We start from the raw sequence: 57671 nt of genomic DNA on the forward strand, positions 1-57671 counted from the left end.
GTTTTATGAACACAATGGATATCACTAAAGTAAAATCAGAAAACGTACTTGGTTTTATCGAAGGAACGGATAAGAAAGATGAAATAATGGTGATCACTTCTCATTACGATCACATTGGCAAAATGGATGAAGGAGAAGGCGACCTGATTAACAACGGTGCAGATGATGATGGTTCCGGAACCGTAGCAGTAATGGAGATCGCTGAAGCATTTGCACAAGCTAAAGAAGAAGGAAATGGTCCTAGAAGAAGTATCCTCTTCATGAATGTTACTGGTGAGGAGAAAGGATTGTTAGGTTCTGATTATTATACTCAAAACCCAATATACCCACTAGAAAACACAATTGTAAACTTAAACATTGACATGATCGGAAGGGTAGACCCTGATCATGAAGAAAACAAAGATTATGTTTACCTGGTAGGAAGCGACAGGCTTTCTTCTGAGCTTCACGAACTGAGTGAAAATGTAAATAAAAAGTATATCAATTATGATCTTGATTACACTTATAATGATGAAGATCATCCTGATAGAATTTATTACCGCTCTGACCACTGGAACTTTGCTAAAAACAACATCCCGGTAATATTTTATTTCAATGGTGTTCATGCGGACTACCATAAACCTTCTGATGAAGTAGATAAAATAGAATGGGAACAATTACAGGAAAGAGCTCAACTAGTATTTTACACAGCCTGGGAACTTGCGAACAGAGACTCAAAACCTGTAGTTGACAAAAAGGAAAATCAATAGTAGATATTGTATTTTTGATATTATAACCTGGCAGTAATTCTGTCAGGTTTTTTTTATGCAAAAAAATAACACCCGAAGGATAATCGGGTGTTGAGCTTATGGAAAGAAAGATAATTAACTTATATTAAATATATTATTTCCTTTCAGAAGATTTTATTTAAATAGATAAACGATATCTTAATATCGATAAAGTTGATTAATTATTCGATTGTAGCTGCTTAAAAGGAATTCTATAAAAGACATAGTAATTAAATCCCCAGCTCGCACCATCATTTATGCCATATCCCGGCACACGATAAGCATCGTTGGTTGAAGCATTGTTAACTCGATTCAAAAATGCTAACCTTCCGGTAAACCCAAGAAAAACATTTTTCAGGACACCAACTTTAATCCCCGCATTTAGCTCGAACCAACGACTATTAACACCTTCATCAACATCGGTCTGATCCACCGATCCAAAAAATTCATCTTCATAATTATAAGAAAATTTTGAGTCGTAATAAGCCCTGGCGTATCGAAGCCCAACAAACATCACAAAATTTCTTGGATCTTTGATATTAAAATTAACATCTCCACCAACCCTGAAGTAACTACCCGAAATATTCATTAAAGAACCAGATAAATGATCCAGATTATAATCTGCAATGCCATAATCCGCAACAACCATAAATCTTCCCAAATCTAAATCTGCAGTAATCTCATATTGTTCCAGGTCATTATTTATCAATCTTCTTACCGGGTATACCAGATCTACCCCAACTCTCAATCCATATAGTACGGGTTTCCATGCAGACTTTTTATCTGCTTTCAAAGTATCAACCTTCGTTGCGCTTAAGTTTTTTAATGTGTCTACTTCCTGACCAAATGATTCAACCTGAAAAAGACAATTAATTACTAGAAACAAAAAGACGGATGTCAGCTGGTGCCGTAGAAATATCATTTGTTGTTCTTCTTAATGTTGTTCTGTTAAAAACCGCAACAGTATCATAAGTGTAATCCGTTGCTGTTAATTCTCTGAAAAGTACCTCGGGTCCACACTCCGGAGAAATTAATCTGCTCGTCGTTTTATATTCCATTTCAAGAGTGTAAATATTATTATCAGTAGTCTCAAATACATATCTGGTGATATTAACTGTTGGATTTAATGGAAGAATGACTTTTGATACAGTATCATCGGAAACAATGATAGAATCCTGATAACCTTCCACGTATACTCTCCGTAAACCCAAGCTACTACTATCGCTATTATTGATATTAAAAGAGGCCACAGCAAAATCCCTGTACTCACTATAACAGTTAACCTGGGGATCGCAACCGCTAGTAGCAATCAATAAAAAAGCCGCAAATACAAAAAAGTATTTTTTACTCATAATTTGAATTTAAAGCGTAAAGATACAGTTTTATTCAATCCTCCAACGAAAGGATCGGAATTTCTTGTGTAAAAGGAGATAGTATTTTAGTACTTTTGCAGATAATTTAAACGGAGAAAGCATTGAAAACGAAGGGAATAAAAAAGCATAAAGTAAATATTGTAACACTGGGCTGTTCAAAAAACCTGGTTGATAGTGAAGTTATGCTCACTCAATTAAGAGGTAATGATATTGACGCTGTTCACGAAGACAAAAAAGATGATTCTGGTGTGGTGATTATCAATACCTGCGGGTTTATCGATAATGCCAAGCAGGAGTCTATCGATACAATATTGCGGTATGCTGATGCTAAAGATCAGGGATTAGTTGAAAAAGTTTATGTAACCGGATGCTTATCCCAGCGATATAAGGATGATCTGGAAAGAGAGATTCCCCAGGTAGATGCATTCTTTGGAACCCGCGATCTTCCATTGTTATTAAAAAAGTTTAAGGCTGATTATAAGCATGAGTTAGTTGGTGAAAGAATTTTGAGCCATTCAGGACATTATGCTTATATGAAAATAGCAGAAGGCTGTGACAGGCCTTGTTCTTTCTGTGCAATTCCGTTAATGAGGGGCAAACACGTTTCCAAACCGATCGAAGAACTTGTAAAAGAAGCTGAAGGCCTGGCAGCCAAGGGAACAAAAGAGCTATTGCTGATCGCCCAGGACAGCACATATTATGGCCTGGATATTTACGGAAAGCGTCGATTGGCTGACTTGATGAAAGCACTCTCTGATGTTGATGGTATCGAATGGATACGACTTCATTATGCCTTCCCGACAGGATTTCCTAAAGATGTACTGGATGTTATGGCAGAAAGAGATAACATCTGCAATTATTTAGATATTCCGCTACAACATGGGTCCACTAATATGCTTAAGTTGATGCGAAGAGGAACAACAAGGGAAAAAACAGAACAACTCATCCACGATATTAGAGAAAAAGTACCCGGTATAGCAATTCGTACTACACTTATTGCGGGTCACCCCGGAGAAACTGAAGCCGATTTTAATGAAATGGTCAGCTTCGTGGAAAGAATGCGCTTTGAAAGGCTGGGAATATTTACATACTCTCACGAAGAAAACACACATGCCTTTTCAATGGAAGACAATGTCCCGGATGAATTGAAACAAGAAAGGGCAAATATCGTTATGGATTTACAGGAAGGAATTTCCAGAGAAATCAACGAACAAAAAATTGGCAAGAAATTTAAAGTATTATTTGATCGCAAAGAGGGTGGATATTTTATCGGAAGGACTGAGTTTGACTCACCTGAAGTCGATAATGAAGTGCTTGTTGATGCCAAAGATCAATATGTCAGAGTCGGAGATTTTGCTAATGTCATTATTGACGATGCCACAGAATTCGACTTGTATGGTTCCTTGCTGTAACGAAATATACAGATGAAAGTAGAAAAAATTGGATTTGGAGAGATCGATACGTTCTCTCCAATTTTTTTGGATTATTTAGCTGAAAAGGATGCTTTAAAAGATTTTTACAACTATTCCATTCAAATCGACAGTTTTAAAGAAGCGATCAATGAAAGGAGCTCTTTTTCAGATAATCATCGACAAACTCTGGTTAAAGTATTAAATGAACAGTATTCTTCTATTGACACTCCCCAGGCTGTTACCGATAATATCAACTCTTTAGCCGATAAAAATACTTTCACAGTTGTTACAGGCCATCAGCTAAATATCTTTACCGGGCCTTTATATTTCATTTATAAAATAGTCACTACCTATAAATTAGCGCAAAAACTTAAAGAGTCATATCCGGACTATAACTTCGTTCCGGTTTACTGGATGGCCTCTGAAGATCATGATTTTGCAGAGATCAATCATTTTAACCTTTTTGGTAAGCAGATTAAATGGGATTCTGACCAAACGGGACCAGTAGGCCGATTTTCCACTCAAGGAATGGTTAATAACCTTAATCTTAACGGGATGGGCGATGAGATTGAAGCATTTCTTGAATTCTATAAAAAGAAGACACTCTCGCAAAAGCTCACCTTTCGTTTGTTAATCATCTTTTTGGAAAAGACGGAGTGATTACTATAGACGCAGATCATCCTGAGCTAAAAAAGATTTTCAATCCTATCATAAAAGAGGATATCTTTTCGGAGAAGAGTAATGAACTTACAGAAAAACAAACATCATCGCTAACAGACCTTGGTTATAAGTCACAGGTTTATAGTCGGGATATTAACTTCTTTTACCTTAAAGATGATCTGAGGGAAAGGATAGTTAAAACCGAGAGTGGCAATTTTGAAACTGTTAACGGTGAAGCTCAATGGACAGAAGAAGAATTGAGTACAGAGATCGAACAACATCCGGAAAGGTTTAGTCCAAATGTTATTATGCGTCCGGTATACCAGGAAACTATCTTACCCAACCTTGCTTATATTGGAGGTCCGGCAGAAGTTGCTTACTGGTTGCAATTAAAGTTAGTTTTTGATCATTACGACATCTTTTTTCCTGTTTTGATGCCTAGAAACTTTGCTCTGACTCTTAACAAAGCAAACGTTAAAAAATACGAGAAACTTGAAATAGGGGTTAAACAACTATTTATTCCATTTGAAGAGCAAAAAAAGGATTTTATAGAAAAGCTTACCGAAAACGAAATTAAGCTTAGTGAGGAGAAAAAAGATCTGGCTCAAGTATTCAACCGTATAAAAGACAAAGCAGCCGAAATAGATAAAAGTTTACAAGGCTTCGTCGGGTCAGAAATGGCCAAATCAATGAAAAGCATTGATAACATTGAAAAAAGACTTCAAAAGCCGAAGAAAAAAGACATGAGATTACGCTCAATCAACTTGAATCACTCTTGAATAAATTATTTCCTAACGGTTCATTGCAAGAACGTCATGACAATTTCTTAAATTTCTACTTAAATCATCCTAAATTCATTGATCATTTAAAGTCGGCGTTTGACCCGTTTGACTTTACTTTTAACATCTTATTTGAAGATGAATAAACAAACTCTGAGACGTACATTTTTAGAGAAAAGAAAGGGATTAAAAGAGTCAGAATACGAATGGAGATGTGAAGCGATAGCCCAAAACTTTTTTGAATATTCCGGCTGGTCAGATTTGACTTGCATCCATACATTTTTGCCGATTATTAAAAACCGGGAAATAGATACTTACCAAATAATAAACGGTCTTAGAAAAAGAGACTGGGAAGGCAAAATCGCCACTGGTGTATCCGATTTCAAGTACAATTCAATGAAAACCTATCTACTTGATAAGTCTACAGTGTTGAAAGAAAATCACTGGGGAATCCCAGAACCTGTTGATTCCGTTAAGGTTGAAGATTCTGAAATAGACATGGTTCTTACACCATTAATAATAGCTGATAAAAAGGGCCATCGGATTGGATATGGAAGAGGTTTTTATGATATCTTTTTTAAGAAATTAGAACCCCAAACAAAAAAAGTAGGCCTTTCACTTAGCCTGCCTTTAGATCCTTTAAAATACTTTAATTCTTTTGATATCTGCCTGGATATGTTAATTACACCATATCGGGTTTACCATTTTGACTAATCGGTTATTTTTTCAATAACTGCGCTGCCTCTTTGGCAAAGTAGGTCAATATTGCATCTGCACCTGCCCTTTTTATGCTTAATAATGTCTCAAGAATTACTCTGTCGTTATCCAGCCATCCTTTTTGTGCTGCAGCTTTGATCATAGCATATTCACCAGAAACATTGTAAGCTGTAACGGGAAGCTCTGTTTTCTCTCTTATTAAATGTATTACATCGAGGTAAGTCATCGCCGGCTTGACCATAAGCATATCAGCTCCTTCCAGTTCATCCTGCTCTGCCTCAATTAAGGCTTCTCTTTTATTTGCAGGATTCATCTGATAAGTTTTCTTGTCTCCAGACTTAGGAGCTGAATCAAGAGCATCCCTGAATGGGCCATAAAAAGCACTGGCATATTTGGCTGTATAGCTCATTATAGAAGTGTTAGTGAACCCTGATTCATCTAATGCTTCCCTGATCTCTCCAACTCTTCCGTCCATCATGTCAGATGGCCCGATAATATCTATACCGGTTTCAGCCTGGGCCACTGCCATTTGAGCCAGGACATCGAGCGTCTCATCATTCAGAATCACACCGTTATCATCCACAATTCCATCATGGCCATCGACGTTGTAAGGATCCAGAGCAACATCTGTCATAATACAGGCCTCAGGAAATTTCTTTTTGATCTCAGTCAGCGCTTTTAAATAGAAAAAATTCTCATCATAACTAGCTGTACCAGTTTTATCCTTATACTTTTCATCGACGACCGGAAAAATATCAAATACTTTGACTCCAAGATCGAGGCAGGTCTCAATCTCCTTAAGCATATTATCGAGAGATAACCGATTGATCCCAGGCATACTTTCCACCGGAACAGATTTATTTGAACCTTCGAGCAAAAATAATGGGAAAATAAAGTCCTTGGTTGTTAGGGTTGTCTCCTCAACCATTTCTCTTATCGCTCCAGACTTACGGTTTCTTCTTGGCCTCTGTAACATGCTTATAATTTTAATTTGGGCAAAATTAAGATATTAATATCAAAAAAGTTAAAATAAAAAACCCCGACCTGTAAGCCGGGGTTTCAAAATTTATTTTTCCCAGGTTTTTTCAAACTCTGTGATCGTTTTCTCAATTATATCGCAACATTCGTGAAGTTCTTCTTCTGTCATCACGAGCGGAGGAGCAAACCTGATAATGTTGCCGTGAGTAGGTTTAGCCAACAAGCCATTTTCTTTTAATGCCATGCAAATATCCCAGGCAGTAGAACTTTCCTGTGTATCATCAATTACAATAGCATTTAATAATCCTCTTCCTCGTACTAATTTAACTGATTCTGATTTTTCGATGAATTTTTCCATTCGTTCTCTAAACAACTCACCAAGCTTACGAGCATTCTGAGAAAGGTTTTCATCTACCACAACTTCAAGTGCAGCCATAGCCACTTTAGAACCTAAAGGATTACCTCCGAAAGTACTTCCGTGCTGTCCTGGCTGAATCACTTCCATAATGTGGTTATCAGCTAGAACTGCAGATACCGGATAAACACCACCTGAGATTGCCTTCCCTAAAACGAGCATGTCTGGCTTAGTATATGTGTCTTCTTGTCTTTCACATTTACCTTCACAAGAACAATTTCCGCATACAGCCAAAAGGCTACCGGTTCTCGCAATTCCTGTTTGAATCTCATCAGCGATCATTAAAACATCATTCTGAGAACAAATTTCTTTGGCTTTAGCTATAAAGTTATCATCAGGAGTAACAACGCCTGCCTCCCCCTGAATAGGTTCCACTAAAAATCCGGAAATATTTTTATCGCTCTTAAGAACGTTTTCAAGAGCTTCCAGGTCATTAAATGGAATTTTTATAAACCCTGGTGTGTAAGGTCCGAAATTTTTTCTCGCTCCCTCATCATTTGAAAATGAAATAATGGTAGTAGTTCGACCATGAAAGTTATTTTCACAGATAACTATTTTAGCCTCATTTTCCGGAATACCTTTTCTTTCATAAGCATATTTCCTGCAAATTTTGATAGCAGTTTCGACAGCTTCAGCACCAGTATTCATCGGTAATACTTTGTCAAAACCGAAATATTCTGTGATGTACTTTTCATAAACGCCTAATACGTCATTATAAAAAGCGCGGGAAGTAAGAGTCATAGTCTGAGCCTGCTCTGATAGAGCTCCAACGATTTTCGGATGACAATGACCTTGATTTACGGCACTATAGGATGATAAAAAATCATAGTACTTTTTACCTTCAACATCCCACACGTGTACCCCCTCACCTTTGGAAAGTACAACTGGAAGAGGATGATAATTATACGCCCCATGCTTATCTTCCAGCTCGATAGCTTCTTTGCTCGATTTAATGCTGTCCACCATTACAATAAGAATTTAAGATCTTTAATTTTTTTAGATTGCCAAATTAACAATAAGCATCGGTTAGAAAAAAGTAAAATTGAAAGAAGTTAAATAGACTAAAATGTACATCTGAGGCAAACTAGGCCTATTGCATTTAAACTAGGAAATTACTTATCCAGAGGTAAAAAAATTTTTAACTGGCAATACCTAATTCAGTACGAATTTCCTGAAAATCGACCACTCCCTGAGTAAAATATTTAGAAAGGTGAGGATATGCAGACCGGAGTTCTGTTAACATTAAATTAAATGGTATGTCTTCAAATGTCCCGTAAAAATGCAAAAACTCAAGTTGCTTCCCCGTCTGGTCATATTGTTGAAAAAACGCATCATTTTCACCATCAAACTCAAGTACAGGAACACCAAGATAATCACACAATGATTTATTAAATGCCGGGGTAAGCTTAACCCATCTTTCATTGAGATAAAGCTCAGCATATCCATGAAACACAAAAACATCTGTTTCAAGGATTTCTTCCAGATTGCTCGTGCCTATATGATTTTTAACATTAGCAAACCCCATTCTGGCAGGAATTCCTTCAGCTCTTGCCGTTGCAACTAATAAAGAAGCTTTTTCTACACAATAGCCATAATTTCTTTCGAGTAAATTACTCGATTGAATTCCCTCTTCAGTAAAGTTTAATTTGTATGGATTATAACGGAAATCATCTCTGATACGATTGTAAAGTGCGATAGCTTTTTCTACTGGAGAATCCAGACCAGAACAGATCTTTTTCGCATAACTTTTTACTTTAGGATGATCACAATTAATATATCTGTAAGCAGAAAGAAACTCTTGCATTATTATTTAAAAAATTTCGATTTTTGGCGATGACTAATATAACAAATAATCAGTAGAAATTTAAACTCAAGCAAACTCATCCTTTTAATAATTATCCATCATTTAGTTTTTTATTTCTTCCCTGTATAATTTTTATAATTTTTATCAAAATAGTATAATTGCAGATCTATCAACCAAAAAATGTGATGTATCGGTTTAATCGATTGCTGACCTTATCAGCATTTTTATTAATTATCTTTTCTAGTTGTAAAACCACTAAAATCAATAAGGAAAGTGGAATTCTTAGCCTAACAAGCTCTGACATTATATTGATAAACACTCTTCCTGTTAATGGTCACAAAGCAATTTCTTTCTATGAATCAGCTAGAGAAAAGCTTATAAAAGCGGGTGTAAAAGAAGTGATTTACCTTCCAGAAGTAGAATTTCAACTATTAGCTTCAGGAATAAAATACGATGATTTAAAACGATCTCCACTGAAAGAGTCTACAAGAATCAGAATTTCTGAAACTTTAGGTGTTGACTACATTATTGAGGCAAAGTTAACAAGTGCACAACGAGGTTCAATATATGGTGTTTCACAAGGAAGTTCATCGCTAAACCCGAAGGACCCGACCTCTTCTAAAGCAGAATTGATGTTTTTAATATCTAACCTTGATAACTCTGCTTTAGATTATAAATTTTCAGTTACTACAAATATTAGTGGATTTTATTATAAAGAAGAAGAAGATGGTGATAAAAATTATCTAAATTTGTCACCGTCTGAATACACTGTAATTATGCAGTCATTTACCGATGGAATAAAAGAAATCTCTAAAAAAGTAAACCAATAATTTTTTACACAATCCTTAAAAATGAAGAATTTTTTAATTGTTGCAGTTTTTATCAGCATAGCATTTTCTATTTACCCTCTTTTACAAAAAACTAACATATCTATTTTTGGAATTGATACTATCAAAGAATCCATCCAAGGATATGATGAAAAGATTGCAGAGTACGATAAAAAAATAAAAGAGCTAAAAGAAAAAGAGAACCTTAGTGAAATTGACCAAACAGTGATTGAGTCAAATGAAACTTTTAGAAATACTTTTGTAGGCGTTAAAAACGTGCAAGAAAAAGAATTGCGCAAAGCTTACGGCATTATTATCGGTACATTGGCACTTTTTGTTTTATTACCTTTTTTAATTTTTGGTGGATCCTCTACAAAAAACCTTAACAATGAGGAAAAAACATGGTTGACGATACCTTTAGAAAACATTAAAAGCCTTGACCTTTCGTTTGATAAGAAAAAGAGGGATGGAAATCAGGATGCCAGTAATATAAATTTCGTAAGCAAAAGAATCCAAATTGAAAATAATACATTAAGCACAAAGGGCTCTACACAATCCACAGCTATGATTATGGCATTTCTGTGTCTACCAGTATTTTATTTTGTTCCTCATTTATATCATTATTTTTCACCCTCAAGTGATGGTGGGTCTTTTATAGATTTATTAGATAATTGGAGAGTTTTAATCACTCCGGTTATATTCCTAATCGTTGGTATTTATCTTTTTATAAGTTTTGGTCCAAAAGCGAAATTTTCAATTAACAAATCCACTGGTCTCATTAAATATAGATCAGGTACAGAAATGGTTACAAGAAATATTTCTGAATTGGAATCTGTCCAAATAAATTCATTCGCCTTATCATCAAATAAAGGACATACGCATCAACAATATGAATTGCAATTAAATTTCACTGATGGTTCTGTTAAAGCATTATTTAATCATACAGGTAAAGAAGAAATGTATGTGGATGCGATAAAAACAGCGCGTTTTACAAATAAGCCCTTAGTCGATCCTGTTCGTGCAGTTGAATCTAACCCTCATTTTATTTAGCAAAAATTGGCATTTGCCTTAACAGTTTTTAAATGTAATCTATCTTTAAAGGAAGATCTCAGAAATATATTTGTTGCATAATCAATCAACAAAACTAATACAATGAGATTTTCCTTATTACTTCTTTTAATGTCATTATTGTCTGCAATTAATATACTCGGACAGGAAAATGACAAAAAATTAAACTTTTCTGTTGAGGCAGGTCACCTATCAGGAATAGGAAACGTTCGACACACAGAAGACATCTACCACGAGAATTTCATGAAAGGCTCCAGACTAAGGTTTGTTCTGGGATATGAACTAAATGATTATTTCTCAACAGGACTTGGTTTTGGGCTAGACGGCTATAAAAGCAATTACTCTTTTAGTGAGCCCTATTACAATACAGCTCCTCTTTTTATCGAATTTAATGGGAAGCTGAGAAAATCAGGCAATACTCCTGATGCATCTATTAAATTTGGAAATTCCATTAAATTTAGTGAAAGCTTTGAATCAGGCCTCCACTTCTCTTTCGATGTGGGTTATTCAATCAAATGGAATAAAATAAAGATAAGACCATCCTTGGGTTATAATATTCAGCAGATCAGAAATGCTAATATTGAGATTTATGATGAAAGCAATAATAACTTAAGTTCATATGACAGTAATATCCTTCTGAAAAGCCTGTCATTTAATCTGCGATTTACTTTCTAAACCTATACAGGTACAATTAAAAAGGCTAGTTGAAATTTAAACTAGCCTTTTTTATATCCTTAGTCGTTAAAGAACCTTTTCTTATTAATAAATATTAGCACTACCCCGACGAAAATACAAGAGTCGGCAATATTAAATACAGGCCTGAAAAACTGAAAACTATCTCCTCCCCAATAAGGAACCCATTCTGGAAAGGTGGTATTTATCATAGGAAAGTAAAGCATATCAATAACCTGTCCGTGAAATAATGGAAACAGGGCTCCATACATTACATTTCCTTCTAAAAAAACACCATAGAACGTACTATCGATCACATTGCCCAGTGCACCTCCAAGTATTAATGCGATTGCATATAACAGTCCATCGTGAACACCCTTTTTATATAGATAGTAAATGTAGTACCCAATCGCTCCGACAGCAATAATTCTGAAAGTGGTAAGAATTAACTTTCCGTATTCAAAATCCATTTTCCAGCCAAAAGCCATTCCCGGATTTAATGTATAGTGTAGCTTAAACCAATCGCCTATAACGTTGATATCTTCACCCTGATACATATTATGATAAACCCACATTTTACTGGCCTGATCGACAATAATGACCAATAGCGTGAGAAGGTAAAACTTTGTTAATTTCACTTTTCTACTTCAATGTTTATTTTAATAGTATAATCATCAATCTGGAGTTCTTCGCCGTTTCCATTAACTCCGGATTCAACAAGTGATAACGCCTGTGTTTCAGAACATATGTATTCTTTATGTGCAGATACGGCTTCTTTAACTACGCTATCTGATGATTCAAAAATTATATTAATCTTATCCTGAACTTCCAGGCCTTTATCTTTTCGAAGATTCTGGATCCTGTTAACCAGGTCTCTGGCAAAACCTTCTTTTCTTAATTCGTCAGTTATTGTGATATCAAGAGCAACTGTAACTCCTTTTTCACTTGCTACCGCCCAACCTGGAATATCATCTGAAGTGATTTCAACATCTTCCAATGTTAACTTAATCTCTTCTCCTCCAACAGTGATTTGGTATTCATTTTGCTGCTCCAGAGTTTTAATATCATCCTGGTCAAACTTTGAAATTTCCTTGGTGATATCTTTCATTAGCGGACCATATTCTTTACCTAATTTCCTAAAATTAGGTTTGATACGCTTTACGATCACACCAGACTCTTCATCAAGTAATTCTACCTCTTTAACATTTACCTCAGACTTAACTATATCTTCAACAGCAGCAATGTACTGAGCAGTCTTTTCATTTAAAGCCGGCACCATTACCTTTTGTAACGGCTGACGAACCTTAATCTTATTTTTCTTCCTGATAGAATGAACAAGTGATGAAATATGCTGAGCAAGATACATTCTTTCTTCGAGTTCTTTATCCACAAGAGTTTCATCTATTTCAGGAAAATCACTTAAATGTACACTAATTACCTCTCCATTATCCTTGCTGGCGATTAATAAATCTCTGTAAAGCTTATCTGCATAAAAAGGTGCTACAGGTGATGCAAGTTTTGAGATAGTAAACAAGCATTTATATAAGGTATAATATGCTGCTTTTTTATCTTCATTCAGGTCGCCTCTCCAGAATCGTTTTCTGTTAAGTCGCACATACCAGTTACTCAGGTCGTCGATAACAAAATCCTGAATTAATCTGGTAGCCCTGGTAGGTTCATAATCTGTAAATGCAGAATCAACATCTTTGATAAGAGAATTCAACTTACTGATTACCCAACGATCACTTTCCGTCAATGCATTAATTACTCCTTTGTCTTCAGCAAACTCGTAATTATCAAGGTTAGCATAAAGAGCAAAGAAAGAATATGTATTATGTAGAGTGCCAAAGAACCTTCTTTGTACTTCCTGAACACCTTCAAGGTTAAATTTCAGGTTATCCCACGGATTCGCATTAGAGATCATATACCAGCGAGTAGCATCCGGACCATATTGCGAAAGTGTTTCGAATGGGTTGATTACATTACCCACTCTCTTTGACATCTTATTTCCGTTCTTGTCCAGGACAAGACCATTTGAAATAACATTTTTATATGCTACAGAATCAAATAGTAATCCCGCTATTGCATGAAGAGTAAAAAACCATCCCCGAGTTTGATCAACACCCTCTGCAATGAAATCAGCAGGGAAGTTCTTATCAAATGTCTCATGATTCTCAAATGGATAATGCCATTGAGCATAAGGCATGGCACCACTGTCAAACCAAACGTCGATTAGATCAGGCTCACGGAACATCTTTTGTCCTGTAGAACTGACTAATACAACATCGTCAACATATGGTCTGTGTAGATCAAAATCTTCAGCTATTTGCTCAGACATAAAGCCAGCATCGATCGACTTCTGAACTTCATCTCTAAGTTCCTGAATAGATCCGATGCACTTTTCTTCTGATTTATCTTCTGAAACCCAGATCGGAAGTGGAGTTCCCCAGTATCTTGATCTGGACAAGTTCCAGTCTACCAGGTTTTCAAGCCAGTTACCAAATCTGCCTTCACCGGTTGATGCCGGTTTCCAGTTAATAGTTTTATTTAATTCTACCAGTCTGTCTTTTAAGGCAGTAGTTTTTATAAACCAGCTATCCATTGGATAATAAAGAACAGGCTTATCAGTTCTCCAGCAATGTGGATAACTGTGCTCGTACTTCTCTACCTTAAACGCTTTATTCTCTTCTTTTAATTTTATCGCAATTAAAACGTCGGTTGATTTATAATCAGGATCAGACTCATCTTCACCGGTATAATTTTTTACATATTTTCCGGCAAAATCAGTTATTTCCTCAACAAAGCGGCCCTGGCGATCAACGATAGGCAGCTCCTTACCATCTTTATCCTTAACAAAGATTCCTTCGACGTTATTTTGAACTGAAACCCTATAGTCATCCGCACCAAAAGATTTTGCCAGGTGAACAATACCTGTACCATCTTCTGTTGTTACATAGTCTGCTTCCAAAACAGAAAAAGCAGGCTTCTCCAGTTTTATATAAGGTAGTAGCTGTTCATAATCAATTCCAACCAGCTCCTTACCGGTGAATTCATCTGTTACCTCATAAGGTATTTTCTTATCTCCAGGTTTAAAGTCTTTAAGACTAAGGTCTGCATGCTTTGGATTGAAGTAGGCAGAAATTCGGTCGGTAGCTAAGATTAATGAAACCGGAAGATTGGTATATGGGTTATACGTTTTAACTTTTGAGTATCTTATTTTTTCTCCTACAGCCAGAGAGTTATTTGCAGGTAAAGTCCATGGAGTTGTTGTCCAGGCTAAAAAGAAAACATCTTCATTTCCATCGAATAAAAATTCTGACTTCTCATTCTTCTCAACTTTAAACTGAGCAGTAATAGAAGTGTCCTTCACCATTTTATAGGTGCCTGGCTGGTTTAGCTCGTGAGAACTAAGACCTGTACCTGCTGCTGGAGAAAATGGTTGAATCGTATATCCTTTATAAAGAAGACCTTTATCGTAAAACTTCTTGAGCAAATGCCACAAGGTTTCCATGTATTTACGGTCAAAAGTGATGTACGGATCATCAAGATCAACCCAATATCCCATCCTTTCGGTAAGGTCATCCCATTCACTTTTAAATTTCATTACCGCTTCGCGGCATCTGGCATTATATTCTTCGACGGTAATTTTCGTACCTATATCTTCTTTCGTAATTCCTAATTCTTTTTCAACCTGAAGCTCAACAGGTAATCCGTGGGTATCCCAACCACCTTTACGCTTAACCTGCATTCCTTTAAGCGTTTTAAATCGACAGAACAAATCTTTTACTGTTCTGGCCATCACGTGGTGTATACCGGGAGTTCCGTTAGCAGAAGGAGGTCCTTCGTAAAAAGTAAATGAAGGAGCACCTTCACGGTTATCAACCGATGCCTCAAACACTTTATTTTCCTTCCAATAAGCCAGCATCTCATCTGCCAGCTTCGCATAGTCAGGTTGTTTATACTCAGGGTACTTCACTGCAATAATTTTAATTTTCAATAAGTTGCAAATTTAATGACGTAATAATAAGAATTGAGGTTTTTCTCGGGTTTTTTGAAAAGGACATAAAAAAAGCGCCTCCTCGGCGCTGACCTATGTTAAAGGTGGACACTCCTCGCGTCCTTTTTTATTAATAATAGCTGGCTGTAGGAGGAGGAGTCGAACCTCCACGAAGTGGTTAGCCTCTTGCGAGATTTATCCCAAACCTTCACCCCGAGACAGGAGGGCATGTCTGCCAATTTCATCACCCTACAGTATGAGTAAGGAATATTCCTTAAAGTGTTTTATTTAAAAGTGTTGTTTTCACTTTATTGCTGTAGAGGGAGGAGTCGAACCTCCACGAAGTGGTTAGTCTCTTACGAGATTTGTCCCAAGCCTTCACCCCCGAGACAGGAGGGCATGTCTGCCTGTTTCATCACCCTACAGTGTAGCTTAATATCCGGAAGCATTTCTTCCTTTGGTTTTTTAAAGTGTTTCCTTCACTTTGTTGCTGTAGAGGGAGGAGTCGAACCTCCACGAAGTGGTTAGCCTCTTGCGAGATTTATCCTAAGCCTTCACCCCCGAGACAGGAGGGTATGTCTGCCAGTTTCATCACCCTACAGTGTAAAAACGAAATTTTAAATATTTACCTCGTTTGGTTATTACAAATATCATTAATTGTAAATAATTATGCAAATACCGCAACAAAATAATTTAAATTTTACAAAACAGATAATTACAAGATCATAATTTGATCATATTAACAGACGATTTTCAATTTTTCTCTAATTTTTTAAGAATTTATTAATCTGAGGGAGTATAGATTTTTTAGAGAGGATAAAAAGCCTAATGAAATATTATAAAATTTTCATCAGGTAAAACTATATTTTGACTAACTGTTGTTATTTGCAAACAAAATACTCTTAGATGGAAAGAAAGGAGTTTCTTCAATTCTGGCTAGTTCTTTTCCGTCATCGGAAATTATTATTATGTCTTTAACCCAAAATTCTTTTTCAACAATGAGATCAGTCCATTGATAAGAATAAAAAACTTTCTTATCAAGATTGTGATATCCATGAAATATCGGAAGTGGAGTTGATGGGGTCATTGGAATATCTCCGGCTTTATTTACCGAACCAGACCCAATAATCATCAATTCTGTTTCAAGACTTTTGATATCATCCGAATCAATATTGCGCTTAAGATTAAGCCTGAGAGATTTCATAAACGCGTCAAACCGATTCCTTTTACCATTTAAGTAAATTTGATGCGATTCCTGACTTTTAAAAATATGGGATAAACGTAATTTTAACCGTTCGGCATTTTCAGTTTTGGTTGCTTCAAACTCCTTAAATAATCCAAAAACTCTCACACGAATCGGGAACTTACCCGGTTCATGGATTGAGGAATAATCAATAGTAATAAAATAGTTAAAAAAATTATCGGCGTGTTCGAGAATCATTTTCAGGTCATCAAAATCTCCCGAATTAGAGTCTCTGATATTTTTAAATTTATTAATAGCCGTACTTAGATCATTTTGCAATCCCTCGCTATCAAAATATGCGTCCTCCCCGTCTACTTGAAGCCTGACAATATTATCTATTTCTACAGATTGAAGAACTGTGTACAGCTTATGAAGTAACTGTATTGCTTCGAACGATTCCTTTTCTACTTTTTCTGAAAAAACCCCGGCAGTTATATAATGAAATAGCTTTTTTACCGAAGAATCGGGCTTTACACTTTCTATAACTGTTTCTTTCGAAGGGTCTACCAATATGTCTCCCTGAAAAAACATGATTAAACAATTTGCTCTAACAGAGTTCTGAAGGATACATGTCGATCTTTATATTTTTCATAATGCTCATTAATAAGGTCCGGAGCATGGTTTTCGAGGTATTCGTTGATTTTATTTATATCCTCAGCAAAATATTGAATAGAAAAAGTTGTGCCTTCAACGCCACTTTCTTCATTTAAAAGTCTGAACATTTTATACTCTTTAAACATTCCTGTATTCAAGACTTTTGGAATATGACTGGTTTTCATCCAATCCAACCATTCCTCTTCTATATCTTTATCTACATTAACTGTAACACTGTATAAAACCATTTGCCTTTTTTTTTGTTAATATGTAAATATACGATTCAATGATAAAAAAATACTTTATATATTTGATCATTTGAATCTTTTCATAACTATCAAAATATAAATAAAATCGCTTAATAACGGCAGGTAGAAGATGGTAAAATATTCGATTAAAGATTTAGAGCAGTTAAGTGGTATAAAAGCGCATACTCTCAGAATTTGGGAGCAACGATATAATATATTAAATCCTCAGCGAACAGTTACAAATATTCGCTATTATACAGACAAAGATCTCAAAAGTCTTTTAAATATCGCTCTACTTAATCAACACGGCTATAAAATTTCCAAAATAGCTGAAATGCCGAAAGATGAGCGTAATGAAATAATAAAAGACCTTGTCAAAAAGCCTGAAAACACTTCTTCACAAGTTAATAGTCTTACGGTTTCCATGCTGGAGCTGGATGAGATTGGTTTCGAAGAAAAGTTAAACAAGGCTATTCAAAGTATTGGTTTGGAACAGACTATGCTAAAGGTTCTATTGCCTTTTATGCAAAAAATAGGTGTTTTATGGCAAATAGGATCGATCAATCCCGCCCAGGAACATTTTATTTCAAATCTTATTATTCAAAAAATATATGCCGCAATAGATAGGTTAGGTCCTTATTACGCGGAGAATGATAAAAAAACATTTCTTTTATGGCTTGCTGAAGGCGAATATCATGAACTTATGCTTCTATTTGCTAATTACCTTTTAAAATCAAGAGGGTATAAGGTGATCTATCTTGGAGCTAATCTTCCATTCGAAGATCTTAAAACGATTTTTGAGCAGCATACCCCAGATGTTCTCTTCACTGTTTTTACTACATCCAATCTTCCTTACGACGTTTCTAAGTATGTCGAAGAATTGGTAAATATTTCCGGTAAAAGCGAGGTTTTGGTTTCAGGAAGCCAATTAGTAGATGTTGAAGCACAATTACCAAATAAGGTAAGAATCATTCCTTCACTAGACAATTTCATCTCCATGATTAGTTAATCAGCCAGTAACTAATCTATAATCCTTAAACAGTTTTTTAAATATCAGTCTTGAGGCTTAAGTATATAAGCCTTAAATGCTCCTATCGTTCATTTTAATAGGTAACTATAGGTGTAGAACATAAATTGTTCCAACAAATGTTTAACTTTTATTTGACATTAGTTAAACAATGTGTATATTTGTTTAAGAGATGTTCACAAAAGTTAAACATTATGACTGCATTAGAATTCGGATACAGATTAAACAGTTTAAGAGTTTTTCTTAAGCCATACGCTTACAGACTAACCAGAGACAATGATGAAGCCAATGATCTATTACAGGAAACGGTTCTGAAGGCTTTTAGTAACAGAGAAAAATTTTCAGAAGGTACCAATATCAAGGCATGGTTATATACCATTATGAAAAACACCTTCATTACAAATTACCAAAAGAAAGTCAGACAAAAAACCTTTGTAGATAAGACTGACAACGATCACTACATCAACAGTTCCAAGCACACAATCGAAAATGGTGCTTATGGTAATTTTAAAATGAAAGACATTAAAAGGTCAATTAAAAAGCTTGATGATAATTACAAAATTCCTTTTATGATGCACTATAAAGGATATAAATATTATGAGATAGCTGAGCATTTAAATGTACCTATAGGAACTGTTAAAAACAGAATTCACCTTGCAAGAAAAGAATTAAAAGAAATGTTACAGGTTTATAGAACCGTTTAAGGTATCTTAAATTCTAATTCTTATATTGTTTTCTAAAAGGTTTAATGGAAAGAAGGAAATATGATGCCGTTGTAATCGGTAGTGGTTTTAGTGGTCTGGCTGCAGCGTGTTATCTTGCCAAAGATGGATTTAAGACAGCTATCGTAGAAAAAAATGATTCGCTCGGGGGAAGAGCAAGACAATTTTCTGAGGAAGGTTTTGTTTTCGACATGGGTCCTTCATGGTATTGGATGCCTGATGTGTTTGAGCATTTCTTTTCCTCATTTGGCAAATCACCTTCTGACTATTATAACCTTATTCGTCTTGATCCAAGTTATAAAGTCATATATAAAAATTCAGACATTGATATCCCGGCTCAATGGAGTGAATTAAAAACACTGTTTGATAAATTAGAACCCGGCTCTTCTAAACATTTAGAAGAATTTATGCGTCAGGCAGAAATTAAGTATAAAGTCGGCATGAAAGATTTCGTTTATAAGCCGGGACATTCTTTTACGGAGTTTTTAGATTTTGATCTTCTCAAAAAAGCTACAAAACTCGACATCTTCTCTTCTATCGGTTCTCATATACGAAAGTTTTTTAATAATAAGGAATTGATCCAGCTTATGGAGTTTCCTATTTTATTTTTAGGTGCATTACCCAAAAACACGCCTTCGCTTTATTCAATGATGAATTACGCCGATATGAAACTAGGAACCTGGTATCCGGAAGGCGGAATGCATAAAATAATTGAAGGAATGGTTTCATTAGCCAGGGAGCTTGGTGTAGAAATTTTTACTGGTGAAGAGGTTAAAAACGTAGAAATATCAAACAACACAATTTCCGGATTATTAACTTCTTCGTCTGTTTTCGAAGCGGATAATATTATTTGCTCGGCGGACTACCATCATTTTGAACAACATATACTCCCAAAATCATATCGCAGATACACAGAAAAATACTGGGACAAAAGAAAGCTTGCTCCGAGTTGTCTCCTTTTTTATATTGGAGTTGACAAAAAGTTAAATAATCTTGAGCATCATAATTTATTTTTTGATGCAGATTTTGAAAAACATACAGAGGCCATTTATGGTGATGTAAAATGGCCTGAGGATCCTCTCTTTTACACGTGTGTTCCTTCGAAAACAGATCCAACTGTCGCCCCAAAAGGAAAAGAAAATATTTTTATTTTGATTCCTATGGCACCAGGATTAATAGAAAATGACGATATTAGTGAGAAGTACTATGATATAGTGATGAGCAGGCTGGAGAAGCACTGCGGAGAAAACATTAAGGATCACGTGATTTATAAGCGCAGTTATGGAGCCAATAACTTCATTTCTGATTATCACGCCTATAAAGGAAATGCCTATGGGCTGGCAAACACTTTAGATCAGACAGCTATCCTCAAACCGAAAATGAAAAACAATAAACTAACAAACCTGTTATATACAGGACAACTTACTGTCCCGGGACCCGGTGTACCACCAAGCTTAATTTCAGGAGAAATTGTAGCTTCAGAAATAATTAAATATAAGTCCGGACAGTTAGCATAAATATTCAGCTCTATGATTGAACTTTTCCATAAATCAGCATTTGAGTGTAGTAAAAGAATAACTGAACTATACAGCACTTCTTTTACTCTTGGCATCAAAACGCTGAGCAAAAGGTATCACAACCCCATTTTCGGTATTTATGGCTTCGTAAGATATGCAGACGAGATAGTTGATACCTTTCATCATCTGGATAAAGAAAAGACACTAAATCTTTTTGAAGAAAACACTTACAAAGCAATCGAGGAAAAATTCAGCATGAATCCTGTGCTTCACAGTTTTCAATTAGTAGTAAATGAATATTCAATTGAAAAGGAACTCATTGAAGCATTCCTGAAAAGTATGAGAATGGATATTTATGCTTCTACATATAATGATTCTGCTTATGGAGAATATATTTATGGCAGTGCTGAAGTAGTAGGCCTAATGTGTTTACGTGTTTTTTGTGAAGGGAATAATTCAGAATATGAAAAATTAAAGCCTCATGCAATGAGTCTTGGTTCTGCATTTCAAAAGGTAAACTTCCTTCGTGACCTGAAATCTGATTTTGAAGAAAGAGGAAGAGTCTATTTTCCCGAGGTTGATTTCAACTCCTTTTCACAAGATGAAAAATGCGAAATCGAAAAGGATATCGAAAAGGATTTTGATCATGCGCTGGAGGGAATAATTAATCTTCCAGATGGAGCCCGTGCAGGGGTTTATTTAGCATATTTATATTATAGAAAGCTCTTCAATAAAATAAAAAAATGCCCTCCTCATCTTATTCTTGAAAACAGGGTTAGAATTCCAAACTTCACTAAATTAGTACTTTTAGGCAGCACTTATTTTAAATATCAACTAAGAGTTATTTAATTTGCTATTAAACATTTAGGAGGTATGTGGGATATTATATTTAAATCTTTCATTGTCGTTGGCACTTTTTTATTCATGGAAGGTGTAGCCTGGTTTACGCATAAATATGTGATGCATGGATTTTTGTGGTCCTGGCATAAGTCGCACCATTCTTATCATAACCATGCTCTTGAGAGAAATGACCTTTTTGCTTTAGTCTTTAGCATTCCGGCAATTTTACTTTTCGTAATTGGATCTGAGTTTCCTCAATTTCATATATTGATTTATTTTGCTATCGGAATTACGGCATATGGGATTTTCTATGTCCTGTTTCACGACATATTAGTTCATCAGAGAATAAAATTCCGATATCGAGTTAAAAACAATTATCTTAGAAGAATGATTCATGCACATTATGTGCATCATGAAAAGAGAACTAAGGAAGATTGCGAAGCATTTGGGTTTCTTTACGCACCCAAAAAATACGATTTGAAGCAAAAGAACTAACAGCTAATCGTTTAATCGTTTTTGGGTGGCACAGGATCATGGCCGCTCCCTCCCCACGGATGACATCTGGAAATGCGTTTTAATCCCAGCCATAATCCTTTCCACGGCCCATGCACCTGAACAGATTTAACCATATAAGTGCTACAGCTTGGGCTATATCTACAGGCACCGGGAATAAACGGAGAGATCATCCCTTTGTATATATAGGTTAACCCTATAAAAAATTTCGAAAAAATTAAGTTAATAACCTTCATACTAAATGGTTAAACCCTTAAAGAGATAAAAACGTTACATCAATTGAGCATAAGACTTGCAAAGATTAATAAAAATATCAATTTTTGACTTTATTACAGTCGCGTTACATCGCGAATAAATTTAAATATGGGAAACAAAGGACTATCACCGGAAAAGCACGAAGAAATAAAGAATATTTTTACCAGCTTTCTCGAAGAGAAAAAGCTGCGTAAAACACCTGAACGATTTGCTATTCTAGAAGAGATTTATAGCAATGAAGGCCACTTTGATGTTGAGTCTTTGTATATCAACATGAAAAATAAAAATTACAGAGTGAGTCGTGCTACGGTTTACAATACTCTCGATCTTTTACTTGAGTGCAGCCTGGTTACAAAACATCAGTTTGGCAAAAACCTTTCACTCTATGAAAAGTCACATGCCTATAGGCAGCATGATCATGTGATTTGCACTAAAACAAATCAAATATTTGAATTTTGTGACCCGAGGATCCAGGCAATTCAAAAACTAGTAGAAGACACTTTTGATTTCACCGTCACCAGCCATACACTTTACTTTTATGGCTATCTAAATTCTGCCAAAGAAAAATCAGTCGAAGATTCGAAGAAAGAAGTTCAGGAAAAATAAAAAAGCCGGCTATACCGGCTTTTTAAATATTTTAAACTCACTACTTCAATTACAATCCCATCGTTTTATTAACCTCTTTCCCTTTCTTTAAAATATCTGCATATTCTTCCGGGGTGATATCTTGTAAGAAAAAGTGAACAGGGTTTAGTGGTCTACCCTTTGATCCCTTGAGAACTTCGTAATGTAAATGAGGGCCTGTTGATTTGCCGGTATTACCAACTTCGGCAATTTGTTGTCCTCGGACCACCGTATCACCCTTTTTTACTAAAAATTTATTCAAATGGGCATATCTGGTTTTATATCCAAAGCCATGATCGATTATAATTTCTTTTCCATAACCCCAGGCATTGGTTCTTACTTTCACGACTTTTCCATTACCAGTAGCATATACTGGAGTTCCTATTGGAGCCGCCATGTCTATGCCATCATGACCTCTTCTTGTTCCGTAATGTGGATCAATTCGGGTACCGTATCCTGACGCTAAATAATATTTGTCTTTATCTAAAGGCTGGATAGCAGGCATACTTTTTAGCTTTTCTTCAGCGCTGATTGCAGATTTTAATAATTCTCCATGAGAAGCTTCCTGAACCATTGCACGGCGTTTAAGCTTGTCGATTCGCCTTGACAAATTGATATAAACTTCCGAATATTGAAGGTGATCACTTTTTAAATTTTTATATCTTTCTGAACCACCAACACCAGCGATTCGATAATCTTCTGGTAAAGGATCGACCCCCATAATTGTCCTGTATATTTCATCATCATTTCTCTCTAAAGATGAGATCACATGATCAAGGGTATCAAGTTTAGACTGATATAAATCGAAATGAGTTTCGAGCTCAGATACTCTTTCTTTTAAGATAATTTCTTCTGGAGAATCGAAAATGGCATTATAACCAAAGAGCATTAAAGCACCTGAAATAACTGATAAGATAAAAAAACCCAGGATGTTATAAACAACATCTGACTTACGGACCCTTACTTTTTCATATTTGCAAGTTTCAGGATCATAGTAGTACTTAATTTTTTTCATTTGTTGGCTGCAGTTGAAAAAATTAAATTTCCTGTTAAAAGGACGTAATATAACAATTATTGATATTCATTCCAAATTAAGGCAGCCGCACCCAGGATTGCTGCATTCATATCCATTAGTCCACTTGGCAAAATTTCGACCTTCCCTTTATAGATTGTCATAAGGTGTTCTTCGAAACTTTTTCTGGTCGGTTCAAATAAAAGGTCTCCGCTACTAACTAGTCCTCCTGCCAGATAAATAGCTTTTGGTTCTGAAAAAGCCACAAAATCAGCAAGTGATCTACCTAAAATATAACCTGTTTTCTCAAAGGCTGCTTTAGCTACTTCATCCCCTTTTAATGCTTCCTCGGTTATTTCTTCCCCGTGAAAATCATTAATTCCAAGATCTCTGAATTTACTATGTGCTTTTTTTACCGCAAGCATCTCAAGCAGGGTTCTTTTAAGGCCGGTAGAGGAGCAATAGGTTTCCAGGCATCCCTTTTTACCGCAACCACACTCTCTTCCATTATCTATTGCTCTTGTGTGACCAAGTTCTCCCGCGAATCCATTGTTTCCATAGACCAGTTTATTATTAATAACTATCCCGGAACCAAGACCTGTGCCGAGTGTAATAGTTATAAATTCGGATACTCCCTTTGCTGCACCAAAAATTCCTTCGCCAAAGGCACTTGCGTTGGCATCATTTGTGAGTATAGCTGGAATGTTTGGAAATATGGGTTTTAGTTTATCTATCAACGGCACAACACCTTTCCATTCTAAATTTGCTGCATGCTCTATCGTCCCTCTATAATAATTACCATTAGGAACCCCAATACCTATTCCGATTAATTCGCACTCACCGATTTCGTCTACTAATTTATCTACTTCGGTTTTTACCTTTTTCAGGTAATCGTCTATATCGGAATGGCCTTTGGTTGGCAATTTAGATTGCACCGGACAGTTACCTTTTTGATCAACAAGCCCTAGCTTGGTATAGGTTCCCCCGATGTCAATCCCTACAGCAAATTTTTTCATGTTTAGGTCAGCTTTTTAAAGTGCTATTAAGTGGTTTTTTATATTTGAGCTTTTCAGATCTTCCTTTAACGTATTTATCTCCTGTTCTGACCGGGTTATTCTTCCTCCACTCTTGCCTTTCTTCTTCATCCCACTGTAAAACCTCTTTACATTCTTCTGAACAACAGCCTTCATATTTTTCCTTACAATTACTGCACTGAATAAATAAAATATGGCAACCGTCATTTGCACAATTTGTGTGGTCATCACATGGTTCTCCACACTGATGACAAACTGCAATTATATCATCACTGATTCTTTCTCCAAGACGGTCATCAAAAACAAAATTCTTACCAATATACTTATTCTCCAGCCCTTCTTCTTTAACCTGACGAGCATATTCAATAATACCGCCATTTAATTGGTAGACATTTTTAAATCCCTTGTGTTTATAATAAGCACTTGCTTTTTCACACCTGATTCCTCCGGTGCAATACATTAAAATGTTTTTTTCTTTATGCTCCTTTAACTCTTCTTCGACTACATTTAGTGCTTCCCTGAAAGTATCCACATCCGGAGTTAAGGCATTTTTAAAATGACCTACCTCAGCCTCATAGTGATTTCGCATATCAACTATAATGGTGTTAGGATCCTCTGCAAGCCTGTTAAATTCAGCGGCACTTAGATGAACTCCTTTATTGGTAACGTCAAAGGTCTCATCATTTAAACCGTCAGCGACTATTTTGTCTCTTACTTTTATTGTCAATTTATAAAAAGATGGCGCTTCAGCCTCGACCGCAATGTTCAAGCGAACATTATTTAGCCATTCTATCGAATAAAGCTCCTTTTTAAATTGCTCAAAGTTTTCTTTAGGTACACTTATCTGGGCATTGATTCCTTCCCAGGAAACATATGTTCTACCTAATACACCCATCTCATCCCATTCTGCATAAAGCATATCTCTGAATTCTTCAGGATTTGAAATATGATGGTATTTGTAAAATGACAAAGTAACTCTTGTCGTTTTATCATCACTGTAAACACGAGATTTTAACTCTTCCCTGTTTACCCTGTTATAGAGATGCTTAACTTTTTTCATGGGGCAAAATTAGGCCTAATTTAAGACAGGAACAATAATGTAACTCAATCAATGCAAGCAAAGATCAATTTTTAACTTTATTTTTAATAAATTATTAATATGTAGCGTAATAATTTTTACGTTTATATAAAATCAATTAAATCTTAATTCTCAATTTTTATAAAATGAAAACCAAAATATTATCCTTTGTACTTCTCCTTTGTTTAGCTGTGACTTTTTCTTCGTGTGAAAAAGATGATGAAAACAGGTCAATAAACTACACCTTAATTTCCGGCACTAATTACAATACAGGAGGCACAGTGAATGTACAACAAATTAGTAATGGAGTCAAAATAACAATAAAGCTCGAGGGAGGTGTTGAAGGTATGGTTCACCCTGCACATTTACATTTTGGCACCTGGGATGGTGATGGAGAAATGGCAGCTATGCTAACCCCAATCGATGGTACGACAGGAATTTCCGTAACTGAACTTCAAAATCTTACGGATGATTCCTCAATGAGCTATGATAGATTCCTGACATTTGATGGAAGTATTAAAGTTCACCCAAACGACGGGGATCTGAGAAAAGAAATTTTGGCTTATACCAATATTGGAACAAACGCTCCTTAATCAACTACATCAGCATCATCAAGGATATAGTTCAGGTGATAAATGTCAGATTTATTAAGCCTGAACTTTCCTTTAAATACTACATAATCATCGGTTTTGAATTTTTTATGTCCGGGTTTTAGATTTAACTCCATCACAGTTTCAGGCCCTGCATTTCCACAAAAGAAACAATTTGCAAAAGGGTTTTTGGACAATACAAATTCTCCTTTTTCGACATCCATTGGGATAACATATCCTTCTATAATAATTTCTTTTCCGTCAATTGCTTTTACTTTTGGCCCAAAGGTAGGTTCAGTAAAATATGTTTCTAATTGATTATCATAAGTTTGATTGAATTGAACATCAGCCAGAGTACTCCAATCAATTTTTGTCTGACCGAAAACCGGAATTATAGTTATTAAAAATATGAGTATCTTATTTTTCATCACTTAAAACTTGAGCTATATCTGTTTTATATAATTTGTAAGCAGGAATTAAAGCGGCTATTATTCCTAAAAGAATTACTACCGGAAACAAAATTAGTTCACGAGTATCATACATACTACCAGTCAACCATTCACTTTCTTTAATATGGGATATAAAATAGATTATCATCCTGCTCAATATTAAGCCAATCAAAATCCCTGCCAGACATAAGATGCATGACTCAATGATTACCTGGAACAAGACTCTTGCTTTAGAATAGCCTAAAACCCGCATTACCGATAGGTCATATTTTTTCTGATCAAGAGAAGTGAAAAGGGTTATGAAAACAGCAAACCCGGAAAGAGCCATAATACCATAGGCTAATATTTTCAGGGTATCATATCCTGTACCCAGAAGAGTCATTAGCCGATCTATTTCAATAGAAGGTAAAGCTGCCTGCATGGATGTGTTATTATTAATCATCTTGCTAAGCATGAGTTGTCCCATAGGGTTTTTAAATTGTAAAAGATAGGCAGTAAAATCACCTTCTCCTTCAATGTCATGAACCTCCCATAAACTTTGATAGGGAGTGATGATCAACCGGTCAACAACAGTTCCTGTAGGCTTCAAAATACCTTTAACTATAAATGGATGTTGATGCTGCTCTGCCTCCATAGCCTGACCATGCTGAGACTTTATCTTTAACCCAACAGTCAAATTATGCTTTTTGGCAGCCTGGGCACCCACGACTACTTCCATTGTTTCATCAAACACCTTTCCGTTAGCAAGTTCAACTTCATATAAATTCAAATACGAAGTATCAGTACCCACTATCCTTGTTCCTTTATATGAATCTCCATAAGCAAGCGGTATCGATTTTTTTACCAATGGATGCCTGGTAAAAGGTTTGATTTCTGAAGCTTTAATATTTCCTGTGGGATTATCTGCCTGATATACTGCTGATAATATCAATTGTAAGGGACTGCCCTTAGCTCCTACAACCATTTGAATACCTTTTATGTCTCCGTAAAACTTTTTTTGCAGATCGTTATCTATTAAAAAAAGTAATGATATAATCCCGGTACCAGTTGCTACCAACAGGATGCTCATTAAACTGTACCAGGGTTTAGAAAGAACGCTTTTAAAACTTATATAAAAATCGTTCATAGATCTATTTCATTTTTAAAATACTTCTTAACTCTCTGGTCATGAGTAATACAAACCAATTGAGAATTATTAATTTCTGCCTCCTCAAGTAATAATTCCATTACTATACTTGCATTGTTATCGTCTAAACTGGCAGTTGGTTCATCAGCATATAATACCTGGGGTTTATTTACTATAGCCCTGGCAATTCCTAGTCTTTGCTTTTCTCCTAAACTCAGATTATTTGTTTTATAGCTTGCTCTGTTTTCTATTCCAAGTCTCTTGACCAATTTATTTATGTGACTACTTTTGTTAGCAACACCTTTCTTTATTGCAATCTCAATATTTTCAAGAGCAGACAAGCCAGATACAAAATGAGGTTGCTGAAAAACAACTCCGATATTATTACCTCGAAAGGAATCCAACTCAGAAGGTTTTAGGTCATATAATGAGGTATCATTGATTTCAACCTTACCAGATACAGGCCTTCTGATTCCTGCAAGCAAATGAAGTAGAGTTGTTTTACCGACACCACTGTTTCCGGTTATCAGTAAGTTTTCTTTACTTGGAACCTTAATATCAGGAAAAGAAAATTCAGGACCGTCTTTATAAGTAAATTTTAGTTTATCAGTTTGAATCATGTTGATAATATTCAGAAAATGGCGTTTCACTTAGATTATTTGTAACCACAATATCTGTTATATTTCTGCTTCCTCTGTCTGAGGAAAGTAAAAGACCGTTATAATTTTGATAATCATTCCAGGGAGTAACCATTCCCGGAACTGTATCAGTAGCATTTGAAAAGTACGACCATTTTCTAACAAGATTGTCCGAATGGTCAATAAAAACTTCATATTTATTATCTGGAGTCACCCCTACGGAATTAAAAGTTAGTTGTAGCACATGAGCAGGCCCCTCTTTTGTTGTGTCTTCTCTGAGGTACTTTAAAGTTACCCCTGAATCCTTAAGTTTATAAGGCATTAAAAGCCAGTAAGTGTCATTTACCCAGGCTTCATATCCATAGTTTGAATAATGCTTTACAGAATCCGGATTTTGAAGTTGTTCTCCATCCTTCCATACAGAACCATTTTTGGTATCCAGATCCACGAGAATTTTTAGATCTTTTTTATTAAGTTTAATGATTGCTGAATCCGCAAACTTATCCCACCAAACCTTTCTGAATCCAAAAAAATCAAACCCAATAAATCGTGTATTATCATATGCCTTTCTGCCACCCATTGCCATCATTACGCTATCAGCAATAGATATGGCTTTTTCATCAGATTCAGCCATATTGAAACCCGGGGCAGGGGGATTATAGAAAGCACTATCGACACTATCACTTTTTGTCGAAGATTTTTTCTCCTTATTATCCTCACAAGAGGCAAATATTATAATAACAGCAATTAAAATGGAATACGGGGTTTTCATAAAGAGTCTTATTAATTTTTAGTTATTGGATAGTTCAGGTTTAAATTAAAATACATTGCAAATGAATATTCTATCGATTCATTATTCAGATCATAAAACGGTTCTCCTCTTAAAGTTAAATAACTGTTATTAGCTATTTTTAGATCATATCCATACCTTAAGAAAATAATGTTACGATCCTCAGTATATCCCGGTGTGCCATATTCAGTAGCTAAAGACTGATATAATCTGCCTCCCTGGTAGGAATAAAATTTGTTTCCTTTCCAGTATGAAAGTAAGAATTGCCCAAAATTGTTTGATTTAAATGATGCATTTAAAAGTAGTCCTGAACCACTATTAAAAGGAAGTAATTCTGTGCCTGAGTTATCGTTAAATGTAGTGTAGTATACAGAGGTTTCAATTTCCTTAAAAACTGCAGCCTCAGAAATCAACCATTTTGTTTTTAGACCAAAGGCAATATTTGTCCTGGTAATTAATGATGCATTACTTATATCGATCTGACCTCCACGATGATAAACTTTAAATTGCAAAGGTATGCTCAATTGAAAGCGATTCCTGTTTATAAGTCTTCCATCAAAAACAAGTCCTCCGGCGATTTCTTCTTTAGCTGAATCTAACGGATAGATCATATTCTGCCAGTCAACCCAAACATCAAGATCGTACCAATTTCCCTTTCGTAAATATTGAATCCCTAACTCGGAATCATTAGTCATAAAGTTTTCAAATTCATAGAGCGGTTCAATATAATCATGTGCTAACCAACCATTAATATTTCCAAAAATAACTCTGTTTTTTCCTGATTGATAATTAATCCTCAAATATGGTAAAATAGTTCTGAATTCATCATTTCCAAAATCCCACCTAAAAAAGCCTCCTGCTTCGAAATTTAAGTTTTCATTAAAATGATATCCCCCTTTTAAAAATAAATTATAACCGAAGAGAGTATAACCTTCGGCTATATCATTAAAATATTCATTATTTTTAAAGTATCCTGTCGCATTAATTTCAAGGTAAGTTTTACTAACAACCGAGTCCGGTTCATTTCTTAAAAAGGCATTGTTATCAATTTGGCAATACCCCTTTTGAAAGGCGAATACTAAAAAAAGTAGAAATATGAGAGACTTGATATATTTCATCCAGGTATAAATAAACAAAAAGGAAGTGTAAATATACACTTCCTTCTTAATTTATTGAATGAATATCAATTATGCAGACATGCTGAGATCTGTTGTCTGCGTTAATTTTCTGGGTATTTTCAGCTTAAATGTAGCTCCGGCTTTCTCCGAATTATTTGAAACTGAAATTTCAATGCTAAGATCATCACATAATTTTTTTACTATTGATAAACCTAAACCAAAACTACTTTCCCCTCCAGTAGGTTTGGCACTCAGCTTTTTATATTTCTTGAACATATTCTTTTTGTCTTCTTCAGAAAAACCGGGCCCGCTATCTTTTATTTTAAGAATAAGATAATCTTTATCATCCTCCATAACGATATTAACAGAGGAACTCTTCGGAGAGTATTTAATAGCATTAGACAAAATATTATCAATGATTCTATTGATCATAACATTATCAGATTTAATAATGTTATTAGTCGAATCGTTCTGATAGTTTATATCAATATTCTTCAATCTGGCCTGATAGGAAGTAGACGATATAAACTTAAGCATCATCTGGTTCGCATCTATGATCTCACTTTCAAGTCTTTTATCTTCATCAAGAGTAAGAACATCGTCTATTAAAACAGACGCTTCTTTAGAAACCTCCTCAAGAATAGAAAGGTATTCTTTGGTTTCTTCTTTATTATCTGATGTTTTTAGCAGGGAAAGTAATCCACCTATTCTTCCAATAGGAGACTTAAGATCATGAGCGACAACTTTTACAACATGATCTCTTTCATTTACAGCTTTAATAAGTTCTCCATTTCTTTTTTGAAGTTTATAATTCAGCTCGATAAATGCATCATTTTGAGATTGGATCATTTCAGAATAATCTTCCAGATCTTCACTTCTTTGCTCTAATTGGCTTATTAACTCACCGTTTTTTTCTTCATAATACCGGGTAGATTTTTGATAAAAGGTAGTTAAAAAGAAAACAAAAAGAGTAGAGCCAATAAAAGTAAGGACATTAGCTATCCATATCTCCATTGAAGAAAGGGTAAAAAATGGAAGATTATAACTTATATAGAAATATCCCAGAAGTAATACAGAGACAAAATATATATACGCTAATACCCTTTCAGAAAGAGATTCAAGAATAATTACAGGTATTAGTATTAAAAAGAAAAATATAAATTCCGCTGTTACCTGAGACCCGAAAAGAACAAATATTCCCAATGGAATGACCGGATACAAAATAATCGCTATCCATCGGCTCACGATTCTCATTCCCAGCCATGAAAAAAATAGAATTATAAATGCCAGACCCATAATTAACATTATGGTAAATGACAATTCTTCAAACCCGGCTAACCACAGAAAACAAGAAACTGGCGTAAAAATAGCTATCGCCAACATTGACACCTGGTTAAGAATGATTGTTTTTCTTTTGTTTTCTTTGGAAAGATCTGGTCTTAATCCAAACTTTGATATGTACTTCCAAATATTCATTCACACACTAATCAACTCGCAAAAGTATCCAAATAATATTTGGCGTAACAACCAAAATCCAGGCACAACCTATCTGTGTAAGTTTTTTGATATTTACTGACTAAATGAATTAGTTTTGGAAGTTGCCATGAGGTTGGAGGTTGAATATGCAATAACCACATCATCGCGTTTAAGCTTACAAACACAATGGGTTATCTTTCTTCCATCTTTTATCACCTCTGTTTCAGCAACTATTTCATCATCAAGAAATGCTGGCTTTAAAAAGTCAATCGTCAGGTTTACAGATGTATAGAAATGCTCTTTATTTAAAGTAAATAGACATAACCCCATCATATCGTCTGCAATCAAACTTGCCATTCCGCCATGTAATACTCCTGCTGGGTTCATCATTTCTTTTCTTACTTTAAAACTAACTGATATTTTCCCTAATTCTGCAGAAATCAGTTTACCTTTAAGCCAGTTTGAAACTTCACTTGGAGTATTTTCTATCGTATTTCCAATTTGGGTATTTAAAAATTCAACTATTGGGTTTGCCATAATTATAAAAAGAATTTAGATCAAAAGATATGAAAAATTTGGCATCGCTGCTTATTGCTTTAATATTATTTTCTTGTGGAAACAGCGACTCTTCTTCAGGCTCATCAAATAAGTTAGAATCTGCAGACATTTCAAAAGACACTTTATATGTTGAAATATTTTTATCTGATAAAACATTCAATACGGAGCTCATTGCCCCTATGGATATTTTTCAACATACAATTTATCATACTAACCCTGTGATGAAAGTAACGGTGGTCGGAGAAAAAGAAGGAACTTTGGAAACATTCGAAGGGTTGAAAATAATTCCGGATAAATATTTTGGAAATAATACAGATAAGCCAGATATATTGGTCATACCTTCTTCATCCAATCACCTTAATGAAAATAGTGCCAGTAAAGAAGTTCTGAATTATCTCAAAAGACAATCTGAGTCAGCTGATTATACTTTAACTCTTTGTGATGGAGCATTTTTAGCTGCAGAGGCCGGTGTTTTGGATGGAAAAACAGTCACTACCTTTCCATCTGACATTAATCTATTTAGAAAAAGATACCCTTCAATTTCGTGTCTAGATAGCGTAAGTTTTGTTCATGATGGAAATCTGATTACTTCCGTCGGTGGAATTAAAAGCTATGAAGCGGCTCTTTATTTATGCGATATATTATATGGAAAAGAAAAAACCATGAATATAGCAGAAGGTCTTGTTATTAATTGGGATAAATCATCTATACCCTATGAGCGTGTAAAAGACACCGTGTCAGTTAGTAAGTAGTATCTTTGATAAACTCCTCAGCTGCATTAAATAGTATCTTTTTATCCTGATCAGATTTCTTATCAAGCATAGAAACCATCATACTTAACCGCGGGTTTGAAGAAAAAAACTCTCTGTGTTTATCTATAAATCTCCAATACAATCCATCGACAGTTTTATTCCAATCGGCTTTCCCGTAGTCAGACATTTTTTTAATATAATTTGAACCACTTATATAAGGTTTTGTTGCGAAAAGACCGCCATCAGCAAATTGACTCATACTGTAAACATTACCTGCCATAACCCAATCTGCCGAATCGATAAACATTTCCATAAACCATCGATAGCATTCATCCGGATCTACCTCTGATAACAACATGATATTTCCCATGATCATCAATCTCTCAATGTGATGTAAATAGGCGTGCTTATTAACCTTCTTAATACAATCATCGATCGGATCTATCCCTGTGGTTCCATCATACCAGCATTTTTTTAGTTTGCCCTTATGGCCCCAAAAGTTTTTATTCATTTCTTTATGCTGATACATTCCACGCATAAATTCGCGCCAGCCAATAATTTGTCTTACAAATCCTTCTATACTGGAAAATTTAGCGTCGTCCACTTTATCTAAAACAGCATCAAGTACTTCTTCGGGGGTTATTAGGCCACTATTCAAATATGGAGAAAGGGTAGAGTGAAATAAAAATGAATCGTCTGAAATAATTGCATCCTGATATGGCCCAAACTTATCGAGTTTTTCATCGACAAAGGTGTTCATAACCTTTAACGCTGACCTTCTGGTCACTGCCCATTTGAATGCCTCTGTTTCTCCAGGATGTTTATTGAATATTCTTTCAATCAATTTCAGAACCTCATTTACATGCTTTGATTCCTCAAATCCCGTCCTCTCCGGAATTTCTAATCCTTTAGGTATTTTTTTTCTGTTTTCAGCATCAAAACTCCATTTATTTCCACGTGGGCTTCCTTCTTCAACCAGGATATTCAATTGCTTTCTTTTCTCTATATAATAGTTTTGCATTCGAATTGACTCATTATCATCAAGCCAATTCTTAAAGTCGTCTCTTGAAAATAAAAACTTAGGTGAAGGAACAGCCTCAAAATTGAGTTGTTTGCTATTACAATATCCTTTTATTGATTTTTCAAAAAACTTGTCTGATATCTCATATGAAACAATAGTTTCGATAGAAGGATGTTTTTCAATCGTCTCGGTTAATTTTTCGGTAAATGAAAGGCTTTGATTAGATTCATTTAATTCATAATAAACAATATCCTTGTGCTTAGATTTAAGCTCATCCCGGTGATTTCTCATTGCTGAGAGAAAGTAGATTATTTTTTGCTTATGATATTTAAAATGAGTGCAGAGATCATAATCCTCAGCCATGAAAAACAGGGTAGGATCGTTTCCGGTAAGTATATCATAATCGTGGTCAAATAAACTATCTCCTGCAATAATCGCAAGACGCTTAAACTTTTTACTAGACATATATTAATCCTTCCTTTATATCACCTATTGCTTTTGCATTACCTAAATAAATGTTGGCAGTAATTATCCATGCGATCATTGCATCAAAAGCATGGGAACTCTTTATATCATGACTCTTTACATTTAAGGATTGTAAGTAATCTTTAAATTCTTCTTTTGTGTGATTTCTCTTTAAAACCGGAATATCATTATTCCTTAAATGCCCAGAGGGATAAACTTCATAAATGCCATTAACTGTTTTTTCCAAGAGAGTCTTTAGTTTAATTGAACGTGCGGTTAGTCCTCCAATAAACATAGGAGACATTGCTTGTAGCTCCCTATCACATTTTCTATAAAAATAATCATCGAATTCATTATTGGTATAAACTCCCGGCAACGACAGTGGTGAATCAATACCTAAAACAGATGGTTTCTTTTCATTGATTAAATCATAGAGCCAAACATCCGTATTACGACCTTTAACGCTATAGTATAAGCTTAAATTATTGTTTTCATTTAGGCACATAACTGTATTTCCCGAAAGATTACTACCGTAATCAACACCGGCGATCTTCGGTAAACTACCAAAATCAGGAATATTTAATTTAGCCATAGCTTTACAAACTGACCCCCTCATCGTATTTTTCAGCCTGTAACTCAGGGTTGAACCTTCGGTCAGTAACTGAATCATTTCCTACTCCGGACACATACATCCAATTTCCATAATTAGAACACGGATCATAATCAATCAGGCAATGCTCAAACCAATAAGCACCCCAACGCCAATCAATTTTATAATCATGAGCAAGCCAGGAAGCTACGTTTTGTCTACCACGGTTACTCATAAACCCTGTTTCTTTTAACTCCACCATATTGGCATCGATAAAATCTACGCCTGTTCGCCCACTACGCCATCTATCGAATAGGTCTTTATCGTACTGCCATTCTTTTTTTCTTTGTTTTATTCCTCCTTCTTTAAAAAAATCATCACCATACTTAAGTGCTTGATAATGAAAGAAGTCACGCCATAACAGCTCAAAAATCAACCAATAAGTGCTGTTATTACTCTTTACTTCATTTTCGAACTTTTTTACTTCCTGATATACCCTCCTGGCAGATAATGAGCCATTGGCTAACCATGGGGAGAATTTACTACTGTATTCTGTTCCCACGAGTCCATTTCGCGTTGATTTATAACTTAGTATTTGCTGATTGTTCCAAATATAGTTTTTCATTCTCTCCAGAGCGGAACTCTCTCCTCCCTTGAAGGGAAAAGCTGTTTTTTCAGGAATATCGGGATCCACATTTTTTAAAATTAATTCTTCGGGCCATTTTTCAAACTCAAAAGAACTTATTACCGGAGGCAATTCCTTTACATCATCGTAAGAGTCTGCGACAGAATAAACTTTTTCAATTTTTTTTCGAAAGGAAGTAAATCCAAATGGTAATGAATCCAATTCAAAAGGTAAAGATTGAGGATTTGTCATCACCAGGGATTGATGAGTTTTTAAATTTTTATTTCCTATCAATTCTTCAAGCCTGATATTGTCATCGCGTTCTTCAGATGCATATTGAGCCTGGGTAAAAACCTGATCAATACTATGTTCATGAAATATATTTGAAATTATTTCAGCCGGATTCCCTTTTAGCACAGCGAGTTTCTGACCTAATTTCTTTAAAGACTGATCAAGGTCAACTAAAGTTTCATTCAAAAACTTCATTCTATATTTGCCAAACCTGTTGAAATCAAGTCCAAAAGGATTATTAAACCATTTATCAGGAATTATGTAAAGACATAAAAGCTCATCAAAAGATCGATTAAGATTGCTTAGCACAGGCTGATCATGAATTCTCAGATCGGATTGGAACCAATAAATTGCTTTACGACTCATTTTCATTTATTTCTACGGCACTTTTTGCTACAATATCTAACGTTATCCCAGTTTTTTTCCCACTTTTTTCTCCATTTAAAAGGTCTTTTACAAACGGGGCAGATCTTTTCTTCGAGAAACACTTTTTTATGCATAATTTAATAAATGTAACAATCAGGCAATATCGATTGTTTTATATGCAATGAAAATACTACTAACAGGATCAACAGGTTATATAGGAAGAAGATTGTTACCCGTCTTAATTGAAGAAGGGCACCAAATAATTTGTCCGGTTCGAGATACTCGTCGATTTGATTATGAAGATTTTACTGAAAAGGAGCTTGAAAATATAGAAGTAATTGAAAGTGACTTGTCGGTCAAAGAAGATTACCAAAAACTACCTAAGGATTTTGATGTGGGATATTTCTTAATCCATGCAATGGCAAAAGGTTCGGGATTTGAAACAGTCGAACAAAACATTGCTACTTTATTTAAGGAATTCGTTGACAAATCCTCTTGTAAACAATTAATATATCTTAGTGGAATAGTCAACGATGATAACCTATCTAATCACCTTAAGTCCAGGTTAGAAGTCGAAAAGATCCTTAAATCAAGTAAATGTCATGTAACTGTACTACGAGCGGCTATTATAATCGGATCAGGAAGCGCTTCATTCGAAATAATCAGAGATCTTGCTGAAAAGCTTCCTGTAATGGTGACCCCCAAGTGGTTGAACACCAAATGTCAGCCGATTGCAATTCGAAACGTAATTGAATATTTACTTAAATGTGCCAATAATAAGAAAGTATACGATCAGACCTTTGATATCGGTGGCCCTGAGATTTTAACATATAAAGAGATGCTTTTAGGCTACGCTGAAGTCAGAGGCTTAAAAAGATATATTTTTACCTTACCGGTAATGAGCCCCAGGCTTTCAAGCTACTGGTTATATTTTGTAACATCAACTAACTACAAGTTAGCTGTATCTCTTGTGGATTCAATGAAAAATGAGGTAACAGCAGAAGATAATCGAATTCAGGAAACGATATCTTCGGAGTTGCTCACCTACCAAAATGCTGTTTCGCTAGCACTTGACAGAGTTGCTCAAAACAGGGTAATAAGTAGCTGGAAAGATACTATAGGGTATAAATATATACGTGAAGATTTTCTTGACAGAATAAAGGTGCCTCAATATGGTGTTTTTGACGACATTAGAAAGTTTTCCTTCGACAGGCCCAAAAGGCAAGTAATTGAAAATGTCTTTAGCATTGGTGGTACTAAGGGCTGGTACTACGGTGATTTCTTATGGGAAATCAGGGGGTTACTTGATAAAATAGTTGGTGGTGTTGGGTTGAGAAGGGGTAGAAGAGATGCTAAAGACCTAAAGCCCGGGGACGCACTTGATTTTTGGAGAGTTCTGGTAGCAGACCGTGAAAAAGGAAGATTGTTACTATATGCTGAGATGAAATTACCAGGAGAAGCCTGGCTGGAATTTAAAATTAAAGAAAAAAATAAGACCGAATCCTGCCTGGTACAAACTGCCACCTTCAGACCTAAAGGATTAGCAGGAAGACTTTACTGGTATTCGGTCTTACCATTCCATGCTTTTATTTTCAAGGGAATGGCCCGAGGTATTATAGATGCTTAATTTTGTGCTTTCTCGTAATTTTCCAAAAATTCTTCTATCCGGCCAGCGGGAAGTTTTTTGGCAATGATCTTTTTGTTCTCATCCAGAATATAAATAGTCGGAGTTGAATATGCATCATATAAATTCTGATAATTGCCAACAAATGTTCTTGGTCCATTCACTGTTATGAAATTCATATTCATTTCACCAATATAGTCCTTCATTTTAGTCATACTAGTGTCAGTGCTGACAGCAAAGACCTCCACATCAAAATTCGTGTTGTTATAAAAGTCAACTAAAACCGGCGTTTCCTTTTTACAATGGCCACAATCAGGATCGAAAAAATAAATTACCGTGTATTTTTTATCGATGTTATACAGTGACTTTTTATTCAGGTCAACATCCTGCATGATCAGGTTAGGACCTTTCATACCAATCAAGCTCTTGCGTAATTTATCTGAATATTCTCCCAAATTCTTTTTAAGTGATGGACTTGCCCAGTAATCCATAGCACCCGACTGAAAGTATTTGTCATTTATGTGAACAAATACCTTATCAAGCCCCATGATTTTTGGGTTTTGGTATTTCAATACCATATTCCAGATGACAAACCTGTACATATCCTCATTTGAAGAAGCCATTTTAGCAACCCTGTCTATTTCATTAATCAATGTGTCAGGGTTTTGAGCTAATACTTTATCAAAGTATGTATCTAGCTTTTCTTTAACAATCTGATTAGGCAATCGCAAATAGATAGGGTCTGATAAATCAATATTGTCGAAGAAATGATTTTTGTAATACTCATATGCCAGCTCCCGATCATCTTTCATACTTTCCGGCACATCAACTGGTTTGTTGGCGGCCATCATTTTACCTAACACTGAATTAGGATAATTTTCGATAACAGAATCCTGAAAATCGATAACCTCTTCATTTATCTTATCAAATTCTTTTTGTGCCGCGCTTAATTGCTCTTTACTGGCAGTCGAATCTTTTAAAACAGCTAAATAAGGCTTTGCTTTTTGGTTTTGTTCAAAATTGAATCTCATATTCTTATAGAAAAGCTCATTTCCTGTTGAACCCTCTATCTTCATATCAACTATATAGTTTTGAGTTGGAGCGACCAGTTTAAAATGTTGGTCGTCACCGACAGTAAAATCAAATAACTTTTGTTTGTCTGCCATTAAAAAATAAACACCTTCCGGAAGAGCCTCTTCTCCTGAAAAAACCATGTGGCCTTCAGAATCTGCCTTGACGGTGTCTTTAGCGTATGTTTTTCCATCAAAATAATACCCAAGGAATACCTCTTTTTCCGGCATGTCAGCTACTGTAATATCGAGCTCATAGCCATTTTGGGCTATCGAGGAAAAACTAATAATTGTTGAAACAAAAAAAATAAATAGAAAATCTTTTAATTGCATAACCAGTTGTCTGTATGTCTAATAAACTAATTTAGATACGTTGATAACTCAATGATGTTTTCAATTTGAAAAACGAATTTATGAAAAAATTATTTACACTATTTGTATTTGCCTTTTTTTCGGTACTTTCTTTCTCACAAACTAAGTCGCCATCTGAGTTTCTCGGATATGAATTAGGAGAGCAATTTACGTACCATCATCGTGTTGTTGATTACTTTAGTCATATAGCAGAAGAAAATCCGGAAAAGATAAAACTTATAGAATATGGTCGTACTTACGAAAACCGGCCTTTACTTTATGCTATTATTACCTCTGAGGATAATCTTAAAAATATCGAAAAAATAAAGACCCGCAATATTGAAAGGGTGAATACAGGATCCACAAGTGCAAATAATTCGGATCCGGCAATCGTATGGTTGAGTTACAATGTTCATGGCAATGAAGCGAACAGTACGGAAGCTTCAATGAAAACTGCATATAAATTAGTTACGGGAGGGCCTGAAAGCACTGAACTCCTTGACAACACCGTAGTAATTATAGACCCATGCCTGAATCCTGACGGGCGTGACAGATATGTGCATTGGTACAAACAAGTAGCAAACAATAAACCGGATGTAGACCCGATTGGCAGAGAGCACCACGAACCATGGCCGGGAGGAAGACAGAACCATTATTTATTCGACCTGAATAGAGACTGGGCCTGGGTAACACAAATCGAATCAAAGCAAAGATTAAAGGTTTATAATGAATGGATGCCTCAAATACATGTGGATTTCCACGAACAGAGTCATACTTCTCCCTATTATTTTGCTCCCGCTGCCGAACCGTTTCACGAATTAATCTCTGACTGGCAAAGGGAATTTCAAATTCAGATAGGAAAGAATAATGCAACCAGTTTTGATGAAAAAGGATGGTTGTATTTTACTAAAGAAAGATTTGATCTATTATACCCAAGTTATGGTGATACTTATCCAATGTTTAGTGGCAGCATAGGCATGACTTATGAGCAAGCTGGACATTCATTCGCAGGGTTAGGAATAAAGTTGCCCGGAGGTGATACACTAACACTTAAAGATCGCCTTGAACATCATTTTACCAGTGGGATATCAACTATTCGTACAGCTGCTGAAAACCGACAGGATTTACTAAATAACTTCAGTGAGTACTTCAACTCTTCAAGAAAGAATCCTGGTAAATACCGTTCATTTGTTATTTCAAAAGACAATAATCCAAAAAAAGTTGAGGATATGTTAAAAATCCTCGACGCTCATAACATCATATATGGAAAAGCCGGAATAAATAAGTCTTTTAAAGGATACGATTATTCCACAATCAATGAGCAAACAATTGAAGTAAATGAAGATGATATTGTTGTACCTGTAGACCAGCCTAAATCTGTATTAACCCGAGTGCTACTCGAACCTAAAACGAAATTAGCTGATAGTATAACTTATGATATCACGTCCTGGTCACTATTTCATGCCTATGGTTTGCAGGCTTCTGCTGTAACAAGTTCTATTTCTATAAAAAATGAAAAATTGAACGATGAGTCACAATTACTTCCTGATGAGAATGCTTATTCATATGCGATCCCATTCCAGGGACTTAGAAGCCACCGGTTTCTTGCACAATGCCTGACTCAAAACATTAAAGTCCATTTAGCAACAGAACCGTTTTCAACAAATGAAAATAAGTTTAAACGGGGAACCCTAATCATTACAGGAAGTTTAAACCGTTCGACGGTTGTTGATTTTTATAACAAACTGATGGATATCACCAAAGAAACTGATGTTGATATCTATTCAATTTCATCTGGGTTTGCTTCTTCCGGTCCTGATTTTGGATCGGCATCATATCGATTAATAGAAAAACCAGAAATTGCACTATTATCCGGAAAAGACACTTCTCCTTTATCATTTGGTGAAAACTGGTATTATTTTGAACAATTAGTCAGCTATCAGCCTCATGTTGTTCGTCCGAATTATTTTGATGAAGATTATATGAATGAAGTGAATACAATAATATTACCTCATGGAAGATACTCTGGTATTAGTGAAGAAAAAATCAAAAAATTAGAAGATTGGGTAAGATCTGGTGGAAAGTTAATATTAATTGGAGGCTCCATTGATAAACTTAATCCCGAAAAGACCGAATTGGCACTTGAAAAAACAAATTCAGGTAAAAAAGAAGAAGAAAACACTGAAACTTACAATTATAAAACGAGAGTCAGATCTTATGGCAGATCTGAAAGAAACGCATTAAAAAACTATACTGCAGGGGCTATTTTAGATTATTCTCTCGATGATACACATCCCCTGGCTTTTGGACTTGGTTCTTCATACAGAGGTCTTAAAACAAATAACAACACATATAAACTATTAAAAAACGGATGGAATGTCGGATACCTGGAAAATAATTCCGTGGTAGACGGATTCGTTGGAGTTAACCTGAAACAAGACCTTGAAGGATCTCTAGGGTTTGCTACAAAAAATCTGGGTGAGGGTAAAGTTATTTATTTAATAGATAACCCTCTTTTAAGATGCTTTTGGTATGAAGGGTTAATATTATATGGTAACGCAGTTTTCTATTAAAAAAATAAAGGCCGGAATATTTTCCGGCCTCTTTTATAATACTCTTTCCAATTCAATTTTCCTCTTGAATACTTCATCACCTCGCTGAAGGACAAGTTTGAGTTTTTTCCCTTCTCTTCTGCTAAACAGGTCTGAGATCTCCCAAAGCTCTATATTCTCCACTTTATTAGAATTTATTTTAAGTATTTTATCACCCGCAATGATGCCAGCTCGATCTGCCGGGGAATCCTTTCTAACATAGTGAATCGTTACCTGATCCAGGCGAGGTCCGTCAGCCATTATCTCTAACCCGGTCATATTCAATTCAAAAGGATCTTTAAAATACTTATTCTTTTTGAGATAAAACTTATTGTTTTGGTAATCAAACACAACAGTGAACCTGTTTAATACTCCGCCACCGATGGTCCCATTTCTATCATCATTTTTTGTAGCTTCCAGGTAGGTATCCCCTTCAGGAAATGAGGCAATTACCTCCTCCAGATCATAGTCTTTTAACCTCAACTCAGCAATCCTGCCGAGGTTACCGTTTATATAACCACCGAGCCCTCTTCCTATCACAGACTCAATGTTTTCTTCAGGAACAGAAATTTTTTCATGTGACTCAGTACTTAACATCAGGCTATGAGAGGCACCGGTATCCACCATTAGTTTACTTTTAACATTCGTTGAATCATCTAGGCTTAATGGAACATAGATGTATGGTTTGCCTTCAGTAATTTCCATATCAAATTTTTCATAGCTTCTTCTTGGCTTAAAATATTCAGGGTCGTGTAAAATTATTTCCCTGTCATCATAATCAATTTGAACTACAAAATTTTTGAATAATTCATAGCCAAGGATGCCATGTACATCTATCCCAATATTATTTTTAAGTTTCAGATAGTCGTTTTCAAGGACAAGTAAAGCCTGACTATGGCCTTTTACACCGGGTAAAGCTAATGTGTTATTACTTGCAACAAAGGCAGTAATAACATGAGTCCCTGAGGCGTCAGAAAGAAAGACCTGTCGATCATATTCCATTTGGATCAGGTCGCATATTGTTTTTTCAGTTAAAATAGCATTTCTAACACCGGTGTCAAGTATGAATTTAAGAGGTATTTTTTCATTCAGGAGAACCGGCACTATAATCAGGTTATTATATTTTTCGAAGGGTATAGTTATACGCCTGACATCGGAAGTCAGCTCAAAACCGATTTTCGTGCTTTGACTTTTTAATTCGAACACTGATCCGGCTGAAAGAATAATTATAGTTAATATAATATTGCGTAAAATCTTTTTCATTATATCTCACTAAGGACAATTATATTAACGAAAAATATTGACAATGGATTTATTTAGCGAATCAAATGCCTTTAAAATGCAAAAAAGCAATATGAAATTTTAAAAAATCACCCATTTAGGGTTACTGATGATAGTAGGATTTGTAAGACGGTTTTCTTCCATAGAACATTAACCACATAGCAGGAAAGATAATCAGGTCGATCAATTTAATTCCTGTAGAATACTTTACCCTATCAACAATACATGAGCTACTATTTCCAAAAACAACATGCCTGTGTTTCCATTTTTTCAATGGAAAAGGTAGTTTTTCTCCTGTATCGATAAAATAAAACCCCTTTGTAGAACTTGCCGAATGAGTGTTATAGCTGATCCATTCTTGCTTAAAAAGCAAAAAATTAAGCTTAAGATGGGTAATTCCTCCCTTATTTATCCCATCAAACCTTAATACTGATAGTTTCGGGAATGGAGGGCTAAGGTGGTTGAATAGGTTTTTATTAAATCCTGATTCTACCTCTTTTACCGGCTTATTTATTTTTGTTTTTATCGTAATTTCCACAAAATGTAAACCGGTAAACTATCAAATAGTTTAGCAAAGCTTTACATATGAGCCCAGCCACTTTACATTTTTTATAAATGGAGCAAGTGCATCCTGAATTTTGGCATCCTGAAAATGTCCATCGCATTCAACGAAAAACCAGTATTTAAATTTCTTACCTTCTTTTGCCGGACGGCTTTCGACTTTCGAGAGGTTTATACCTGCAGTGTGAAATGCTTCAAGAAAACTAGCCAGACTACCTGGTGAATCGGGAAGTTTTGCCAGTAAACTAGTCTTATTTTGATGTGAAGGCTGATTGATCATATCTTTAGCAAGAATCCAAAATCGTGTGTGATTAGTATCAGAATCTTCAATGTTTTCAAAAAGAATCGGTAAGCCATATTCTTTAGCGGCAATATGAGAACAGATTGCTGCCGAATTAGGTTCATCTTTAGATATTTTGACGGCTGTAGATGTACTATTGACCGGAATTAACTCAACCTGGTCTCCAAAAAGATCATCTAAAAAATTACGGCATTGCCTGAACGCAATATCTTTTGAATAAATCTTCTTGATCCCTGATATCTTTTCCTGCATTGTAGCAAAGGAAAAATGAATAGGTAAAGGTATTTCTGCCACAATATGAAGATCATGCCTCCCAATCAAGTCTATAGTTTCCTGTACGATACCTTCCTGATTGTTTTCCACAGGAACTACTCCAAACCTCGCTCTTCCGGCACTGATCGTCTCAAATACAGAAGAAATAGATTTTATAGACAGGTATTCACTATTAGCACCAAACCTACTTTCAGCTGCCTGATGCGTGAAACTTCCCTCAGGACCTAAGAAAGCGACTCTTTCCGGAAGCTCAAGATTTCTGCTAACTGCAAATATTTCAAGGAAAACAGCCTCTATAGACTTTTGCTTCATTAACCCTTTTGACCGACTGGTTAATCTGTCGATTATAGCCTTTTCCCTTTCAGGCCTGTAAATTATAGAATTAGAAGATCTTTTTAATTGTCCAACGCTATTGACAATTTCCATTCGCTCATTAAGCAAGTCCAGAATTTGATCATCCAGATTATCAATCTTCTTTCTTAAGTCTTCTAATTTCACTTTATATTGGTTTTTTGCTTATTAAACAAATATCGCACAAAAAGCCATAAACAAAAAAAGCGGGTAACAATAACCCGCTTATACTATAACTATTTTGAAGATTTGTTAATAATCCTCGTCATTATCGTTGTCTTTATTATTTCCTTCGCTAATAGAACCTAATCCGTTAATATCTTCCCTGATCTCTTTTGGTTTGCAATAATACTGTACTCCACCAATACCTGATATTTCTGCATCTAAAACTTCTCTTACGCACACCTGGGCTCCGCCTACACCACTGATCTCCAAATCTGCATTACTAGCTACCAGGTTTTTGGCATCAAGTCCTCCGGCTCCACTCAGGCTAACCGCTAAAAATTCAGTGAAGCCTCTTAATTTAATTCCTCCTGCACCTGAAACATCAATTATTGTTTCATCTGTTTCCAGGGTAAGATTTATAGCACCGGCACCTCCAAGATCCATATTTAATTTATCAAGGATTAAAGTACCTTCATTTTTTAAATCCACTGCTCCTGAAACATTGATTTTTTCTATATCAGGAAAATATAAGTCAATACGAATGTCATCCGCATCATAAATATTCTCAGTAGTTTCGATTTCAAGTCTGCCGTTTGATTCATCGACTTCAATTAGTCTCATTAGATTATCATCTGCCTCGATCAGCAATTTATAATCATCGGCCTGGTGAAGGTGAACTTCAAAGTTTCCTTTAAATTCAACTTCAGAAAAAGGTGATAATCCTTCTTCACGATCAACTTTATTGCCAGATCCTCTTACTCCATCGGAATAATCGCAGGAAATCAAACAAGCAAAAAAGCTTAAAAAGAAAATGTTAAGAAAAATATTTTTCATGATTACTAATTTTGAGGTTAATTTAGCAGCACCGAAGAATAAATACATTAAAAACTCGCCATTCGGGGGTTTAAATTGATAAATGGTAAAAAGAGTAGTCTAATGGCACTCGTTTGTTTTGTAATACGGCATTCCCCAATTAATTTTGCAACTGATTTAACAATATCACAATCATGTATAGAGACCAGAAAATTTTTGACTTAATCGCTCAGGAAAAGAGGCGTCAGGAGGAAGGAATAGAATTGATCGCTTCAGAAAATTTTACTTCTCCACAGGTAATGGAAGCTATGGGCAGTGTATTAACAAACAAATATGCTGAAGGCCTGCCAGGAAAACGTTATTACGGGGGTTGTGAAGTAGTTGATGAAGTCGAAAATTTGGCAATCCAACGTGCTTGTGAATTATTTGGTGCAACGTGGGCAAATGTTCAGCCACACTCAGGGGCACAGGCGAACTCGGCTGTAATGCTGGCTTTATTAAATGCGGGAGATAAGATTCTGGGATTTGACTTATCTCACGGAGGTCACCTTACCCACGGTTCGACAGTGAATTTCAGCGGCAAACTATATCAGCCTTTCTTTTACGGAGTAGACAAAGAAACCGGCTTAATCGATTATGATCAGATGGAAGAAACTGCAAGAAAAGAAAAGCCAAAATTAATTATTTGCGGTGCCTCTGCATACAGCCGTGACTGGGATTATTCCAGATTCAGAACTGTTGCTGATGAAATAGGAGCAATTCTTCTCGCTGATATTTCACACCCTAGCGGCCTGATTGCTCGTGGACTATTAAATGACCCGCTTGAATTCTGTCATATTGTAACTACCACTACACATAAAACTTTAAGAGGTCCTCGTGGTGGTATGATTTTAATGAGAGAAGATTTTGAGAATCCATTTGGAATAAAGACACCGAAAGGAACAACCAAAAAAATGACCCAGCTTCTTGATGGGGGAGTGTTCCCTGGTACACAGGGTGGTCCGTTAGAACATGTTATAGCTGCAAAAGCTGTAGCTTACGGAGAAGCTCTAACAGATGAATATTTTAACTATATTGTCCAGGTGGAAAAAAATGCAAAAGCGATGGCTGATGCTTTTGTAGGAAAAGGTTATGATATTATTTCCGGTGGAACAGACAATCATCTGATGCTAATCGACCTGAGATCAAAGGGTATTACTGGTAAAGAAGCGGAGAATGGATTAGTTAATGCTGATATAACTATCAATAAAAACATGGTTCCATTTGATGATAAGTCACCTTTTGTCACTTCAGGTATGCGTGTTGGTACAGCAGCAGTTACGACCAGGGGAATGAAGGAAGATGATATGAAAAAAATCGTTGGTTTTATTGATGAAGTCCTAACAAATATTGAAAACGAAGAAAAGGTAGGCAAAATCAAAAAAGACATTAATGAATGGATGAGCGGATTTGAATTATATGTATAATTTTGATCCATTTAAATAATCTTAACAGCATAGGCTTTCATTAGCCTGTGCTTTTTTTAATTTTGCGCTTATAAAAAAACTACAGTGGCACAAGAACAAAATGAAATGACCTTCCTTGAACACCTCGAAGAACTGAGGTGGCATATCATACGGTCGCTGGCTTCCATACTGGTGTTTGGAGTCCTTGCCTTCATTTTTAGTGAGTTTTTATTCGGTGAAGTAATTATGGGTCCCGGAAAGTCGGACTTTATTACTTTTAAGCTTTTTTGTAAGCTCGGAGAACAACTAAATATCCCGGCTTTATGTATTGACGATTTTAAAATCACTCTTTACAACAGGCAAATCGCCGGACAGTTTATGGCTGACATCAAGTATTCTATCATGCTCGGGTTTATTTGCGCTTTTCCTTACGCCTTTTTTGAAATTTGGAGATTCATTAAGCCTGGCCTACACATGGAGGAAAAAAACGCTTCTCGCGGAGCTGTTTTCTTTGTAACAGCATTATTTCTGTTAGGTGTTTGCTTTGGTTATTTCGTTATATCTCCTTTTTCCTTCAACTTCCTGTACCATTATTCTATTACTGCAGAGTTTGAAAATGAAATTGACCTTGCTTCCTATGTTGGGTTCTTGGCTACCCTTGTTTTAGCTTGTGGTATAACCTTTCAGTTACCTGTTGTCGTTTACTTCCTTACAAAGGCAGGAATAGTAACGCCGAATTATTTAAAAACTTACAGAAGACACGCATTTATAATCATACTGTTTTTATCAGCAATGATCACACCACCTGATATCTTTACACAGCTGTTGATTAGTATGCCACTGTTTCTCCTATATGAAATTAGTATTTTAGTTTCTAAGAGTTTATATAAAAGAATATCAAAAGACCTTGTAAAACATGAAGACGAATAAATTATTTATCGGCGGAGACCACGCAGGATTTGGGTTGAAACAAAAGTTTGTTGATTATCTAAAGGATAAAGGCTTTAATGTAACAGACCATGGTACTCATTCTGAAGATTCAACTGATTATCCGGATTATGCTCACCCGGTAGCGGATGATGTTTCAAAAAATGATGATTCATTAGGCATTCTGATCTGTGGTAGTGGAAATGGCGTATGTATGACAGCAAATAAGCATAAAGATATCAGAGCAGCTCTTTGCTGGAATGAAGAACTGGCTGCGCTTGCCCGTCAGCACAACAATGCCAATGTAATTTGTATCCCATCGCGTTTTGTGGAGGAGGATGTTGCATTCAAAATGTTGAGCACTTTCTTAAATACGGATTTTGAAGGAGGAAGACACGAAAGAAGAGTAGGGAAGATCTCTTGTTAATATACTTTTATTATATGAAATAGTCTTTTTTATCTAAGAAGAAGACTATTTCATTATTCTACCAATCGATATATCACGCCATCATCCGATATGTACCTGTCTTCCAAAACAGGTAAATATTCTTTTATTTGGGGGATAACATTTTCTTTGTCAAGGATTACTTCGGGAGGGTCCTGAACAAAAGAATTATAAAGGTGTACGATTCTATTATACCGGTCTGTATTTTCGAAATATGGCCTGGATATTTCCCAATTAAAATATGGAGTCGCCAACCGGGCTTCCTTGTAATACTGTTTATCATTACCTACTACTAGTAATCTTTTGCCATTTACCTCTTCATAGTATTTATCTTCTGAAGGCAAAAACTTTATATTTTCAGTTACATCTACACCAAATAAGAAGGGTCTTTCGTAATACAATCCGTAATTCACAAATATTATACATCCTAAAAATGTAATCCATTGTAATTCTGCCATCCATTTACGTCTGATAAGCAGGAAATAATGAGAAAGGAAAAATGCCAATGCAGGCACAAAAAGTAATAAATGATAAATTGAACGGTCTTTTGATACCAGCCACACCAATAAACTAATAATTAAAAATATCAGCATAACCTGTTGTAATCGTACCTGGTAATTAGTGTACCTGGCATATGCAAATGTTTTAAATACAGAAATAAACAAGAAAAACACAGGGACGGCTAAAATTAGCCAGAACATTACCCTTGAATATCTTTGGATCCAGTCTAATGAAAACCAACTAAAAACAAAGTTGTCCATAAAGATCAGGGAAGAGTCAAGGTATAAAAACAAAACAAAAACGATAGCAAAGGGTAAAGCAACTCCGTAAAAAAACAAAAGGTATCTTCTTGCAACAGTTCCTGTAAATAAAACAAGGCTGAATAAACAAAAAACCACATAAAAACCCGAAGGTAAATAAGACATTGTTGCCATTGAAAGATAAAAACCCGTAATAAGAAAATCCCTGTCTTCCGTTTTTACCTCTATCCTTTTAAAAATGTTTTCTGTTGCTAATAATATAAATGTCAGGCTAATTAACACCGGAGACATTAGGTACATATCAGGAAACAAATTACTGCATACTGCATAAATCATTCCCGGAACATAGGTGTTTTCATTAAAAGCCTTATTTCTGAGAGCAATTCTATTAAAGGTAATTGACTGGTATAAAGTTAGTAATACGCCACCGACTTGAAGCGGCCATTGAGTTCTGCCAAAAATGAAATTCAATCCGGCATAAAAATAAGCACTTACCGGACCGATGTCATCAAAAAGATCCCTGTATAACACCTTTCCATTGACAAGTTCCTCCCCGATTAATAGCCATTCTACCTCAGGCAACGAGAGCCATACGCCTGATATCCAATAGGGTAGCCGTATCAGAAGGATTAATAAAAAAACCGCTACAAAGCGATAAGGATCATTTATTCTAAAAAACTGTAACAAGGATACGCTGGTTAATCTTTAAAATGACTCCGAAAATAGCCGAAATTCAAGAAAAATAACAAAATTTGAGACATATTTGTAATATGAGCGTAAGTCAAAGACAATTAAAGTTTGCAAGGCTGATCCAGGAAGAACTCAGCCAGATTTTTCAAAGAGAAGGGAAAAATGTAATCGGGAACGCTTTTGTTACCGTTACAAGAGTTGAAGTTTCTCCTGATTTGAAAGTTGCTAAGGCTTATCTCTCCCTTCTGGCTATAAAAGACAAAAATGAGTTTATCGAGAATGTTAATGAAAGAAAGTCAGAACTAAGAAAACATCTTGGAAACAGAATTGCTAAACAAGTCAGGGCTATTCCGGAGCTTATTTTTTATCTCGATGAAGGAGCAGAATATGCCGGACGCATAGATAATATCCTGAAAGACCTGGATATCCCACCGGAGGATGACCAGGAGGAAGACGAAGACTGATGATTAATCTCCCATATCTTTTTGCGAAAAAATATTTCTGGTCACGTAAAAAGAAAAACTTCATCCACGTGATCTCAATCGTATCAATGATAGCTATTTCAATAGCTACAGCCTCTTTGATTATTGTATTGAGTGTTTTTAATGGATTAGAAGGTTTATTAACATCTTTGCTTAATGATTTTGACCCCCAGATCAAGATTTCTGCTAAGGTTGGAAAAACATTTCATATTGATTCTGTCGAATCAAAATTAAACACCATCCCCTCTCTTGAAGTAATCACCCCGGTTATTGAAAATAACGCTTTGATTAAATACAATAAAGCTCAAACTCTGGTAACAATAAAAGGAGTAGATGACAACTTTAAAGAGCAGGGCAGAATTATCGGGTCGATTGTAAGAGGTGACTTTAATCTTAAAAATAAAGAAGTTAACTACGCCGTAATGGGTTACGGTTTATTTGATGACTTACAAATATCATTAGAAAATGACTTTAAAGCCCTCCAGGTATTTTATCCAAAGGAGGTAAAACCTGGTCTAATTAACCCTGACCGTGCAGTCAAAAGAAAATCAATATTACCATCAGGAGCTTTTGCTATTGAAAAACATTATGATGAAAAATTCATGATTGTCCCTTTACGATTTGCTTCTGATCTATTCGAATACGAAGAAGGATTAGTTACGAGTATTGAGATCAAGACCTCCAAAGAAAGTGACTTAAATGATGTTAAAGAAGAAATACAATTGGCAATAGGCCCAGGTTTTACTGTATTGACAGACAGAGAACAACATGCAGATATCCTGAGAGCAGTTAAGCTTGAAAAACTCTTTGTCTTTATCATCTTATCTTTCATCCTGACAGTTGCCTCAATAAATATTTTCTTTTCCCTGAATATGTTAGCAGTAGACAAAAGGCGGGACATAAGTATACTATTTGCCATGGGCAGCCCTGATAAATTGATTAGAAAAATCTTTCTTTACGAAGGGTTCATCATTTCACTTGGGGGAGCAGTTGCCGGCATTCTTATCGGGTTTACCCTTTGCTATCTACAGCAGGAGTTTGGTTTTATAAGCATGGGAATGCAAACGGCTGTTGTTGATTCATATCCTGTAAAAATGTACTGGGGAGATTTTGTTGCAACTGGGATTACTATCTGTGCGATCACTTTTATCATTTCATTTCTACCTGCAAGGTCTGCAGTGAAAGCCGCTGATTTAAAAGAACTTCAATAAAATGTGATTTTTTTCATCAACCTTAACTTGCAAGGGTACACAATTTCACCTAATTTGGTATTCATTGTTTGCCAAAAAATGTTGCATTATGAAGGTTTCGAGCGCTCAGCCGTTCCAAATCATTTATTCAGTTTTTGAACATGAGTATCTCGGATATCTATTCGAATCCTACATTGTTCATCTCGATGATAACGGAGGTCTGACTTTTCAGCATCAAAATATTTCAATAAAGAACGCTGAAGAATTTAGTTCAGGTCTGGATGAAGTTGACTATGAGTTGATCGAGTTTATGGACAGTATGCAGCAGGATGTTGTAGCCAGAAAGTTTTCAAAGAAACCTATGAAAACTGAGGACTTTTTCCTGAAAGTATTTGATAAGGAAAAAGGCAACAAACTTCTGCAGAAGGAAATTGAAAGGTATCTTGATTTAAGACGAGCTGAAATCCTAAAAAAGATTAAAGGTAAAAGACTTTTCGAGATGGGTTCCGATGGAGAACCTGCCTGGAAGGAGATCTTCTATCAGGATAAAGCTGCCACTATACTTTTTCATTTCCACCGCAATGAAGACAACACTCACTATTGGCCGACAATTAAGCATAACGGTGCAAAAGTAGACTTTACTTATAAGGATTCTTATATATTGTGTAATGAGCCTGCATACATGGTAGTCGAAGGCAGGTTATACCACTTCGAAAAGAATCCGGAAGGCAAAAAACTTATTCCTTTTCTCAGAAAGAAGTTTATTCTTATCCCCGGGAAAATAGAGGAAACGTACTATGAAAAATTCGTTTGCCCGCTAATTGCAAATTTTGACGTTACCGCTAAAGGCTTTGATATTATTAATGAGGCCTATGGTGTTAATCCATACATTTATTTCTCTACACTCGCAGCAGCAGAAACAACACAAGGCACTTTATTTGATGATAAAAAGCCAGGTGCTAATGTTGAAGACAGGGAAAAAATCTTATTTGAACTTAAGTTTAAATATGGTCCCTACGAATTTAAAGGTGAAGCCAATCAGAAATCATCCGTTAGGATGGAAAAAACTGAGGATTCATTTTTATTCCATAAGGTAAGTCGTGATCCTGAAAAAGAAAGACAAATCATCCAATACCTTAAAGAGATCGACCTTTTATTAAAGCACGGAAGGTTGACTCTATCTAAACAAGATGCTTTTGCCTGGCTAACCTTATATAAATTTAAACTGGAGGAAAAAGGATTTAAGCTCATTCAGAAAGATGTAGAAAACAAAAAGTACTTCCTGGGTAAGCCGAATATTAACCTTGAAGTCAATGAAAAAAATGACTGGTTTGATATTCATGCGGTAATTGAGTTTGGAGACTTTAAGATTCCTTTCAAAGATCTTCGAAAATATATAGTTAAAAAGAAAAGAGAATTTTCTCTTCCAAACGGTGAAATAGCTGTAATCCCTGAGGCCTGGTTCTCAAAATACGGTGAACTGTTTTCTTTTATGCAAGAAAACGGAGAGGACTCCAGCGAAAGAATGGCCCTCAACAAACACCATGTTGCCTTGGTTGACGAGCTGAAACACGGAAACCTGGCCAAGGTGAATATTTCCACCAAACTCGAGTCATTGAAAGATTTTAACAAGATCGATGACTATCCGATGCCGGAAAATTTTAGTGGAAAATTAAGACCTTATCAAAAGGCCGGGTTTAACTGGATGAAGTTTCTGAACAATTATAATTTCGGTGGCTGCCTTGCAGATGACATGGGTTTAGGAAAAACAGTTCAGACCCTCGCGCTACTACAAGATGAAAAGGATCAGGGAATGGAAAAAGCTTCGCTTTTGATTATGCCAACCTCTCTTTTATACAACTGGCAAAAAGAAGCTGAAAAATTCACTCCTAACCTGAAAGTCTTTCTTTATACAGGTACAAACAGAGAAAAAGACGTTAACCAATTTGAAGGTTACGACATTATATTAACGAGTTACGGTATTGTAAGACTCGATGTGGATATTCTTAAAGATTACTTCTTTAATTATATAATACTGGATGAGTCTCAGGTTATTAAAAACCCGAATAGCAATATTGCAAAGGCGGTGAGAGACTTGCGCTCTAAATTCAGACTTATCCTTACCGGTACTCCTCTTGAAAATACTACGCTGGACCTTTGGTCTCAAATGTCTTTTGTTAATCCGGGATTACTCGGTTCGCAATCATTCTTTAAAAATGAATTTCTGCAGCCGATTGAAAAAAACCAGGACGAATCAAAGATTAAAAAGCTTTACAATATTATTAAGCCCTTTATCCTGAGAAGGCATAAATCACAAGTAGCGAAAGACCTTCCTCCTAAAATAGAAAACATCATCTATACTACGATGTCCACGGAACAGGAAGAAAAATATGAGGAAGTAAAAAGCTTCTACCGAAATAAGATCATGGATGAGATCGAACTTCAGGGAATGAAAAAAAGCCGCATGATGGTATTACAGGGGTTAACCAAATTGCGACAGTTAGCAAACCACCCTAAAATGGTAGAAGAAGACTACAAAGGAGAAAGTGGAAAAATGGAAGATGTTATGATCAGATTAAATGACGCCATAAGTGATGATCATAAAGTACTTGTGTTTTCTCAGTTTGTAAAGCATTTGAATATTGTAAAAAAACATCTCGATAAAGAAAAAATAAAATACTGCTACCTCGACGGTTCTACAAAAGACAGGCAGGGTCAGGTTGAAAAGTTTCAGGATGACCAGTCGGTTAAGGTGTTTTTAATTTCTTTGAAAGCTGGAGGCTTGGGATTAAATCTAACAAAAGCAGATTATGTATTTCTGTTAGATCCATGGTGGAACCCGGCGATTGAAGCACAGGCAGTAGATAGAGCTCACAGGATAGGGCAGACTAACCAGGTATTTACTTATAAATTCATTATGAGAGATACCGTCGAAGAAAAAATACTGACCCTTCAGCAAAGCAAATTAAAATTAGCTGATGAGCTTATTAATACAGAAGAAAGCTTTATGAAGAGCCTTGATAAAGCAGACATAGAAGCATTATTCACCTGATGGCTAAACAAAAAACTGCATACGTTTGTGATAATTGTGGCTATGATTCGCCAAAGTGGCTTGGAAAGTGCCCTTCCTGTTCTCAATGGAACACTTTTAAAGAAATAAAGCTGGGTTCCGGTAAAAAGAATGAACCTGAAACTTTATGGGAAGAGCCGGAAAACAAGTCAAATGGCTTACTAAAAAATAAGGCTTCAAGACTTTCTGAAGTAAGTACTGACGAACAGCCTCGTATAATCACTGAAGACCTGGAGTTTAACAGAGTGTTGGGCGGAGGAATCGTTCCCGGATCTCTGGTATTAATTGGTGGTGAGCCCGGAATAGGAAAGTCTACTTTAATGCTTCAGATTTCTCAATCATTAGGGAAGAACAAAAAAGTATTATATATAAGCGGAGAAGAAAGTGCCCAGCAAATCAGTATGAGAGCAAAGCGAATGGGGCTTGAGGCTAGCGAAATCTATTTACTTACCGAAACACAAGTTGACCATATATTCAACGAAATTAAAACGATCGACCCGGATCTTATTATCGTTGATTCTATCCAAACCACGGTTACTCCTCATAATGATTCAATGGCAGGTAGCATTACCCAGATTAGAGATTGTACTGCAACCTTTATGAAGTTTGCCAAAAAAACCCAGACATCCGTTATCCTCATTGGTCATATCACAAAAGATGGAAGTATAGCTGGCCCGAAGATATTAGAGCATATGGTTGATACGGTACTTCAGTTTGAAGGAGACAGACATATGAGCTACCGGATTCTTCGTACCACTAAAAACAGATTTGGAAGTACAGCAGAGCTTGGAATCTACGAAATGATTAAAGATGGTCTAAGACAAGTCAATAACCCATCAGAAATCTTACTTTCCCAAAGAGAAGAGCATGCGTCAGGAATTGCTATTGGAGCTACTTTGGAAGGAAACAGGCCCCTACTAGTAGAAATCCAGGCGCTAGTGAGCACAGCAGCTTATGGGACCCCCAAAGGACCTGCACAGGGTTTGACGTCAAAAGACTAAATATGCTTTTAGCCGTTCTTGAAAAACGAATGGGGTTTCGACTGGGCTCGTTTGATGTGTTTATCAATATTGCCGGAGGTATAAAAATTGAAGATCCTGCAATTGATTTGGCAGTTTGTGCAGCGGTAATCAGTAGCGCCAATGAGATTCCTGTGCCAAAAGACGCTTGTTTTGCTGGAGAGGTAGGACTAAGTGGTGAAATCAGAGCAGTCAACAGGATAGATAGTCGATTAGCAGAAGCAAGTAAACTTGGTCTTGATACTTTCTATCTCAGTAATATGCAGAAGAAATCTATTAGTAATGAATATAATAATCTGACTCTTGGTTGGTGCAACAAACTGGGGGATGCCCTTTCAGATTGGTTAGTCAGATAACTTATTGTATCCTCGCCAGCCTTGTAACCCTCCGGTATGAACAAATAATATTTTGGTTCCTTTCTTAAAATACCCCTGACTTATTTTATCAAGCAATCCATAAAGGCCCTTACTGGTATATACCGGATCAGGAAGGATATTATACTCTTTTTGAAAATCCTTACAGAAGCTTCTGAGCTCATCCGGAAACTTTCCATATCCTCCAAAAGTATATTCCTGCCATGAGATCAACGGATCTATACCATATTTAACCAATCGGTCATTTACATTTAATAATGTTTGCCTAAGATTAAGAGCTGGTACAGTAATAACTTTAGTCTCGCTATCTTTTACAGCTTTTGCTATTCCAATAGCAGTAGTTGAAGTTCCGGAGCAAACTAAAATATAATTATATTGACTTATATTTTGAATGCGTCCAATCATATCAACAACTCCCTTTTCACCAGTATCACCAGCTCCTCCTTCCGGAATAATCAACGAATTTGGATGTTTCTTCTTAATTGTATCTAAGAATTTAGTATCAAACCTCATTTTATAATCCTTTCGGCTTATAAAATCTAATTTCATACCGTATTGCTCGGCATCATATAAGGTAGGGTTTCTTTCTTTGGCAGCAAGTTCTTCACCTCTTATAATCCCAATTGTTTTAAAACCGAACTTTTTGCCTGTATAAGCAAGCGCATGGATATGATTACTATAAGCTCCTCCAAAACTGATAAGAGTGTTATAATTTTTTTCCTGGGCTTCTTTAATAAAATATTTAAGCTTCCAGTATTTATTTCCACTAATTTGTGGATGCAAAAGGTCTTCTCGAAGAATATCAACTTGAACTTTGTGTTCTTTCAAAAAGTCGCTAAACAAATGGTCAATTATAG

At 35.7% G+C, this 57671-nt stretch carries 54 protein-coding genes, 1 tRNA gene and 2 pseudogenes (2 of these 57 cut by a window edge); 25 read left to right on the top strand and 32 right to left on the bottom strand.

What is annotated here, in order from left to right; genetic code table 11:
- On the top strand, positions 1-749 hold the final stretch of the coding sequence (locus DCC35_RS01630; RefSeq protein WP_137089145.1) for a M28 family peptidase. The gene continues 769 nt to the left of window position 1, outside the view; 749 of the gene's 1518 nt are visible here — the last part of the coding sequence; the start codon falls outside the window, past its left edge; it ends in the stop codon at positions 747-749.
- A gap of 196 nt (positions 750-945) precedes the next feature.
- Here the strand turns inward: DCC35_RS01630 and DCC35_RS01635 are convergent, their stop codons facing one another.
- A complete protein-coding gene (locus tag DCC35_RS01635) occupies positions 946-1653 on the bottom strand; it encodes a DUF6048 family protein (protein WP_137089146.1) in 708 nt (235 codons plus the stop codon).
- The gene (locus DCC35_RS01640) at positions 1637-2119 is read right to left on the bottom strand and encodes a DUF6452 family protein (protein WP_137089147.1); all 483 of its coding nucleotides are present in this window, start codon (positions 2117-2119) and stop codon (positions 1637-1639) included. The genes DCC35_RS01635 and DCC35_RS01640 overlap by 17 nt, the downstream gene beginning before the upstream one ends.
- Before the next feature lie 122 nt (positions 2120-2241).
- Between DCC35_RS01640 and rimO the strand changes: the two genes are divergently transcribed.
- The 4 genes and pseudogenes from rimO (at position 2242) to DCC35_RS01655 (ending at position 5705) form a co-directional block, all read left to right on the top strand.
- Positions 2242-3552 (top strand): 30S ribosomal protein S12 methylthiotransferase RimO, encoded by a 1311-nt coding sequence (gene rimO / locus DCC35_RS01645; protein WP_137089148.1) that lies wholly within the window; start codon positions 2242-2244, stop codon positions 3550-3552.
- 12 nt (positions 3553-3564) lie between these two features.
- Positions 3565-4212 carry a bacillithiol biosynthesis cysteine-adding enzyme BshC gene (locus DCC35_RS21425; protein ID WP_262710368.1) on the top strand — a complete coding sequence of 216 codons (648 nt, stop codon included), beginning with the start codon at positions 3565-3567 and terminating at the stop codon, positions 4210-4212.
- Positions 4209-5137 (top strand): annotated as a pseudogene (gene bshC / locus DCC35_RS21430) (bacillithiol biosynthesis cysteine-adding enzyme BshC). Before DCC35_RS21425 ends, bshC begins: the two are co-directional and overlap by 4 nt.
- Positions 5130-5705, top strand: coding sequence for a 5-formyltetrahydrofolate cyclo-ligase (locus DCC35_RS01655; RefSeq protein WP_137089149.1), 576 nt, complete (start codon positions 5130-5132; stop codon positions 5703-5705). Before bshC ends, DCC35_RS01655 begins: the two are co-directional and overlap by 8 nt.
- A gap of 4 nt (positions 5706-5709) precedes the next feature.
- Here DCC35_RS01655 and hemB read toward each other — a convergent pair whose 3' ends face one another.
- The 3 genes from hemB to DCC35_RS01670 form a co-directional block, all read right to left on the bottom strand.
- A complete protein-coding gene (gene hemB, locus DCC35_RS01660) occupies positions 5710-6684 on the bottom strand; it encodes a porphobilinogen synthase (RefSeq protein ID WP_137089150.1) in 975 nt (324 codons plus the stop codon).
- A gap of 90 nt (positions 6685-6774) precedes the next feature.
- On the bottom strand, positions 6775-8067 hold the full coding sequence (gene rocD / locus DCC35_RS01665) for an ornithine--oxo-acid transaminase (protein ID WP_137089151.1): 1293 nt from the start codon (positions 8065-8067) through the stop codon (positions 6775-6777).
- 172 nt (positions 8068-8239) lie between these two features.
- Positions 8240-8905 carry a transglutaminase-like domain-containing protein gene (locus DCC35_RS01670; protein ID WP_137089152.1) on the bottom strand — a complete coding sequence of 222 codons (666 nt, stop codon included), beginning with the start codon at positions 8903-8905 and terminating at the stop codon, positions 8240-8242.
- A 185-nt stretch (positions 8906-9090) separates the two neighbouring features.
- Here DCC35_RS01670 and DCC35_RS01675 point away from each other — a divergent pair, with 185 nt between their 5' ends.
- From DCC35_RS01675 to DCC35_RS01685, 3 genes are all read left to right on the top strand, one after another.
- Positions 9091-9735, top strand: a complete 645-nt coding sequence (locus tag DCC35_RS01675; RefSeq protein WP_137089153.1) for a hypothetical protein — start codon at positions 9091-9093, stop codon at positions 9733-9735.
- Positions 9736-9756: 21 nt separating this feature from the next.
- Positions 9757-10782 (top strand): hypothetical protein, encoded by a 1026-nt coding sequence (locus DCC35_RS01680; RefSeq protein WP_137089154.1) that lies wholly within the window; start codon positions 9757-9759, stop codon positions 10780-10782.
- A gap of 102 nt (positions 10783-10884) precedes the next feature.
- The gene (locus DCC35_RS01685; RefSeq protein ID WP_137089155.1) at positions 10885-11475 is read left to right on the top strand and encodes a hypothetical protein; all 591 of its coding nucleotides are present in this window, start codon (positions 10885-10887) and stop codon (positions 11473-11475) included.
- 59 nt (positions 11476-11534) lie between these two features.
- Here the strand turns inward: DCC35_RS01685 and DCC35_RS01690 are convergent, their stop codons facing one another.
- The 5 genes from DCC35_RS01690 to DCC35_RS01705 form a co-directional block, all read right to left on the bottom strand.
- Positions 11535-12110, bottom strand: a complete 576-nt coding sequence (locus DCC35_RS01690; RefSeq protein WP_137089156.1) for a lipoprotein signal peptidase — start codon at positions 12108-12110, stop codon at positions 11535-11537.
- The gene (gene ileS, locus DCC35_RS01695) at positions 12107-15469 is read right to left on the bottom strand and encodes an isoleucine--tRNA ligase (RefSeq protein WP_394347717.1); all 3363 of its coding nucleotides are present in this window, start codon (positions 15467-15469) and stop codon (positions 12107-12109) included. The genes DCC35_RS01690 and ileS overlap by 4 nt, the downstream gene beginning before the upstream one ends.
- 141 nt (positions 15470-15610) lie before the next feature.
- Positions 15611-15723 (bottom strand) — tRNA-Asp (locus tag DCC35_RS20530).
- 617 nt (positions 15724-16340) lie between these two features.
- On the bottom strand, positions 16341-17243 hold the full coding sequence (locus tag DCC35_RS01700) for a hypothetical protein (RefSeq protein ID WP_137089157.1): 903 nt from the start codon (positions 17241-17243) through the stop codon (positions 16341-16343).
- Positions 17244-17245: 2 nt separating this feature from the next.
- Positions 17246-17554, bottom strand: coding sequence for a DUF4286 family protein (locus DCC35_RS01705; RefSeq protein ID WP_137089158.1), 309 nt, complete (start codon positions 17552-17554; stop codon positions 17246-17248).
- Positions 17555-17684: 130 nt separating this feature from the next.
- Between DCC35_RS01705 and DCC35_RS01710 the strand changes: the two genes are divergently transcribed.
- The 5 genes from DCC35_RS01710 (at position 17685) to DCC35_RS01730 (ending at position 22155) form a co-directional block, all read left to right on the top strand.
- Positions 17685-18563 (top strand): MerR family transcriptional regulator, encoded by an 879-nt coding sequence (locus tag DCC35_RS01710; RefSeq protein ID WP_137089159.1) that lies wholly within the window; start codon positions 17685-17687, stop codon positions 18561-18563.
- Positions 18564-18775: 212 nt separating this feature from the next.
- Positions 18776-19285, top strand: coding sequence for an RNA polymerase sigma factor (locus tag DCC35_RS01715; protein ID WP_137089160.1), 510 nt, complete (start codon positions 18776-18778; stop codon positions 19283-19285).
- 44 nt (positions 19286-19329) lie between these two features.
- Entirely contained in the window at positions 19330-20820 is a 1491-nt protein-coding gene (locus tag DCC35_RS01720; protein WP_137089161.1) for a phytoene desaturase family protein, read from the top strand.
- A gap of 12 nt (positions 20821-20832) precedes the next feature.
- Positions 20833-21669: a phytoene/squalene synthase family protein gene (locus tag DCC35_RS01725; RefSeq protein ID WP_137089162.1), complete on the top strand. Its 837-nt coding sequence runs from the start codon at positions 20833-20835 to the stop codon at positions 21667-21669.
- 24 nt (positions 21670-21693) lie between these two features.
- The gene (locus DCC35_RS01730; RefSeq protein WP_175402676.1) at positions 21694-22155 is read left to right on the top strand and encodes a sterol desaturase family protein; all 462 of its coding nucleotides are present in this window, start codon (positions 21694-21696) and stop codon (positions 22153-22155) included.
- 11 nt (positions 22156-22166) lie between these two features.
- On the opposite strand, the gene yidD is transcribed toward DCC35_RS01730, so the two are convergent.
- Complete coding sequence (yidD, locus tag DCC35_RS01735; RefSeq protein WP_137089163.1) at positions 22167-22409, bottom strand: membrane protein insertion efficiency factor YidD; 243 nt, start codon at positions 22407-22409, stop codon at positions 22167-22169.
- 127 nt (positions 22410-22536) lie between these two features.
- On the opposite strand from yidD, the gene DCC35_RS01740 reads away from it, so the two are divergent.
- Entirely contained in the window at positions 22537-23034 is a 498-nt protein-coding gene (locus DCC35_RS01740; protein ID WP_137089164.1) for a Fur family transcriptional regulator, read from the top strand.
- Between the two features lie 49 nt (positions 23035-23083).
- Here the strand turns inward: DCC35_RS01740 and DCC35_RS01745 are convergent, their stop codons facing one another.
- The 3 genes from DCC35_RS01745 to trhO are packed head-to-tail and all read right to left on the bottom strand — an operon-like array spanning position 23084 to position 26158.
- Positions 23084-24067 carry a peptidoglycan DD-metalloendopeptidase family protein gene (locus DCC35_RS01745; protein WP_137089165.1) on the bottom strand — a complete coding sequence of 328 codons (984 nt, stop codon included), beginning with the start codon at positions 24065-24067 and terminating at the stop codon, positions 23084-23086.
- A gap of 56 nt (positions 24068-24123) precedes the next feature.
- The gene (locus tag DCC35_RS01750; protein WP_137089166.1) at positions 24124-25080 is read right to left on the bottom strand and encodes an ROK family protein; all 957 of its coding nucleotides are present in this window, start codon (positions 25078-25080) and stop codon (positions 24124-24126) included.
- Between the two features lie 7 nt (positions 25081-25087).
- Positions 25088-26158: an oxygen-dependent tRNA uridine(34) hydroxylase TrhO gene (gene trhO, locus DCC35_RS01755; protein WP_137089167.1), complete on the bottom strand. Its 1071-nt coding sequence runs from the start codon at positions 26156-26158 to the stop codon at positions 25088-25090.
- 164 nt (positions 26159-26322) lie between these two features.
- Between trhO and DCC35_RS01760 the strand changes: the two genes are divergently transcribed.
- On the top strand, positions 26323-26769 hold the full coding sequence (locus tag DCC35_RS01760) for a hypothetical protein (protein ID WP_137089168.1): 447 nt from the start codon (positions 26323-26325) through the stop codon (positions 26767-26769).
- Here DCC35_RS01760 and DCC35_RS01765 read toward each other — a convergent pair.
- The 7 genes from DCC35_RS01765 to DCC35_RS01795 all read right to left on the bottom strand — a co-directional run bounded on the left by DCC35_RS01765 (position 26766) and on the right by DCC35_RS01795 (position 32900).
- Positions 26766-27194 (bottom strand): DUF3299 domain-containing protein, encoded by a 429-nt coding sequence (locus DCC35_RS01765; RefSeq protein ID WP_137089169.1) that lies wholly within the window; start codon positions 27192-27194, stop codon positions 26766-26768. The two genes, DCC35_RS01760 and DCC35_RS01765, sit on opposite strands and share 4 nt — an antisense overlap.
- A complete protein-coding gene (locus DCC35_RS01770) occupies positions 27184-28341 on the bottom strand; it encodes an ABC transporter permease (RefSeq protein ID WP_137089170.1) in 1158 nt (385 codons plus the stop codon). Before DCC35_RS01770 ends, DCC35_RS01765 begins: the two co-directional genes overlap by 11 nt.
- Positions 28338-28961, bottom strand: coding sequence for an ABC transporter ATP-binding protein (locus tag DCC35_RS01775; protein ID WP_137089171.1), 624 nt, complete (start codon positions 28959-28961; stop codon positions 28338-28340). Before DCC35_RS01775 ends, DCC35_RS01770 begins: the two co-directional genes overlap by 4 nt.
- Positions 28948-29751, bottom strand: coding sequence for a hypothetical protein (locus tag DCC35_RS01780; protein ID WP_137089172.1), 804 nt, complete (start codon positions 29749-29751; stop codon positions 28948-28950). Before DCC35_RS01780 ends, DCC35_RS01775 begins: the two co-directional genes overlap by 14 nt.
- An 11-nt stretch (positions 29752-29762) precedes the next feature.
- The gene (locus tag DCC35_RS01785; protein ID WP_137089173.1) at positions 29763-30887 is read right to left on the bottom strand and encodes a hypothetical protein; all 1125 of its coding nucleotides are present in this window, start codon (positions 30885-30887) and stop codon (positions 29763-29765) included.
- A 69-nt stretch (positions 30888-30956) separates the two neighbouring features.
- On the bottom strand, positions 30957-32363 hold the full coding sequence (locus tag DCC35_RS01790; protein WP_137089174.1) for a sensor histidine kinase: 1407 nt from the start codon (positions 32361-32363) through the stop codon (positions 30957-30959).
- Positions 32364-32456: 93 nt separating this feature from the next.
- The gene (locus DCC35_RS01795) at positions 32457-32900 is read right to left on the bottom strand and encodes a PaaI family thioesterase (RefSeq protein ID WP_137089175.1); all 444 of its coding nucleotides are present in this window, start codon (positions 32898-32900) and stop codon (positions 32457-32459) included.
- A 29-nt stretch (positions 32901-32929) separates the two neighbouring features.
- Here DCC35_RS01795 and DCC35_RS01800 point away from each other — a divergent pair, with 29 nt between their 5' ends.
- Entirely contained in the window at positions 32930-33673 is a 744-nt protein-coding gene (locus DCC35_RS01800) for a DJ-1/PfpI family protein (RefSeq protein ID WP_137089176.1), read from the top strand.
- Here the strand turns inward: DCC35_RS01800 and DCC35_RS01805 are convergent.
- The 4 genes from DCC35_RS01805 to DCC35_RS01820 are packed head-to-tail and all read right to left on the bottom strand — an operon-like array spanning position 33663 to position 37164.
- Complete coding sequence (locus DCC35_RS01805; RefSeq protein ID WP_137089177.1) at positions 33663-35159, bottom strand: cryptochrome/photolyase family protein; 1497 nt, start codon at positions 35157-35159, stop codon at positions 33663-33665. The two genes, DCC35_RS01800 and DCC35_RS01805, sit on opposite strands and share 11 nt — an antisense overlap.
- Complete coding sequence (locus DCC35_RS01810) at positions 35152-35751, bottom strand: hypothetical protein (RefSeq protein WP_137089178.1); 600 nt, start codon at positions 35749-35751, stop codon at positions 35152-35154. Before DCC35_RS01810 ends, DCC35_RS01805 begins: the two co-directional genes overlap by 8 nt.
- Positions 35752-35755: 4 nt before the next feature.
- The gene (locus DCC35_RS01815; RefSeq protein ID WP_175402677.1) at positions 35756-37030 is read right to left on the bottom strand and encodes a DASH family cryptochrome; all 1275 of its coding nucleotides are present in this window, start codon (positions 37028-37030) and stop codon (positions 35756-35758) included.
- A gap of 2 nt (positions 37031-37032) precedes the next feature.
- Positions 37033-37164, bottom strand: coding sequence for a DUF2256 domain-containing protein (locus DCC35_RS01820; RefSeq protein WP_217495903.1), 132 nt, complete (start codon positions 37162-37164; stop codon positions 37033-37035).
- 47 nt (positions 37165-37211) lie between these two features.
- On the opposite strand from DCC35_RS01820, the gene DCC35_RS01825 reads away from it, so the two are divergent.
- Positions 37212-38657 carry an SDR family oxidoreductase gene (locus tag DCC35_RS01825; protein ID WP_137089180.1) on the top strand — a complete coding sequence of 482 codons (1446 nt, stop codon included), beginning with the start codon at positions 37212-37214 and terminating at the stop codon, positions 38655-38657.
- Here the strand turns inward: DCC35_RS01825 and DCC35_RS01830 are convergent.
- The gene (locus tag DCC35_RS01830) at positions 38654-40057 is read right to left on the bottom strand and encodes a thioredoxin-like domain-containing protein (RefSeq protein ID WP_137089181.1); all 1404 of its coding nucleotides are present in this window, start codon (positions 40055-40057) and stop codon (positions 38654-38656) included. The genes DCC35_RS01825 and DCC35_RS01830 overlap by 4 nt on opposite strands.
- Positions 40058-40137: 80 nt before the next feature.
- On the opposite strand from DCC35_RS01830, the gene DCC35_RS01835 reads away from it, so the two are divergent.
- Positions 40138-42648, top strand: a complete 2511-nt coding sequence (locus DCC35_RS01835) for a M14 metallopeptidase family protein (protein ID WP_137089182.1) — start codon at positions 40138-40140, stop codon at positions 42646-42648.
- A 33-nt stretch (positions 42649-42681) separates the two neighbouring features.
- Here DCC35_RS01835 and DCC35_RS01840 read toward each other — a convergent pair whose 3' ends face one another.
- The 4 genes from DCC35_RS01840 to DCC35_RS01855 all read right to left on the bottom strand — a co-directional run bounded on the left by DCC35_RS01840 (position 42682) and on the right by DCC35_RS01855 (position 46432).
- Positions 42682-43929 carry an aspartyl protease family protein gene (locus tag DCC35_RS01840; RefSeq protein ID WP_137089183.1) on the bottom strand — a complete coding sequence of 416 codons (1248 nt, stop codon included), beginning with the start codon at positions 43927-43929 and terminating at the stop codon, positions 42682-42684.
- Between the two features lie 121 nt (positions 43930-44050).
- Positions 44051-44485 carry a hypothetical protein gene (locus DCC35_RS01845; protein ID WP_137089184.1) on the bottom strand — a complete coding sequence of 145 codons (435 nt, stop codon included), beginning with the start codon at positions 44483-44485 and terminating at the stop codon, positions 44051-44053.
- 30 nt (positions 44486-44515) lie between these two features.
- Positions 44516-45580, bottom strand: coding sequence for a prephenate dehydratase (pheA, locus tag DCC35_RS01850; protein ID WP_137089185.1), 1065 nt, complete (start codon positions 45578-45580; stop codon positions 44516-44518).
- A gap of 105 nt (positions 45581-45685) precedes the next feature.
- Positions 45686-46432, bottom strand: a complete 747-nt coding sequence (locus tag DCC35_RS01855; RefSeq protein WP_175402678.1) for a head GIN domain-containing protein — start codon at positions 46430-46432, stop codon at positions 45686-45688.
- 173 nt (positions 46433-46605) lie between these two features.
- Here DCC35_RS01855 and DCC35_RS01860 point away from each other — a divergent pair, with 173 nt between their 5' ends.
- The 3 genes from DCC35_RS01860 to rpiB all read left to right on the top strand — a co-directional run bounded on the left by DCC35_RS01860 (position 46606) and on the right by rpiB (position 49210).
- Positions 46606-47877 carry a serine hydroxymethyltransferase gene (locus DCC35_RS01860; protein ID WP_137089187.1) on the top strand — a complete coding sequence of 424 codons (1272 nt, stop codon included), beginning with the start codon at positions 46606-46608 and terminating at the stop codon, positions 47875-47877.
- Between the two features lie 84 nt (positions 47878-47961).
- Positions 47962-48786 carry a twin-arginine translocase subunit TatC gene (tatC, locus tag DCC35_RS01865; protein ID WP_246070124.1) on the top strand — a complete coding sequence of 275 codons (825 nt, stop codon included), beginning with the start codon at positions 47962-47964 and terminating at the stop codon, positions 48784-48786.
- On the top strand, positions 48773-49210 hold the full coding sequence (rpiB, locus tag DCC35_RS01870) for a ribose 5-phosphate isomerase B (protein ID WP_137089188.1): 438 nt from the start codon (positions 48773-48775) through the stop codon (positions 49208-49210). The genes tatC and rpiB overlap by 14 nt, the downstream gene beginning before the upstream one ends.
- Before the next feature lie 53 nt (positions 49211-49263).
- On the opposite strand, the gene DCC35_RS01875 is transcribed toward rpiB, so the two are convergent.
- The gene (locus DCC35_RS01875; protein ID WP_137089189.1) at positions 49264-50676 is read right to left on the bottom strand and encodes a hypothetical protein; all 1413 of its coding nucleotides are present in this window, start codon (positions 50674-50676) and stop codon (positions 49264-49266) included.
- A gap of 83 nt (positions 50677-50759) precedes the next feature.
- Here DCC35_RS01875 and rbfA point away from each other — a divergent pair, with 83 nt between their 5' ends.
- The 4 genes and pseudogenes from rbfA (at position 50760) to radA (ending at position 56796) form a co-directional block, all read left to right on the top strand.
- Positions 50760-51143 carry a 30S ribosome-binding factor RbfA gene (gene rbfA, locus DCC35_RS01880; protein ID WP_137089190.1) on the top strand — a complete coding sequence of 128 codons (384 nt, stop codon included), beginning with the start codon at positions 50760-50762 and terminating at the stop codon, positions 51141-51143.
- Entirely contained in the window at positions 51143-52372 is a 1230-nt protein-coding gene (locus DCC35_RS01885; protein WP_137089191.1) for an ABC transporter permease, read from the top strand. Before rbfA ends, DCC35_RS01885 begins: the two co-directional genes overlap by 1 nt.
- A gap of 88 nt (positions 52373-52460) precedes the next feature.
- Complete coding sequence (locus tag DCC35_RS01890) at positions 52461-55403, top strand: DEAD/DEAH box helicase (RefSeq protein ID WP_137089192.1); 2943 nt, start codon at positions 52461-52463, stop codon at positions 55401-55403.
- Positions 55403-56796: pseudogene (gene radA / locus DCC35_RS01895) on the top strand (DNA repair protein RadA). Before DCC35_RS01890 ends, radA begins: the two are co-directional and overlap by 1 nt.
- Here the strand turns inward: radA and DCC35_RS01900 are convergent.
- On the bottom strand, positions 56785-57671 hold the 3' portion of the coding sequence (locus DCC35_RS01900) for a 1-aminocyclopropane-1-carboxylate deaminase/D-cysteine desulfhydrase (protein WP_137089193.1). 13 nt of this gene lie beyond the right edge of the window; the window shows 887 of its 900 coding nt (coding positions 14-900); its start codon lies beyond the right edge, outside the window; the stop codon is at positions 56785-56787. The pseudogene radA and the gene DCC35_RS01900 sit on opposite strands and share 12 nt — an antisense overlap.

The sequence above is a fragment of the Mangrovivirga cuniculi genome (assembly GCF_005166025.1).
Classification (GTDB): domain Bacteria; phylum Bacteroidota; class Bacteroidia; order Cytophagales; family Cyclobacteriaceae; genus Mangrovivirga; species Mangrovivirga cuniculi.

Excerpts from the sequence above, each read along its gene's own strand:
- rbfA (WP_137089190.1), top strand. The coding sequence starts at position 50,760 with ATGAGCGTAAGTCAAAGACAATTAAAGTTTGCAAGGCTGATCCAGGAA.
- DCC35_RS01860 (WP_137089187.1), top strand. The coding sequence starts at position 46,606 with ATGTATAGAGACCAGAAAATTTTTGACTTAATCGCTCAGGAAAAGAGG.
- DCC35_RS01720 (WP_137089161.1), top strand. The coding sequence starts at position 19,330 with ATGGAAAGAAGGAAATATGATGCCGTTGTAATCGGTAGTGGTTTTAGT.
- DCC35_RS21425 (WP_262710368.1), top strand. The coding sequence starts at position 3,565 with ATGAAAGTAGAAAAAATTGGATTTGGAGAGATCGATACGTTCTCTCCA.
- DCC35_RS01640 (WP_137089147.1), bottom strand. The coding sequence starts at position 2,119 with ATGAGTAAAAAATACTTTTTTGTATTTGCGGCTTTTTTATTGATTGCT.
- DCC35_RS01760 (WP_137089168.1), top strand. The coding sequence starts at position 26,323 with ATGAAAACCAAAATATTATCCTTTGTACTTCTCCTTTGTTTAGCTGTG.
- DCC35_RS01740 (WP_137089164.1), top strand. The coding sequence starts at position 22,537 with ATGGGAAACAAAGGACTATCACCGGAAAAGCACGAAGAAATAAAGAAT.
- DCC35_RS01835 (WP_137089182.1), top strand. The coding sequence starts at position 40,138 with ATGAAAAAATTATTTACACTATTTGTATTTGCCTTTTTTTCGGTACTT.
- DCC35_RS01805 (WP_137089177.1), bottom strand. The coding sequence starts at position 35,159 with ATGTCTAGTAAAAAGTTTAAGCGTCTTGCGATTATTGCAGGAGATAGT.
- DCC35_RS01785 (WP_137089173.1), bottom strand. The coding sequence starts at position 30,887 with ATGAAATATATCAAGTCTCTCATATTTCTACTTTTTTTAGTATTCGCC.
- trhO (WP_137089167.1), bottom strand. The coding sequence starts at position 26,158 with ATGAAAAAAGTTAAGCATCTCTATAACAGGGTAAACAGGGAAGAGTTA.
- DCC35_RS01750 (WP_137089166.1), bottom strand. The coding sequence starts at position 25,080 with ATGAAAAAATTTGCTGTAGGGATTGACATCGGGGGAACCTATACCAAG.
- DCC35_RS01840 (WP_137089183.1), bottom strand. The coding sequence starts at position 43,929 with ATGAAAAAGATTTTACGCAATATTATATTAACTATAATTATTCTTTCA.
- DCC35_RS01800 (WP_137089176.1), top strand. The coding sequence starts at position 32,930 with ATGAAAAATTTGGCATCGCTGCTTATTGCTTTAATATTATTTTCTTGT.
- DCC35_RS01700 (WP_137089157.1), bottom strand. The coding sequence starts at position 17,243 with ATGTTTTTTCAGGGAGACATATTGGTAGACCCTTCGAAAGAAACAGTT.
- DCC35_RS01670 (WP_137089152.1), bottom strand. The coding sequence starts at position 8,905 with ATGCAAGAGTTTCTTTCTGCTTACAGATATATTAATTGTGATCATCCT.
- DCC35_RS01680 (WP_137089154.1), top strand. The coding sequence starts at position 9,757 with ATGAAGAATTTTTTAATTGTTGCAGTTTTTATCAGCATAGCATTTTCT.
- DCC35_RS01810 (WP_137089178.1), bottom strand. The coding sequence starts at position 35,751 with ATGGCTAAATTAAATATTCCTGATTTTGGTAGTTTACCGAAGATCGCC.
- DCC35_RS01780 (WP_137089172.1), bottom strand. The coding sequence starts at position 29,751 with ATGAAAACCCCGTATTCCATTTTAATTGCTGTTATTATAATATTTGCC.
- DCC35_RS01710 (WP_137089159.1), top strand. The coding sequence starts at position 17,685 with ATGGTAAAATATTCGATTAAAGATTTAGAGCAGTTAAGTGGTATAAAA.
- DCC35_RS01725 (WP_137089162.1), top strand. The coding sequence starts at position 20,833 with ATGATTGAACTTTTCCATAAATCAGCATTTGAGTGTAGTAAAAGAATA.
- DCC35_RS01775 (WP_137089171.1), bottom strand. The coding sequence starts at position 28,961 with ATGATTCAAACTGATAAACTAAAATTTACTTATAAAGACGGTCCTGAA.
- hemB (WP_137089150.1), bottom strand. The coding sequence starts at position 6,684 with ATGTTACAGAGGCCAAGAAGAAACCGTAAGTCTGGAGCGATAAGAGAA.
- DCC35_RS01825 (WP_137089180.1), top strand. The coding sequence starts at position 37,212 with ATGAAAATACTACTAACAGGATCAACAGGTTATATAGGAAGAAGATTG.
- DCC35_RS01820 (WP_217495903.1), bottom strand. The coding sequence starts at position 37,164 with ATGCATAAAAAAGTGTTTCTCGAAGAAAAGATCTGCCCCGTTTGTAAA.
- DCC35_RS01685 (WP_137089155.1), top strand. The coding sequence starts at position 10,885 with ATGAGATTTTCCTTATTACTTCTTTTAATGTCATTATTGTCTGCAATT.
- DCC35_RS01705 (WP_137089158.1), bottom strand. The coding sequence starts at position 17,554 with ATGGTTTTATACAGTGTTACAGTTAATGTAGATAAAGATATAGAAGAG.
- DCC35_RS01795 (WP_137089175.1), bottom strand. The coding sequence starts at position 32,900 with ATGGCAAACCCAATAGTTGAATTTTTAAATACCCAAATTGGAAATACG.
- DCC35_RS01745 (WP_137089165.1), bottom strand. The coding sequence starts at position 24,067 with ATGAAAAAAATTAAGTACTACTATGATCCTGAAACTTGCAAATATGAA.
- DCC35_RS01715 (WP_137089160.1), top strand. The coding sequence starts at position 18,776 with ATGACTGCATTAGAATTCGGATACAGATTAAACAGTTTAAGAGTTTTT.
- rpiB (WP_137089188.1), top strand. The coding sequence starts at position 48,773 with ATGAAGACGAATAAATTATTTATCGGCGGAGACCACGCAGGATTTGGG.
- DCC35_RS01890 (WP_137089192.1), top strand. The coding sequence starts at position 52,461 with ATGAAGGTTTCGAGCGCTCAGCCGTTCCAAATCATTTATTCAGTTTTT.
- DCC35_RS01770 (WP_137089170.1), bottom strand. The coding sequence starts at position 28,341 with ATGAACGATTTTTATATAAGTTTTAAAAGCGTTCTTTCTAAACCCTGG.
- DCC35_RS01885 (WP_137089191.1), top strand. The coding sequence starts at position 51,143 with ATGATTAATCTCCCATATCTTTTTGCGAAAAAATATTTCTGGTCACGT.
- rocD (WP_137089151.1), bottom strand. The coding sequence starts at position 8,067 with ATGGTGGACAGCATTAAATCGAGCAAAGAAGCTATCGAGCTGGAAGAT.
- DCC35_RS01830 (WP_137089181.1), bottom strand. The coding sequence starts at position 40,057 with ATGCAATTAAAAGATTTTCTATTTATTTTTTTTGTTTCAACAATTATT.
- DCC35_RS01790 (WP_137089174.1), bottom strand. The coding sequence starts at position 32,363 with ATGAATATTTGGAAGTACATATCAAAGTTTGGATTAAGACCAGATCTT.
- DCC35_RS01675 (WP_137089153.1), top strand. The coding sequence starts at position 9,091 with ATGTATCGGTTTAATCGATTGCTGACCTTATCAGCATTTTTATTAATT.
- DCC35_RS01815 (WP_175402677.1), bottom strand. The coding sequence starts at position 37,030 with ATGAGTCGTAAAGCAATTTATTGGTTCCAATCCGATCTGAGAATTCAT.
- DCC35_RS01855 (WP_175402678.1), bottom strand. The coding sequence starts at position 46,432 with ATGAAAAATATTTTTCTTAACATTTTCTTTTTAAGCTTTTTTGCTTGT.
- yidD (WP_137089163.1), bottom strand. The coding sequence starts at position 22,409 with ATGAAGGTTATTAACTTAATTTTTTCGAAATTTTTTATAGGGTTAACC.
- DCC35_RS01765 (WP_137089169.1), bottom strand. The coding sequence starts at position 27,194 with ATGAAAAATAAGATACTCATATTTTTAATAACTATAATTCCGGTTTTC.
- DCC35_RS01655 (WP_137089149.1), top strand. The coding sequence starts at position 5,130 with ATGAATAAACAAACTCTGAGACGTACATTTTTAGAGAAAAGAAAGGGA.
- DCC35_RS01730 (WP_175402676.1), top strand. The coding sequence starts at position 21,694 with ATGTGGGATATTATATTTAAATCTTTCATTGTCGTTGGCACTTTTTTA.